At 44.5% G+C, this 57,671-nt stretch carries 46 protein-coding genes and 1 riboswitch (1 of these 47 running past the window's edge); of the genes, 7 read left to right on the plus strand and 39 right to left on the minus strand.

Going from position 1 to position 57,671, the window contains the following annotated elements; genetic code table 11:
* Positions 1–393: 393 nt before the first annotated feature.
* The 4 genes from KQJ23_RS18515 to KQJ23_RS18530 form a co-directional block, all read right to left on the minus strand.
* Positions 394–1,905 carry an ABC transporter substrate-binding protein gene (locus KQJ23_RS18515; RefSeq protein ID WP_249529898.1) on the minus strand — a complete coding sequence of 504 codons (1,512 nt, stop codon included), beginning with the start codon at positions 1,903–1,905 and terminating at the stop codon, positions 394–396.
* A gap of 206 nt (positions 1,906–2,111) precedes the next feature.
* The gene (locus KQJ23_RS18520; RefSeq protein ID WP_216480401.1) at positions 2,112–2,282 is read right to left on the minus strand and encodes a hypothetical protein; all 171 of its coding nucleotides are present in this window, start codon (positions 2,280–2,282) and stop codon (positions 2,112–2,114) included.
* A gap of 143 nt (positions 2,283–2,425) precedes the next feature.
* Complete coding sequence (locus tag KQJ23_RS18525) at positions 2,426–3,925, minus strand: ABC transporter substrate-binding protein (protein ID WP_216480402.1); 1,500 nt, start codon at positions 3,923–3,925, stop codon at positions 2,426–2,428.
* A 291-nt stretch (positions 3,926–4,216) separates the two neighbouring features.
* Entirely contained in the window at positions 4,217–5,578 is a 1,362-nt protein-coding gene (locus KQJ23_RS18530) for a radical SAM/SPASM domain-containing protein (protein WP_216480403.1), read from the minus strand.
* A gap of 252 nt (positions 5,579–5,830) precedes the next feature.
* On the opposite strand from KQJ23_RS18530, the gene metE reads away from it, so the two are divergent.
* Positions 5,831–8,101 (plus strand): 5-methyltetrahydropteroyltriglutamate--homocysteine S-methyltransferase, encoded by a 2,271-nt coding sequence (gene metE, locus KQJ23_RS18535; protein ID WP_216480404.1) that lies wholly within the window; start codon positions 5,831–5,833, stop codon positions 8,099–8,101.
* Positions 8,102–8,121: 20 nt separating this feature from the next.
* Here the strand turns inward: metE and KQJ23_RS18540 are convergent, their stop codons facing one another.
* The 9 genes from KQJ23_RS18540 to KQJ23_RS18580 form a co-directional block, all read right to left on the minus strand.
* Positions 8,122–9,063: a LysR family transcriptional regulator gene (locus KQJ23_RS18540; RefSeq protein ID WP_216480405.1), complete on the minus strand. Its 942-nt coding sequence runs from the start codon at positions 9,061–9,063 to the stop codon at positions 8,122–8,124.
* 125 nt (positions 9,064–9,188) lie between these two features.
* Positions 9,189–9,941, minus strand: a complete 753-nt coding sequence (locus KQJ23_RS18545) for an epoxyqueuosine reductase QueH (protein ID WP_216480458.1) — start codon at positions 9,939–9,941, stop codon at positions 9,189–9,191.
* Between the two features lie 133 nt (positions 9,942–10,074).
* Positions 10,075–10,280: riboswitch (cobalamin riboswitch) on the minus strand.
* A gap of 6 nt (positions 10,281–10,286) precedes the next feature.
* On the minus strand, positions 10,287–12,299 hold the full coding sequence (ligA, locus tag KQJ23_RS18550) for an NAD-dependent DNA ligase LigA (protein WP_216480406.1): 2,013 nt from the start codon (positions 12,297–12,299) through the stop codon (positions 10,287–10,289).
* Positions 12,300–12,527: 228 nt separating this feature from the next.
* The gene (gene pcrA / locus KQJ23_RS18555; protein ID WP_216480407.1) at positions 12,528–14,930 is read right to left on the minus strand and encodes a DNA helicase PcrA; all 2,403 of its coding nucleotides are present in this window, start codon (positions 14,928–14,930) and stop codon (positions 12,528–12,530) included.
* Between the two features lie 442 nt (positions 14,931–15,372).
* Entirely contained in the window at positions 15,373–16,077 is a 705-nt protein-coding gene (gene pcrB / locus KQJ23_RS18560) for a heptaprenylglyceryl phosphate synthase (protein WP_249529899.1), read from the minus strand.
* Positions 16,037–16,198: a hypothetical protein gene (locus tag KQJ23_RS18565; protein WP_216480467.1), complete on the minus strand. Its 162-nt coding sequence runs from the start codon at positions 16,196–16,198 to the stop codon at positions 16,037–16,039. The genes pcrB and KQJ23_RS18565 overlap by 41 nt, the downstream gene beginning before the upstream one ends.
* Before the next feature lie 334 nt (positions 16,199–16,532).
* Positions 16,533–17,417, minus strand: coding sequence for a phosphatidylinositol-specific phospholipase C/glycerophosphodiester phosphodiesterase family protein (locus tag KQJ23_RS18570; RefSeq protein ID WP_216480409.1), 885 nt, complete (start codon positions 17,415–17,417; stop codon positions 16,533–16,535).
* A gap of 17 nt (positions 17,418–17,434) precedes the next feature.
* Positions 17,435–18,841, minus strand: a complete 1,407-nt coding sequence (locus KQJ23_RS18575) for an undecaprenyl-phosphate glucose phosphotransferase (protein ID WP_216480410.1) — start codon at positions 18,839–18,841, stop codon at positions 17,435–17,437.
* Complete coding sequence (locus KQJ23_RS18580; protein WP_216480411.1) at positions 18,838–19,767, minus strand: glycosyltransferase family 2 protein; 930 nt, start codon at positions 19,765–19,767, stop codon at positions 18,838–18,840. The genes KQJ23_RS18575 and KQJ23_RS18580 overlap by 4 nt, the downstream gene beginning before the upstream one ends.
* Before the next feature lie 243 nt (positions 19,768–20,010).
* On the opposite strand from KQJ23_RS18580, the gene KQJ23_RS18585 reads away from it, so the two are divergent.
* Positions 20,011–20,526 (plus strand): stalk domain-containing protein, encoded by a 516-nt coding sequence (locus KQJ23_RS18585; RefSeq protein ID WP_216480412.1) that lies wholly within the window; start codon positions 20,011–20,013, stop codon positions 20,524–20,526.
* Between the two features lie 63 nt (positions 20,527–20,589).
* Here KQJ23_RS18585 and KQJ23_RS18590 read toward each other — a convergent pair whose 3' ends face one another.
* The gene (locus KQJ23_RS18590; protein WP_346779427.1) at positions 20,590–21,549 is read right to left on the minus strand and encodes a glycosyltransferase family 2 protein; all 960 of its coding nucleotides are present in this window, start codon (positions 21,547–21,549) and stop codon (positions 20,590–20,592) included.
* A gap of 132 nt (positions 21,550–21,681) precedes the next feature.
* On the opposite strand from KQJ23_RS18590, the gene KQJ23_RS18595 reads away from it, so the two are divergent.
* Positions 21,682–22,764 carry an acyltransferase family protein gene (locus tag KQJ23_RS18595; protein ID WP_216480413.1) on the plus strand — a complete coding sequence of 361 codons (1,083 nt, stop codon included), beginning with the start codon at positions 21,682–21,684 and terminating at the stop codon, positions 22,762–22,764.
* A 27-nt stretch (positions 22,765–22,791) separates the two neighbouring features.
* Here the strand turns inward: KQJ23_RS18595 and rfbD are convergent, their stop codons facing one another.
* The 19 genes from rfbD to KQJ23_RS18690 all read right to left on the minus strand — a co-directional run bounded on the left by rfbD (position 22,792) and on the right by KQJ23_RS18690 (position 43,884).
* The gene (rfbD, locus tag KQJ23_RS18600) at positions 22,792–23,664 is read right to left on the minus strand and encodes a dTDP-4-dehydrorhamnose reductase (protein WP_216480414.1); all 873 of its coding nucleotides are present in this window, start codon (positions 23,662–23,664) and stop codon (positions 22,792–22,794) included.
* Positions 23,661–24,686, minus strand: a complete 1,026-nt coding sequence (gene rfbB / locus KQJ23_RS18605) for a dTDP-glucose 4,6-dehydratase (RefSeq protein ID WP_216480415.1) — start codon at positions 24,684–24,686, stop codon at positions 23,661–23,663. Before rfbB ends, rfbD begins: the two co-directional genes overlap by 4 nt.
* A gap of 24 nt (positions 24,687–24,710) precedes the next feature.
* Entirely contained in the window at positions 24,711–25,256 is a 546-nt protein-coding gene (gene rfbC / locus KQJ23_RS18610) for a dTDP-4-dehydrorhamnose 3,5-epimerase (RefSeq protein WP_216480416.1), read from the minus strand.
* A gap of 20 nt (positions 25,257–25,276) precedes the next feature.
* The gene (locus KQJ23_RS18615) at positions 25,277–26,020 is read right to left on the minus strand and encodes a sugar phosphate nucleotidyltransferase (protein ID WP_216480417.1); all 744 of its coding nucleotides are present in this window, start codon (positions 26,018–26,020) and stop codon (positions 25,277–25,279) included.
* Between the two features lie 30 nt (positions 26,021–26,050).
* Positions 26,051–27,184: a dTDP-4-amino-4,6-dideoxygalactose transaminase gene (gene rffA / locus KQJ23_RS18620; RefSeq protein ID WP_216480418.1), complete on the minus strand. Its 1,134-nt coding sequence runs from the start codon at positions 27,182–27,184 to the stop codon at positions 26,051–26,053.
* The gene (locus KQJ23_RS24020) at positions 27,181–27,555 is read right to left on the minus strand and encodes an EamA family transporter (protein WP_346779428.1); all 375 of its coding nucleotides are present in this window, start codon (positions 27,553–27,555) and stop codon (positions 27,181–27,183) included. The genes rffA and KQJ23_RS24020 overlap by 4 nt, the downstream gene beginning before the upstream one ends.
* Positions 27,552–28,439, minus strand: coding sequence for a methionyl-tRNA formyltransferase (locus KQJ23_RS18630; RefSeq protein WP_216480419.1), 888 nt, complete (start codon positions 28,437–28,439; stop codon positions 27,552–27,554). The genes KQJ23_RS24020 and KQJ23_RS18630 overlap by 4 nt, the downstream gene beginning before the upstream one ends.
* A complete protein-coding gene (locus KQJ23_RS18635; RefSeq protein WP_216480420.1) occupies positions 28,429–29,364 on the minus strand; it encodes a glycosyltransferase family 2 protein in 936 nt (311 codons plus the stop codon). Before KQJ23_RS18635 ends, KQJ23_RS18630 begins: the two co-directional genes overlap by 11 nt.
* Before the next feature lie 124 nt (positions 29,365–29,488).
* Entirely contained in the window at positions 29,489–30,583 is a 1,095-nt protein-coding gene (locus KQJ23_RS18640; protein WP_216480421.1) for a hypothetical protein, read from the minus strand.
* A 602-nt stretch (positions 30,584–31,185) separates the two neighbouring features.
* Positions 31,186–32,652 carry a hypothetical protein gene (locus KQJ23_RS18645; RefSeq protein ID WP_216480422.1) on the minus strand — a complete coding sequence of 489 codons (1,467 nt, stop codon included), beginning with the start codon at positions 32,650–32,652 and terminating at the stop codon, positions 31,186–31,188.
* A gap of 62 nt (positions 32,653–32,714) precedes the next feature.
* Positions 32,715–35,087, minus strand: coding sequence for a glycosyltransferase (locus KQJ23_RS18650; RefSeq protein WP_216480423.1), 2,373 nt, complete (start codon positions 35,085–35,087; stop codon positions 32,715–32,717).
* Entirely contained in the window at positions 35,084–36,292 is a 1,209-nt protein-coding gene (locus KQJ23_RS18655) for a glycosyltransferase family 4 protein (protein ID WP_216480424.1), read from the minus strand. Before KQJ23_RS18655 ends, KQJ23_RS18650 begins: the two co-directional genes overlap by 4 nt.
* A gap of 15 nt (positions 36,293–36,307) precedes the next feature.
* Positions 36,308–37,471, minus strand: a complete 1,164-nt coding sequence (locus tag KQJ23_RS18660; protein ID WP_216480425.1) for a class I SAM-dependent methyltransferase — start codon at positions 37,469–37,471, stop codon at positions 36,308–36,310.
* Positions 37,472–37,482: 11 nt separating this feature from the next.
* Positions 37,483–38,754 carry an ABC transporter ATP-binding protein gene (locus KQJ23_RS18665; RefSeq protein WP_216480426.1) on the minus strand — a complete coding sequence of 424 codons (1,272 nt, stop codon included), beginning with the start codon at positions 38,752–38,754 and terminating at the stop codon, positions 37,483–37,485.
* Between the two features lie 18 nt (positions 38,755–38,772).
* Complete coding sequence (locus tag KQJ23_RS18670) at positions 38,773–39,549, minus strand: ABC transporter permease (protein WP_216480427.1); 777 nt, start codon at positions 39,547–39,549, stop codon at positions 38,773–38,775.
* A 16-nt stretch (positions 39,550–39,565) separates the two neighbouring features.
* Positions 39,566–40,519, minus strand: a complete 954-nt coding sequence (locus KQJ23_RS18675; protein WP_346779429.1) for a GDP-mannose 4,6-dehydratase — start codon at positions 40,517–40,519, stop codon at positions 39,566–39,568.
* 19 nt (positions 40,520–40,538) lie between these two features.
* Positions 40,539–41,501, minus strand: a complete 963-nt coding sequence (gene gmd / locus KQJ23_RS18680) for a GDP-mannose 4,6-dehydratase (RefSeq protein WP_216480429.1) — start codon at positions 41,499–41,501, stop codon at positions 40,539–40,541.
* Between the two features lie 32 nt (positions 41,502–41,533).
* Complete coding sequence (locus KQJ23_RS18685; protein WP_216480430.1) at positions 41,534–42,610, minus strand: mannose-1-phosphate guanylyltransferase; 1,077 nt, start codon at positions 42,608–42,610, stop codon at positions 41,534–41,536.
* On the minus strand, positions 42,607–43,884 hold the full coding sequence (locus KQJ23_RS18690; RefSeq protein ID WP_249529900.1) for a glycosyltransferase family 4 protein: 1,278 nt from the start codon (positions 43,882–43,884) through the stop codon (positions 42,607–42,609). The genes KQJ23_RS18685 and KQJ23_RS18690 overlap by 4 nt, the downstream gene beginning before the upstream one ends.
* A 119-nt stretch (positions 43,885–44,003) precedes the next feature.
* On the opposite strand from KQJ23_RS18690, the gene KQJ23_RS18695 reads away from it, so the two are divergent.
* Complete coding sequence (locus KQJ23_RS18695) at positions 44,004–46,460, plus strand: O-antigen ligase family protein (RefSeq protein WP_216480431.1); 2,457 nt, start codon at positions 44,004–44,006, stop codon at positions 46,458–46,460.
* A gap of 34 nt (positions 46,461–46,494) precedes the next feature.
* On the opposite strand, the gene galU is transcribed toward KQJ23_RS18695, so the two are convergent.
* The 3 genes from galU to KQJ23_RS18710 form a co-directional block, all read right to left on the minus strand.
* Positions 46,495–47,379, minus strand: coding sequence for a UTP--glucose-1-phosphate uridylyltransferase GalU (gene galU, locus KQJ23_RS18700; protein WP_216480432.1), 885 nt, complete (start codon positions 47,377–47,379; stop codon positions 46,495–46,497).
* A 216-nt stretch (positions 47,380–47,595) separates the two neighbouring features.
* On the minus strand, positions 47,596–47,793 hold the full coding sequence (locus KQJ23_RS18705) for a hypothetical protein (RefSeq protein WP_212937640.1): 198 nt from the start codon (positions 47,791–47,793) through the stop codon (positions 47,596–47,598).
* 395 nt (positions 47,794–48,188) lie between these two features.
* Positions 48,189–50,708, minus strand: a complete 2,520-nt coding sequence (locus KQJ23_RS18710) for a U32 family peptidase (protein WP_216480433.1) — start codon at positions 50,706–50,708, stop codon at positions 48,189–48,191.
* A gap of 363 nt (positions 50,709–51,071) precedes the next feature.
* On the opposite strand from KQJ23_RS18710, the gene KQJ23_RS18715 reads away from it, so the two are divergent.
* Positions 51,072–51,281 (plus strand): hypothetical protein, encoded by a 210-nt coding sequence (locus KQJ23_RS18715; protein ID WP_216480434.1) that lies wholly within the window; start codon positions 51,072–51,074, stop codon positions 51,279–51,281.
* 122 nt (positions 51,282–51,403) lie between these two features.
* On the opposite strand, the gene KQJ23_RS18720 is transcribed toward KQJ23_RS18715, so the two are convergent.
* A complete protein-coding gene (locus KQJ23_RS18720; protein ID WP_216480435.1) occupies positions 51,404–51,619 on the minus strand; it encodes a DUF2759 family protein in 216 nt (71 codons plus the stop codon).
* A 362-nt stretch (positions 51,620–51,981) separates the two neighbouring features.
* On the opposite strand from KQJ23_RS18720, the gene KQJ23_RS18725 reads away from it, so the two are divergent.
* Positions 51,982–52,185, plus strand: a complete 204-nt coding sequence (locus KQJ23_RS18725; protein ID WP_216480436.1) for a DUF6199 family natural product biosynthesis protein — start codon at positions 51,982–51,984, stop codon at positions 52,183–52,185.
* 127 nt (positions 52,186–52,312) lie between these two features.
* Here KQJ23_RS18725 and uvrA read toward each other — a convergent pair whose 3' ends face one another.
* Together uvrA and uvrB are read right to left on the minus strand one after the other, a co-directional pair.
* Positions 52,313–55,171, minus strand: a complete 2,859-nt coding sequence (gene uvrA / locus KQJ23_RS18730; RefSeq protein WP_216480437.1) for an excinuclease ABC subunit UvrA — start codon at positions 55,169–55,171, stop codon at positions 52,313–52,315.
* A gap of 23 nt (positions 55,172–55,194) precedes the next feature.
* A complete protein-coding gene (uvrB, locus tag KQJ23_RS18735) occupies positions 55,195–57,192 on the minus strand; it encodes an excinuclease ABC subunit UvrB (RefSeq protein ID WP_216480438.1) in 1,998 nt (665 codons plus the stop codon).
* Between the two features lie 215 nt (positions 57,193–57,407).
* On the opposite strand from uvrB, the gene KQJ23_RS18740 reads away from it, so the two are divergent.
* A protein-coding gene (locus tag KQJ23_RS18740; protein ID WP_216480439.1) for a flagellar motor protein crosses the window boundary here: on the plus strand, positions 57,408–57,671 show its beginning. 528 nt of this gene lie beyond the right edge of the window; 264 of the gene's 792 nt are visible here — the first part of the coding sequence; it begins with the start codon at positions 57,408–57,410; its stop codon lies off the right edge, out of view.

Below are 57,671 nucleotides of genomic sequence, written 5' to 3' on the forward strand. Positions count from 1 at the left end.
CCAGCGTTCGTCCTGAGCCAGGATCAAACTCTCCATTAAGGTGTTTGACTTGCTCATTTCAATACTGACGATATAAAATCGTTTATTTATTGACGTGTTCCATCTGTTCAGTTTTCAAAGAACTTGCTTACATTATTCGACTCATCTATCATTCAGATCAGATTTTGTCGAACAGTTACTTATTATATTCACCTCGCTTCGATATGTCAAGATGTTTTTTTCTTTCATCTTGTCCGGCAGGATGCCGTCCGAAGCGACAAATAATAATTTACCACGTAAACAATAGGATTACAATAAGTAAATGTTTCCAATTTAAGCGGCAATAAAAAAAGGGTCATGAAGAGAAGCACAGCTTCTGATCATGGCCCTTACAGCCACGTACAGCTATTAAATTTATTCTTTGTCTGTAGAATCTACAGACCCGACTTCAATGCTTATGCCTCCTCCGGAGGTGCTGCTTGATTCCGCGCCATTGGTACCGGTATCTTCTTTTCCTTTATTGGCCTCCTGATCTTTAATGGCCTTATCCAATATAACCTGTCCTTCCTGCTCCATGGCCTGCAAAGCTTCCTCAACCGACTTCTTCTTCTCCTGCACCAACTTCAATTGCTCTTCTTGAACCGTATAGAACTGCATATAGAAGTCACTCGGAATCTTGCTCATTCGCTCATAAGAAGCGCTTTGATCCAGCTTGGGCTTAAGGGCATAGAAGGCATCAAGACTGTATCCGTCATATTCCTTTGAATATCCCATGCGTGACAAAAGTCCGTTATTGAGTGTTCTGGACTTGACCTTCGCATATTCTTCTCCATTAATGAATTTAATGAAATCCCAAGCCGCATCCGCATTCGGCGAATCTGCCCGGATTGCAAAAATGTCGCTAAAGTAGATATTACGAGAGGTCTCCGGGTCTGCCGGATCTACCGGGCCAGCCACGATACCAATTTCAAACGAATTATAGTCCTTTATATAAGTTTTAGACTCTTTCATATTCTGCAGAGTATATGGATCTCCCAGTGTCATTGCCATTCTTCCCATCAGAAACAATTGACTCTTGTAATAGTCCTCCATCGAACCTCCGGAAAATCCGCCATCCTCAGGATTATACACACTGCCTGATTCCAGAGCATCAAATGCGAGCTTGTAGGCTCTTTTCCAAGCGTCCGTATTCATAGTCACTTTCATAGTATCCGGGTTCACCTGACTAAGCCCCTCTGTAGAGGAAATCATGCTCGCCAAGCTCGAGAAGTTCATGCCGTACTGCGCACCGTAGCCATATACTCTTGAATCCGCATCTCCATCGGTTGGAAACCGGCGTGCCAGATCGAAGATTTCCTGCCAGGTAATATTATTCTGCGGTGGATCAATACCGTATTTGTTAAATAGGTCCACATTATAGAACAACGCTTGTCCTTGGAAGGTCGGGCTCAACCCGTATAATTTACCGGCCCCTTTTTCCTTCAGCATTTCAATTAATGCAGGATAAATCGACTCGGTATCATACTTGTCGCGCGTGATGAATGAATCCAATTCCATCAATTTTCCATCGGAGACCATCTTTTCATAGCTGCTGGAATCGACCATAACCACATCAGGCTTCTGCTCTTCAATAAAATCTAACGTCGCCTGATACTGGTCTTCGATAACTGCGCCACCTCTATACATACTATTTGTGCTGACTACTTCAATATCTACATCACCATATCGCATCGAGAACAAATCACCATATTGTTGAAAGAAATATCCTTCGTCCCAAAACATAACTTTCAAGCTCCGCCGTACATCTGACTGTTTCGTAGGAGCCGGGCCGCATCCGGCCAAAAGCACTAATACGCCGCAAATTACCGCAATGGTCAGCTTCCGCATGCGGCTTCTATTCTTTCGTTCAGAAAACATAGTAAACATAATAACCTCCCGATTATTCTAAAAATGTAGTTCAGTTTCTCTCTCCTATGTAGCTTGATAACAGCTGGAATATACGTTCTGCTCCCCCTTCTTTTTTTACAGTCTCTATGGTTATACGTATGAAGCCTCGGTCTGGTTACAAAAAATCATCTATTATTTTCCAATAGAAGAGTTTCTCTGGAAAGTCGCATAGAAAGGCTCACTAGTTAAGTAGCCGGCCTTCCATAACCTCCGATTTTTAGATACTTCTTGATCAAATCGATAACTCGTTTGTCCTCAATTTGTTTGCGCAAAAGATCCGGAAGCAGTTCATGATTCAACGTATCGAAGTATTTCGACAGGTCGATTTCTAACACGTAACCATATCTGTGGGACATACCGGGCGCACCTAAAAAAAGAGGCTAGCCTTAGTCATGACCTTGGCTAACCTCCTTTGAAGTTGCTATTTAGCGTCGGCCCCAAGCGCAGAATCGCGCAGGGGTCTATGTTATATTCGTCATCCATCTATAGATGGCAAAAGCTACTCTACCGTCACACGAACCTCGTTTGCTGTATTATCCGCTGTGCCGGATTCTGCACCGCTCTCGCCAGATGTGGCTGAACCGACATCTTCACCGGCTGTGCTGCCGTCATCAGAGCCTTTTCCCGCCGCCTCATCCTTAATTGCCTTATTCAGTAAAGCCTGCGACTCGTCCTCAATGGTCTGGAGGGCTTCTTCAATAGACTTCTTCTTGTCTTGAGCCAGTTGGATCTCTCGGGTCAGAATACCGTAGTATTCCATATGAAATGCTTCCGGAATTTTGGTGTAGTCCTCACTACTATCACTATTGAGACTTGGCTTCAGCTTATAAAATACATCCAGGTTTAATCCATTGTATTCCTTGCTGACATTCATTCGGGATAACAGACCGCCGTTCATCGTTCTGGACTTGACCTTGGCGAATTTCTCGCTATTAACGAATTTGATAAATTCCCAAGCCGCATCCGCGTTAGGAGAGTTGGCTCGAATGCCAAAGATATCGTTGAAGAAAATATTCCGGGATGTCTCCGGATCCGCCGGATCCACAGGTCCTGCTACTGCCCCAAGTTGGAACGGCTTATAATCATTAACCTGATCCTGCACGTCCTTGAGGTTTTGAAGCATATACGGGCCTTCTACTGTCATGGCCATGCGTCCCATCAAGAACGGTTGACTCTTGTAATAATCCTCCATTGATCCCCCCTGGAACGCAGTATCACCTGGGTTATAGATAGCCTGAGAGTCTATCGCATCCATAGCCAGCTTATAGGCTTGCTTCCATGAGTCCGTGTTCAGTGTAACTTGCATGGTGTCTGTATTGATAAACTTCAAGCCTTGTGTAGTGGCTATATTGGAAGCCAGTTGCTCCATCGTCATACCGTAATTCGTACCGAAGCCATATACCCGGGTGTCTGTGTCTCCATCGGTAGGAAAACGCCGAGCCGTGTCAAGAATCTCCTGCCAGGTCATCCCGTCATGCGGTATTTCGATGCCATATTTGGCAAACAAATCAGCATTGTAGAAAATGACATTGCCATAGAAGGTCGGAGCTAAGCCATACAGCTTGCCGCCCCCCTTATCCTTAAGGATTTCCATAAGAGCCGGATAAATCGACTCGGTATCATATTTATCCCGTTCGATAAGCGCATCCATCTCTGCCAGCTTACCTTCGGAAGCCATCCTCTCATAGGTCTCCGTATTTAACATAACGACATCCGGCTGTTCTTTCTCTATGAATTCCTCAACAGCCGCACTATAGTCCACTATGCCATCCGGGTTGTTGCGATAGATGCGGTTCGTGCTGACAACCTCAATCTCGATGTTCGGCTTCTCCATCGCAAATAAATCGCCATATTGCTGGAAGAAGTACCCCTCATCCGAAAACATAACCTTTAAGCTGGATGTCTGCTCTGCCTCTGGTGCCGGACGGCTGGTACAACCCGCAAGCACAACAGAAGCCAATAAAACTATGAGCCCTTTATGTAACCATGATCCCTTCATCTTTACCTCCAAAATATAGATATTTTAGTAGAGTTCTCTATGGATAGAACGAATCAAAGAAGTAATAGTTTCTTTGTCTAGAAAAAATCCGATCCTGACAGTTTTTAAGAACTGTCAGGATCGGATTAAGGCAAGCATTCATAGATGGAAAATTAGCTCAAGTTGCCTGGGACTGACTTGGTCAGACGTCCAGTTTTGACAAGAGCCGCTTGGGCTGCGGAACGAATTACTTTCATGCTGGTCACCTCCTTATCTAGATCAAGCGTCTGCCTGGATTCATGCGGCTGCCCATCAGCCTAAAGTTTGGGCAAATTCCTCTTCCTGCTGCGATTGCAGCCAGATGGTCCGGAGTGTTTTTTTGATCTGCCGTTTCTCATAAGAGCATGGCCGCTGACCGGTACGCATTCGATATAACGGACAATGGTTGCCCTGACAGGCAGGGCGGAAAAAGCACGCCCGGCATTTCTCATCCGTCTCCTCGCCCGATGTTGTCCAGAGGGCCAGCTTGTCATAATCGATCTCAAGAGTTCCATCCTGTTGGATATGCCCAAGCCGATTGTTATCCTGCTCCATGGCGACAGAGCATTTGTACAACACTCCGTCCGAGCCGATCACCAATGAATTGGGCTTGGCAGCATAGCATACAGCTCCTGTAGGCAGCAAAGTATCAGAGATAAAGCTGCTGACCGTAAGTCCCTCTGCAATCGCACGTTCATTAAACTCCCAAATCTTGATGTCCTTGGTCCGGTCGTCGCACACAGGCAAATTCAGATCATTCTCTCCCCCCATACAGCCGACTGGACGGAAATACACCTTAAACCGACAATCATCTCCAAACCATTCCTTAAGCATGGGAATAAAGCGTTCTACAGAATCGAGATTACTATTGTCAAAGTTAACGCGAATATTAATTTCAAACGGACGATCTACTTCTTTAAGCGATAACAGATTCTGGAGGATCGTATCAAATGTCCCTCCGCCCCCATGAAGCCCGCGACGAGTATCGTGCACCTGCGCTTCGCCATCCAGGGTGACCATAAACCGCTCCACGTGCAAATCCAGCATCTGCTCGAAGCGTTCCCGGGTTAAATAATAGCCATTTGTGGACATTTCTGCCCCATATACGGCTCCACTGGCTTCACAAGAGTCCATAAAGGAGCGTGACAGGCGTTCAATAACATGGGGAGCCAACAGAGGTTCTCCGCCATGCCAGCTAATTGTCAAACGATTCAGGGTTCTTGCCCGTTCCTTCATATAAGCCTCAAGACCTGCGATGACCTCGGGGCGCATTGTCGCTCGCGGAAAATTCTCGTAACAGTAAGTACAGCGAAAATTGCAGGCTTCCGTCACAAGCAGGACCAAATGCATCGTATCCTGCGCATGCATCGATTGGTGAAGGAATGTGGCACGGCGTTCTTCGTCTACGGTTGTCTCAACCAGGAACCCCTGCTCTATCAAGCTCGCATACAGTGGGGGAGCCGGATCCGGTGCTGGCATTCCAGGCCGCAGCCATTCCAGAACTCGAGTCCGTTCTTCAGGAGAAAAGGAAGCAATCGCTCCAGTATAGCTGTTGTACAGCACTACTCCTCCTGCATCTTCTCCGCTCTGCGCGTTAAAGCGCGACGGTTTCCACTGTATTGCGTGCTGATTCATTATGCATTCCATCTTTCGTATCAGTGTGGTTCATTATTGCCGGAAGGACTGCTCCTTCCCCAAACCCTTACCTATCATGAAAGGAACCAAGCGGAAATTTCAATGACTTGCATCACTTTTAAGTAAAGAGGTAATCATCGCAATACTGAGCCATAGAAAAAAGCTATGCCAGGGCATAGCTTTTTTATGTTTCCCGATAGCAGCTTCCGCAATCTATACTAAAACCAACTATTCAGCAAGGAGCTGTTACCATTGAAAACATCCATTATCGGTTATCCACGAGTCGGCGCGCTCAGAGAGCTTAAATTTGCATCCGAAAAATACTTCAAAGGCGTGCTTCCCGTCGAAGAACTGCAGCAGACGGCGGCTCAGCTTAGATCGGCGCACTGGAAGCTTCAGCAGGAGAACGGCGTCGATTTCATTCCATCCAACGATTTTTCCTTCTACGACGGACTGCTCGACACGGCTTGCTTGCTTGGAATCATTCCGCAAAGATACCAAGCGCTCGGCTTAAGCCCGTTGGAGACTTACTTCGCAATGGCGAGAGGCTATCAAGGCGACAAAGGCGACGTTAAAGCACTGGCGATGAAAAAATGGTTCAACACGAACTATCACTATATGGTGCCCGAAATCGACGATGCGACAAGCATCCGTTTGACCGGATCGAAGCTGTTCGACGAATTTACGGAAGCAAAGCAGCTTGGCATCGCAACCAAGCCTGTGCTGATCGGACCATTCACTCTGCTCAAGCTTGCGAGATTCACAGGCCTGAAGAACGCAAAAAATTTCGTGCCTGCGGTTATCGAGGCTTATACGGCTATCCTGAACCAATTGAACACGCTTGGTGCAGCATGGCTTCAACTGGATGAGCCTGCATTGGTAACGGATTTGACTGCGGAAGATATCGCGCTGTTCACGGAGCTTTATAAGGGGATCTTGTCCGCCAAAGGCAGCGTAAAGGTTGCCTTGCAAACGTATTTTGGAGACGTTCGCGACTGCTATCAGGCGCTTCAAGCGCTGCCGTTCGACGGAATCGGCATCGACTTCGTCGAGGGCAAGCAGTCTTTGGACCTCGTGCGCAAGCATGGCTTCGCAAGCGACAAGGTGCTGTTCGCCGGTGTAATCAACGGCAAGAACATCTGGAAGAACCAATACAAGCAGACAATTGCCCTCGTTCGCGAGATCGGCAAGCATGCAAGCCAAGTCGTGCTCGGCACTTCATGCTCGCTGCTTCATGTCCCATACACGATTAAACACGAAAAGAAGCTGCCGGAGGCAAATAAGCAGTATTTAGCGTTCGCGGAGGAAAAGTTGCGCGAGCTTGCAGAACTCAAGTCGATCCTGGAGCAGGCGAGCCCTGAAGCCTCCGCTTTATATACGGAGAATGAGAAGCTGTTCAGTGCATCGCGCCTCACAAACGACAACTCGGTACAGAAGAGAGTAGCGGAGTTGACGGAGGCCGACTTCACGAGACTTCCCGACTTCGCCGAGAGAGAAGCCATCCAGAAAGCGAAATTCAATCTGCCGCCGCTGCCTACGACGACGATTGGCTCGTTCCCGCAGACGGCTGATGTCCGCGCAAATCGCGCAGCCTTCAAGAAAGGCAACATCACTGAGGAACAATATAAGCAATTCAACTTTGACCGGATCGCGGAATGTATTGCACAGCAAGAAAAAATCGGAATTGACGTCCTTGTTCATGGCGAATACGAGCGCAACGACATGGTCGAATACTTTGGCGAATGCCTGGATGGCTTTATCTTCACTGAGAATGCCTGGGTGCAGTCTTACGGAACACGCTGCGTAAAACCGCCGGTCGTATGGGGCGACATTAGCCGCAGCAAGCCGATTACTGTAGAATATTCGGCGTTCGCTAAGAGCCGTACTAACAAGCTGGTCAAAGGTATGCTGACGGGTCCGGTGACGATCCTGAACTGGTCGTTCCCTCGCGAAGATATCAGCCTGAAGGAAAGCGCTCTTCAGATCGGTCTTGCGATTCGTGACGAAGTACTCGATCTCGAAGCCAACGGCATCGAAATTATCCAGATCGACGAAGCCGCCTTAAGAGAAAAGCTTCCATTGCGTCATTCAGACTGGCAGAGCGAATACCTGAGCTGGGCGATTCCTGCCTTCAGACTTGTGCACAGCGGTGTTAAACCCGAAACGCAAATTCACACTCATATGTGCTACAGCCAGTTCAGCGACATCATTCGCGATATCGATGCGATGGATGCCGATGTCATTACGTTCGAAGCGTCGCGCTCGGATCTAGCCATCATCGATGCGATTAACGAATGCGGCTTCCGAACTGAAGTCGGCCCCGGCGTATACGACATCCATTCGCCTCGGATTCCTAGCGTCGACGAGCTTAAGCAAGGGCTGAACCGCATGCTCGACAAGATCGAAGTCTCCAAGCTATGGGTTAACCCGGACTGCGGACTTAAAACTCGCGGTGTTACGGAAACGTGGGCCAGTCTGGAGAACCTTGTCCAAGCTGCCAAAGAAGTAAGAGCAACCCTGTAATAGCAACCAAGAGGATGGGCTCAGGCGAGCTCATCCTCTTGGTTTATGATCGGATATCCGAAATCTGTAATGACGGTTTTGAGCTTCATCACATAGGCGGCAGCCAGCTGGCTCAAGCTTGCCTTCTGATTGACGATGTATCCTACCTGTATACTCTCGTCCGTACGAAGTCTTACGGATTTGATTTGCTCGCCGTTAAGATCCTTATTCAGTACGCCTGAGCTAATGGTATAGCCGTTGAGCCCGATCAGCAGGTTGAATAGTGTAGCGCGGTCACTGACCAGTATTTTCTTCTTGTACGATCTTGTGCTAAGTATTTCCTCCGCGAAGTAAAAGGAATTATATTCTCCTTGCTCAAAAGCCAAACACGGGTAGTCGTCCAATTCTTCAATGTCCAGCAGCGACTTCGAGGCAAGCGGATGCCCCTCACTGATGAATACATGCGCTTCCGCTTGGAACAGCGGATGAAACCGCAGGTCCTTGTCTTTCAATATCTTCTGAATCACCTTACGGTTGAATTCGCTCATATAGATAATCCCGAGCTCACTCTTCATATTCCGTACGTCTTCGATAATCTCGTGAGTGCGTGTCTCGCGCAGCGTACACTCGTACTCGTCCACGTCAAGCTCCTTCAGCAGTCCGACGAAAGCCTGAACCGAGAAAGCATAATGCTGTGTTGAGATCGAAAACAGCTTCTTCGAGGGCTTACGATTCATGTACCGCTGCTCGAGAAGTTCGGCTTGCTCCACGACTTGCCTAGCGTAGGATAGAAACTCCGCCCCATCGCTTGATAGCACGATTCCCTTGGACGATCGAAGGAAAATCTCAATACCGGCTTCCATCTCGATTTCTTTCACCGCGTTGGACAAGCTCGGCTGCGAAATAAACAAACGCTTTGCCGCTTCGCTTATCGTACCGCAACTAACGATGGTCAGAATATATTTCAATTGCTGCAAGGTCATTGGAATCCCCCTTCCCACTCACTTTAACCGCGTTTCTCCAGTTACACAAATATCAGGTATTTTAAAAATTTTAAATGCAAGGAACCGGTGCTCAGCATCAGATCCCTTATGAATATAAGGCTGTACTAGTAAGTCTCTTTTTTCAAACTAAGATTATTTGCTTTCAAATAATTTATAGCATCTTTGTTCACTGCTCGTAAGTCTATGCTTTGTTTCTCTGCTGCAAATGAACATCCACAATAACATTGTCGGAAAACATCATATTCATTACACATTTCGATTGAACGCTGATATCCATTGTTTTTTTTGAAATCACTTGGTAAATATCGCGAATCATAATTTTGTTGCACACCGATTCCAAGTTCATTTATTAATTGACTATTTTTATTTTTGGAAAGAGTAATCGCACTGCCGAAGTAATCAAATCCTCTTTCTTGCGCTACTTCAGCTGAACGATCCAATCTCATATCAAAACAAGCCGAACAACGAAGCCCGCCTTCCGGCTCTTCTGTCAAACCTCCTTCTTTTACCATTTTAAAAAATACGTTCGAACGGTAGTCATCATCAATAAATCCTACTGTGTGCCCTGTACGGTCATTGAACTTCTCCACAAAAACCTTTTGTTCATTAGACCGCCGCATATATTCACTTCTAGGATGGATATTCGAATTGGAGAAGAAGATTGTAACATCTGCATGTTCTGCAAGAAATTCCAGTGAAGAAGTGCTGCAAGGAGCACAGCATGAATGCAGTAACACTTTTGGCCTTTCCTTCTTTGCCTCCCAATCTTGAATCATTTTTCTTAGCACCTTGTCATAATTTACTTTCTGATTCTTCATTCTGCTTAAATACGTTTCAACATCTGACGCTTCCTTCATACCTGAACTCCCATTAATATATTTTACGTTCAATAAAAGGCGCCCTCCCGATGAAATATCCATAGGGAAAGACGCCTCCATAATAGTGCATTATGACGGTTCATCTAACACTTCCCTATCTACCGTAGGTACAGCAGTGCTGACAGAACAGGCAGGTCTCCTGGCTCCGGAATCATCACTCGGCAGCGGCCTTCCCGATCAATGCAGATCAGTGGCCGATTAAGCTGCCTGCTCCTCCGTTACAGTGGCGGGACCGCGCCGGTATTGCACCGGCCTTCCCTTTTAAGTCAGAACAGCAAGCATGCTCGCCGATCAGACACCTATTCTCGATTATGTGATTTAAATTTAGTTATCGTTCAGCAGCCGGATAAATTCATTCTCATCCTCGATGACGGGAATGCCTAGTTCCTGCGCCTTTGTTAGCTTGCTGCCTGCCTTTTCACCGGCTATCACGAGGTCCGTCTTCTTGGAGACGCTCCCCGTCACCTTGGCGCCCAGCGCCTCTAGCCGGGCCGTTGCTTCATCGCGGCCAAGCTGGTGCAGTGTGCCGGTAAGGACAACGGTTTTGCCCGAGAAGAAGGAGTCGGTAACCGCGGCCGCCGCCTGAGGCTCCTTCGGAGATACCCCCAGTTCCAGCATTTTCTGGATCCCCGCCTTATTGAATGGATCCGCGAAGAAGGACACAATGCTCTCGGCGACAATGCCGCCGATATCCGGCAAGGATACCAGCTCCTCCTCCGTAGCCGCCATGACCGCAGCCAGGCTTCGAAAATGATCAGCAAGCACCTTGGTGGTCGACTTGCCGGTATTTGGAATGCCAAGTGCATACAGGAAGGAGGACAAGTCGCGCCCCTTACTCTGCTCGATGGCAGCCAGCAGATTATTGGCTTTCTTTTCCCCAAATCGGTCAAGCTTGACTAAGTTCTCGAAGGTTAAGGTGTACAAGTCTGCGGCTTCATGAACCTGAAGCTCATCGTGGAGCTGCTCTGCGGTCTTCTCGCTGAAGGTCTCAATGTCCATGGCGTCCCGCGATGCGAAATGCGTAATCCGGCTGACGATTTGCGGCTTGCAATCCAGACTGTTATTGCAGAACAGGTGAGCTCCGCGCTGCTCCAGAGGAAACCCGCAGGCAGGGCAGTCTTTCGGATAAATGATTTCTTGCCCATCCTGCTCCTCTGTTACCTTACCAAGAATTTCAGGGATCACGTCATTGGAGCGGCGAATAAAGACGCGTGTGCCCAGCGCGAACTTCAAGTTTTTCCGTTCGATATCGCCGATATTGTTAAGGGTGCAATTCTGCACCGTTACTCCCGCCAGCTCTACGGCTTCGACCTTGGCGAGCGGGGTGATTTTGCCGGTGCGGCCGACGTTCCAGGTGACAGATTCGAGCACGGTCGTCGTCTCTTCCGCCTCAAATTTGAACGCAACGGCCCAGCGCGGGAATTTATCGGTATAGCCAAGCACCTCGCGGGTGCGCATATCGGTCAGCTTGATTACAGCCCCGTCAATCAGATAGTCCAGGCTGGAGCGCGTCTCCACAATGCTGTGCAGGGTGTCCATCACACTGCTGAAGTCATCATGATAGCTCACATAAGGATTGACCTTAAAGCGATTATCCCGCAGGAAGCTCATCATCTCTTGATGACTGGCAAACTCAATCCCGTCCGAATACCCCACATTATAGAAAAAGGCACTCAGCTTCCGCTCGGCTGTCGTCCGCGGATTGAGGTTCCGCAGTGCGCCAGCCGCAGCGTTCCGCGCATTCTTGAGCGGTTCGGCTGCTGTCTCGTTATATTTGGCCAGCACCGACAGATTCATAATCCCTTCACCCTGCACTTCAATGGTTCCGTCCTGGTAAGGGATCGACAAGGGTACGGATTTGATCGTCTTGACTTGGGCCAGAATACCTTCGCCGACAACACCGTTTCCGCGCGTGGAAGCCTGAACAAGCTTGCCGTCTGTATAGGTCAGGTTCAAGGTCAAGCCGTCAAACTTCAGTTCTATGGCATAGGAAGGAGCGGGCAAAGGATTCTCCGGATGCTTGGTGTTATAATCCTGGATCAGCCGCTGAACACGGCCATTCCATAGCAGCAGCTGCTCTTCATTCTGCGCCTTATCGAGACTCCAAAGAGGTGCCAGGTGCCGATGCGGCTTGAATCCATCCAGAAGCTCTCCCCCTACGCGCAGCGTGGGCGAATCCGGGAGCTGGACCCCGGTCTGTGCCTCCAGGGCAGCCAGTTCATCGTACAGCCGGTCATACTCCTTGTCACTGACAAGAGGCTGATCGAGCGTATAGTAGTGATAGTTGTACTGATTCAGCTGCTCGATAAGCTGCTCCATTTTGTTCATTGGATCCATCCCGGAACCACTCCTCCTTTGATTATATAAGTTGAACTACTGAGTATTACGTTCTGGGGGCAACGTGTGAAGTGTGCTTACGATCGCTATTGTTCGCAGATTTCTCTGATTGAACTAAGTCATGATACGGTAGAATCCACTCGCAAAGGCGAACGCTTCTTCAGCACACTTCACACTTATGCCTTTCTACGTATTTATAGTTCAACTTATATAGCTCAATTATTTTCGTTATTCAGTCACTTTGGTGATGGGAGCGAAGCCGGCGAGAAGCCGCTTCACACCTACCGGCGCCGGAAAAGCAATCTGCAGCTCCGTATCATTGCCGGTGCCTTTGACGGCTACCACGGTGCCCGTGCCCCATTTGCCGTGCGACACCTTGTCGCCGGCAGCGAAGCCGCCGCTGGCGCTGTCTCCAGCGGCAGGCTGCCCGCCCCGCGAGCCTGTGCGCGACGGGGCCATGCCCGGGATGCTCACCGTGACGGGTGAGCTCCCGCTATTGCGGCCACCGGCTGGTGCCGGGGCGCCGCCCCGCAGCGGCGATGCTGCGCCCGCTGCCGGGCTGGCGGCACCACCGGTACGGTGGCCGAAGTTGCTGCCGGCCGCGCTGCCAAAGCCGCGGCCGCCGTAAGCGCCGCCGATACCGGCTCCGCGGCGGTATCGGTCGCGTTCCACTCCCGCTTCTTCCTTTAATTCCTCCGGAATTTCCTGCAGGAAGCGGGAAGGCGGGTTCGCCGTGGTGCGGCCGAACAGGGTGCGCATCTGGGCGCAGGAGAGGAACAGCCGCTCCTCGGCCCGGGTAATGCCGACATAGGCAAGCCGGCGTTCCTCCTCGAGCTCTTCGTTATCAAGGAAGGCCCGGCTATGCGGGAACACGCCTTCCTCCATGCCGACGATGAAGACCACCGGGAACTCCAGCCCCTTCGCGCTATGCATCGTCATCAGCACGACGGCATCATCGTTCGGCTTCTCTGCATCCTGGTTATCGTTCATGCTGTCGATATCGGCGATCAGCGCCAGATCCGTCAGGAACGAGACGAGGGTCTTATCCTCATTCTTATTCTCGAATTCCATGGTTACGGACAGGAATTCGTCGATATTTTCCAGACGGGACCGGGATTCCAGGGTGTTCTCATTTTGCAGCTCCAACCGATAATGCGTCATTTCCAGCAGTTTCTCGGTCAGTTCGGTCACAGACAAGAACTCTACCATTTGATGAAGCGCCGCAATCATATCGAAGAACTCGACCAGCGCATTACGAGTACGCCCGGTAAAGCCGAGATCATCGACGGTCTCCAGTACCCGGTAAATGGATGTTCCGCGCTGTGCCGCTTCCGCCGCCAGCTTCCCGACGGTCGTATCGCCGATGCCCCGCTTAGGCACATTGATAATCCGCATCATGCTGATATCATCATCCAGATTGGACAAGAGGCGCAAGTACGCAAGCAGGTCTTTAATTTCCTTCCGATCATAGAACTTGATTCCGCCAACGATTTGATAAGGAATATCCGACTTAATTAGAATTTCCTCAATAACCCGGGACTGAGCATTCGTCCGGTATAGAATCGCATGGTCCCGGTAGCCCTTGCCCTTCTTGACGCTCTCCTGAATCTCGGAAGTGATAAAGTATCCCTCGTCATGCTCGGAATCCGCATGGTATACCTTGATCTTGTCTCCGTCTCCCTTGTCCGTCCACAGCTTCTTCGCTTTGCGGCCGGAATTCAGGCCGATCACTCCGTTTGCCGCGTTCAGAATCGTCGAGGTCGAGCGGTAATTCTGTTCCAGCAGGATCGTGCTGGCCTCCGGATAATCCTTCTCAAAATTCAGGATATTCGTAATATCGGCACCGCGCCAGCGATAGATCGACTGGTCGCTATCCCCGACCACGCAGATCCGGTGATGCTTGTCTGCCAGCATCCGGCACAGCATGTACTGGGCCCGGTTGGTATCCTGATATTCATCGACGTGAATATACTGGAACTTCTTTTGGTAAAAATCGAGCACGTCCGGCACATCCTTGAACAACTCGATGGTCTTCATAATCAGATCGTCAAAATCCAGCGAGTTGTTGCTGCGAAGACGTTGCTGGTACTTGGTATATACCTTCGCCACAATGCCTTCAAAATAATCCCCGATCTTCTGCTCATATTGCTGGGGAGTGATCAATTCGTTCTTGGCCGTACTGATCATGGACTGAACGGCTTTCGGTTCGAATTTCTTGGTATCGATGTTCATATCCTTCATACAATTGCGGATTACAGACAACTGGTCCGTGGAATCCAGAATCGAGAAGTTCGATGTGAAGCCGATCCGTTCAATATCACGGCGCAAAATCTTCACGCACATCGAGTGGAAGGTGGATACCCAGATATCGCGTCCTTCCGCCCCTCCGACAAGCCGGGAAACCCGGTCCTGCATCTCACGGGCGGCTTTATTGGTAAAGGTGATCGCCAGAATCGCCCAAGGGGGAGCTTTGCGTGTTGCAATCAAATACGCAATGCGGTGCGTAAGCACGCGCGTCTTGCCGCTGCCCGCCCCCGCCATAATGAGCAGCGGGCCTTCGGTCGTAACAACCGCTTGGCGCTGCTGGGGATTGAGGCGTTCTACTGCTTCTTGTATGTTAACAGGTTGCATCAGGAAACTGCTCCTTTCGTCATTCAAATTGATATATAAGTTGATTGCTATTTAAGTTGAACTTATGATGATGCATGCTGGGGAGCAACGTGTGAAGTATTCCTACGATCGCTGTTGTTCGCGAATTTCCTTGATTGGACACTATGTGGTAGAAATCCGCTCACAAAGGCGAACGCTTACGAGCATATGCTTCCGAAGCAGCTTTCTTACAGAAAGCTTTTACTTCAGAACACTTCACACTTATGCCCTTCTGCAGAGCATCTTTAGTTCATTTTATAGATCCACTTACAAGGACGAACGCTTACACACATATGCTTCCGAAGTTAGAACACTTCACACTTATGGCTATTCCACGCAGCTTTATTAGTTCAACTTATAGTTGATCTTCCTATTGATTAAGGATGAGGCAAAGATGTAACCAGACATCAGCCAATCCTGTCCATCAATAGCTGGCGAGCCTGTCATGAGTGCCCTTGACGGCTTCTACGGTCTCTAAAGCTCCTGCCAGATTGGAATAGATGACATTGCCCACGACGACCGTATCGCTGACCGCAGCAGCCTGTCTGGCCGTCTCCGCATTTGTGATCCCGCCTCCGTAGAACAGTCTCGCCTGTGTCAGCTGCCGCCTTACTTCTCCGACTAGCTCCATATCCCCAAATCGCCCGCTATATTCCACATATACAATCGGCAATTGCATCAGCTTGTCCGCAGCCCCCGCATACCCTGCCGCAGCAGCGGCATCCAGCGAGGTATCCGCCTCTGTAATCCTGGCGACTGTAGCTTCAGGGTTCAGGACGATGTACCCTTCCGAAGCCAGCCTGTCCCACGGGATGAAGGGACCGTATTTCTCAATCGCCCGCGCATGATGGCCGATCAGCCACTCCGGACGCTTCGTATTAAGTACCATAGGGATCAAATAAAGGTCAAAGCCCGGTACGATCGCATCCAGTTCTGACACCTCAAGCACACAATCGATCTTGTAGCGGCGAATCCGCTCTAGCAGTACTTCTGTATTGTCATAGGTTACACCGCTGGAGCCGCCGATAATGATCGCATCACTTCCAGAGGTGCACACGGCTTCAAGCTCCTGTTCGCCAATTGTCCGGTCAGGGTCCAGCTTGAATACATGCCGCCAGGAATTCTCCATGGGCAAAGGCATAGAACGCATCCTTCTTCACTTCCTTACATGGCCTCTTAGCTAAACGCTCCAGATCACGAAGATCTCTTCTTCCGGGCGTAAAAGCGGGAGTGAACACGTTCTGATCCACTCCCGCTTGGCTCCGGCTTACCCATCCTTTTTTGCATAACCAAATCTATATAAGTTGAACAATTGAATTTATGCCAGGAACAACAACGTGTAAGGGTGTCAGGACGCTTCACGCTTATGCTTTTTCTACGCAGCTTCTTAAATTCAACTTATCATAGAGGTTCTTCAAAAAGTCATCTTTTAAACTCGCAATTCTAGTCTAAGTGACCACAAGAAGGCTGTCAATGTTCGTGTTTTCTTCGCAAAAATGCGAACAGAATGAGACCGCAATCGTACACAAAAGGATACGCAGCTGCCAGTTCAACAGTGTGCGTATCCTCGCAATTTGCTGATGCTTATAATCCTAGATATTGTAGCCAACTGGAGGATTCCACATCCTTTTCCTCCAAAAAGTCGGTATAGAAGCCGTAGACGCCCATTCGTTTGAACTTCAGCACTTGATCCCGATCGTTAATCGTATGCACATAGCTCGGTATTCCGAGCTCATTCAGCGAGGCGACCAGATTGGCATTGGCCCGGGTCTCCGACATCGTAATCGCTGCGATTCCCTTTTCCTTGGCAAACTCTACGATAGATTGATCGCTATCATGGGTCTGGTAGAGGGTGAAGATCACTGATTCAAAAGGATAAATAGCCTCAATTGCATCCCACATGGATTGATAATAAATTTGCGGTACAATCCGCTTTAATAGTTCCGGATTCTTCTGCTCCGCAGTTTCGGCAATCAGGGTGAAAATCTGGTCAATCTCTTCAGGCTCAATCTGCTTCGTATCTGTAATCAGGTACATATCCGGATACTGTTCCATGAGATCAAGAATATCTTCCCAGCCCAGCGGCTCATAAAGGCCCATGATTTTGGCGTTTTTGAATTCCTCATACGTCCAGACCGCCCCATGGGTTCCTGGATCCATCACTTCCTCCTGCCCAAGCATCACCGTGAAGCTCTCCCCCCACTCATGGCGGGCAATGAGCTTGTTATCCTTGCTAAGCAGCAAATCGGCTTCGAATACGCGTATCCCCTTTTCATAGTTGGCAGCAAAGGCCTCATAGGTATTGCTATAGGTTAGCCCTTCAATGCCTCCCATGGCATGGGCAACCAGCCGGTGAGCGGTAAAGCTGTCCTTCGGATCGCGATCCTGCGGCTTATACAGCGTGACGACCAGCAAAAAAACGAGCCCCGCCAGCAAAAGCAGGCTGTATATTACTTTACTTCTCCTCATCCAGTACATTCCTATCTCTAGTAAGCATTTTTGTTAATAAATCCATTGAAGACGGTCTTTAAGATAATCTTGATGTCCAATAAAATCGACCAGTTCTCGATATAAAAAATATCATGCTCGATCCGCTCTTCGATAGAGGTATCGCCGCGCAGCCCGTTGGCTTGGGCATATCCTGTAATACCCGGGCGGACATGGTGCTTAACCATATACTTAGGAACTTCCTCCCGGAATTGATCGACATAATAAGGACGCTCCGGTCTGGGACCGACTACACTCATATGTCCGGCGAGGACATTAAAGAATTGCGGCAGCTCGTCCAGACTGGTCTTCCTCAGGAAAGCGCCGAATTTGGTGCGGCGAGGGTCATTTTCTGTTGTCCATCCCGTGTCCGGCGCTCCATCCGGCAATACCTTCATAGAGCGGAACTTATACATATGAAAGTGCCTGCGGTTGAGACCCACCCGTTCTTGCTTGAAAATAACCGGCCCCTTCGAGGTCAGCTTGATACCGATGGCTGTCAGCAGCATGACCGGCGACGTGATGACAATGGCAAAGAGACTGAACACGATATCAAAGGCCCGCTTCAGCAATCGGTTGCCCGTAAGATCCAGTGGAATGTCACGCACATTGATGAGCGGCATTCCCGCAAAATTGTCGAAGTAGGGGCGAGCAGGCAGAAAGTCGAAAAAGTCAGGGATGATGAGGGTACGGACACCTTCTTTTTCACAAATCGCTATAATTCGGGCATATCTGGAGTGAGCAGTCAGAGGCAGTGCCAATACGACCTCGTCAATCAGCTTGGCTTCCAGGATCTGTTCCAACTGATCCACCCTGCCCAGGATAGGCTTATATCGCAGCTTCTCCTGGTCTGACCAGGCAGCATGGTCGTCCAGAAACCCGATGGTCTCATAGCCCAATTCCGGATACTGCCTCAAGTTATCGTGAAATTTGCGCCCGAGTGAGCCCGCGCCGATGATCAGCACGAATTGCTTGTTGTAGCCTTTCTTGCGCAGCTGTTTCAGCGAGCTTTTCAAAAAATAACGGTACAGCAGGATCGACAGCACGTTGACCACCATGTAGATGGCCAAATACATCCGCGAAATATCAATTTGCCGGACGAAGAACATCAAGCTGAGCAGAATGAACAAGCTTGCCACATGGACCTGCATCAGCTTCATTACTTCATCCGCAAATCGCTTTTTGCGTTTCGGAATGTACAGTGACAGAAGTACTCCGACGACTGCGGCTATCACGCCATAGGCAATGCTCCAGAAAGCGTAAATTTCAGCCGGGAGCGGACGCTCGTAAGGAATCCAGCCGCTCTCGAATTTCAACCACCAGGATAGCAGGAAAGAAATCTGGATGAACGCAAAATCCGTCAAAATATACAATTGGGTCAAAAAACGTTGATTTTTGCGGATCATTGCTTCACCTCCATTTGCCCGTTCGTTGTATCTGTGCGCGAATCCATGGTGCGTGTTGCCGGGGTGCCTGGTTTAAGCTTATTGCTGATCAGCGATAAGGAGAACTTCAGTCCGATACCGCTGAATACGGCCAGGTTGGTGAGCCAGGAATAGCGCTGTTTGAAGTGCTTGCGGTGGAACACCCACATCGCTCTATGAAACTCGTAGATGATTTTCATAGGCTTGCGGCGGCTGCTTGCTCCCTTGTAATGAACAATATAGGTGGCCGGATGATAGTGGATCTCCCACCCCGCCTGTTTGATGCGGTAGCACCAATCTATGTCTTCCCCATACATAAAAAAGGTCTCATCCAGAACCCCCACCTGCCGAATCGTCTCCTGACGCAGCAGCATAAAAGCGCCGATAAGACAATCGACCGGATAAGTCTCGTTCGGGTCGAGATAACTGAGGTGATATTGATTGAACCGCGGGCTCTCCGGAAAAAGCCTCGAAAATCCGAATGCGTAATAAAAGGAAGCTGACGGCGTAGGAAAGCCTCTTCTGCATGCTTTATCCAATGAACCATCGGGAAGAATCACCTTACAGCCTGACGCTCCTACCGTCGGTTGCTCTTCCATGTAGGCGAGCATCACTTGCAAAGTCTCGGGTTGTACGATCGTATCCGAATTAAGCAACAGCATATAGCGACCCTTCGCTATTTCCATCGCTTGATTGTTCGCTTTGGCAAAGCCGGTATTGGTGTCGTTCTCGATCAAGTGTACCTGCGGGAACTGCTCCTTGATGACCGGAACCGAGTCGTCCTTGGAGGCGTTGTCGACGACAATGACCTCATAAGTATATTCCATCTCCGAGTCGAACACGGATCTTAAGCAGTCTATAGTTAAGTCACGCGTATTGTAGTTGACGATGATAACGCTCAAATCCATAATCAAAGACTCCTGACAAATATAGTAATCTATCGACATTATATCATAGGTGAAGGAGTTGGGGGAGAGTTGAAGGGTGAGAAGAAATGGGAGTGGAGCTTAAGAAGAAAGGTGCCCCGAATGATACTAGTGTCTAGTCCATTTGAATTAGTGCTCCTCAAAAAAATACCCTGAAAATCCTATGTCATTAGTTCAATTTGTGGGTAATAATCTAAAGTAATTATTAAAATTGGAGGTATGTTTGTGAAAAAAATCATCCTGTCTTTGGCAGCCTGCGTCTTATTAGGTACGGCAACTGTCGCCGCAGCCGCTCCAGTCGCAACATCTGTCAAGGCAAGCATCCGCTATTTCAGCTTTATAGTAAATGGGCAACCTAAGTTAAGCGCCGACACCCTTGTACACAATGGTTTTACCTATGTCCCGATTCGCGAAGCTGCGAACTTGTTCAACTATGACACCAAGTACGATGGGGCAACAAAATCTATTTCGTTCGAATCCCGGAAAGAATGGATTACTCTAACCGAGCTCATCGCAGCAAATAGTACTCTTTCTGTTTCAAAACAGGAAAACGCTCCTGATATTTATGAAATCCATGAAAGAAGCCAACTCGCGTTTAAAATTAATGTAACCTCTCTTAAAGATGGGGACAACTCTACTACTGCGGATAACAAGTCCAATGTGATTGCCATAAAAAAGGATCTGGGGTCCTTGTTTTTGAACAAGAAGGATGTTCTTGAGGCCGGTTATAAGATTGAATAATAAGACTGTTTCATAATTACATCATTCAAAATGCGCCTCTGCTGAAAGTAGCAGAGGTGCATTTTATTTTACGCCAGTCAACTTCTCCTCAATTTCTCTCCGCTTCTCTCTTAATTCCGGAAGCTGCTTGCGAAAATCCAGCCAAGCCCCAAGAACCTTCGGTTCCCTTAACAGCATATAGGCATGTACGGCTACTTCATAGGCCAACAAAGCCAGAAGCTGCTTCTTCCATGCCGAAGGGCGGAGATTTTTATACAGCATCTTGTAGCGATTAATGAAGGAATACCGACGAATAAACAATGGTTGCTGCTTGCGGCTCCCCTTCTTCCAGCCGCGTTTATGATAACCGATGGCTTCAGCGCAGTAGTAAGACTTGAAACCGAAAAGCCGGGCTCTCCAAGCGACATCCACATCCTCTTTATAGGCAAAAAAATCATCGTCAAAAAATTTATCTTTTATGGAGATAGCTTCAATCATCGTTCTTGAGTACATGGCCGCAGCACCCGACACACCGAATACATCACCGGACAGCTTCCAATTATCCGCTGATTCCCCGGCTCCACGGTCAAAGGCTCTCCAGATCCGGTTCATGACAAGTCCTGTAGAGTCGATGATTTCCGGATGACTCTGGAATACCAGCATGCCTGTAGCACTTCCAATTCCTTGATCCTTGTTCATAATGCGGATAAGATGCTCCACATAGGTCGGGGTGAGAATCACATCCGGGTTAAGGATCAGCATATAATCCGCTCTGGATATTCGTATTGCTTGATTATGAGCTGGAGCAAAGCCTGCATTATCAGCATTAGCAACGAGACTGATTGGCACAGGGATACTCTCCCGCGATTGAATAGCTTCAACCTGTTGAATCGTATCGTCTGCAGAGGCATTATCGACGATAATGATTTGATCAATGGGGAATGTTTGCCCAAATACAGCCTCCAGGCAAGCTTCTATATCTTTACCGCTATTAAAAGTTACAATATGTACGCTGACAGTTGCAGACATGGGTTCTCCTCTCACAGCAAAAATAAGGAGCACTCATTTCCCAGTGCCCCAGCGCTAATGTGATTATTCTGAAGTTCATTATATCAAATCGCCTTCATCAAGCATACCGGATTATATGCTACAATGAGCTTAATAGGAGTGAACAACGTGCCCAACGGACTACTAATGAATAATAAGAACTTAACTATTAATGGATTGAGAGGACTATTAGCATCACTCGTAGTTCTCTATCATGGCTATACCGGGATGACGACTTCAAATTATTTGGAAGAAAGCTATATACGACAAATTAATCATTTTGGCCCTTTTGCTGTTAATATCTTCTTTATCATTAGCGGATATCTAATCCTCCAAAGTTTAATTCGCAGCGGTAGTATAGACTATTTTATTAAAAATCGTATTCTCCGAATCTACCCCGTGTTCTTCGTTATTCATATATTTATTTTTATAGCTGGACCGGTGATCAACTACGAGTGGATGGGAAGCCTTTCCACCGCCGAATATTTATTACACTTTGTATCCAATTTACTGATGCTGCCCGGAGTATTTAATCTCCCAATAGCACAAATTGTAGCTTGGTCACTTAGTTATGAATTTGCTTTTTATATTGTGATTACTGTATTTTACTTTGGTCACAAATCACAGTCCATACTTCTTAAGTACTTTAGCATAGGTGCTGCCCTAATCACTTCCCTGATTCTGCTCTATAAACACCCAACCATGCTATTCTTCTTAGTTGGGATATTGTTGTGCTTGTACAGTGAGAAAATAACTGCCTTATTGAAGTACCGCTATCATTCATGGTTTTTCTTCAACGGGATTTTATTTATGCTGATTGCAATTTTTGTTTACGATCCTGAGAATTTATCATTATCACTTATTTTCAGCTTTCTGTTCTTTTTCACGGTAATAAATGAAGAAGGAGCATTTGCCAAGATCATGAGAAGCCGAGTGTTTCAGTACCTGGGCGAACTCAGTTATAGTCTTTACCTCTGGCATACGTTCATCATGTTCCCTATTAAGAGAATCATTCCTATAGTCGGACTGGAACAGTTGAATCAATACGTTTTACTTGTCTTATTTACAGGATCATCACTAATCATATCCTTGCTTGCTTCACATTTTTCTTATCGGCTCCTGGAGGTTAAAGTAGTTAAGTTCTTGAAGAAGTCCAGAGTTTTTCGTTCCAACCGTACCCCGATTTCGCAAAGAAACGCTGGTGCACTTTAGCATCCAGCGTTTTAGTAAGTAAAGAACCTATTTATTGCTTTGAAAATATAACGAGAGAAACTCCTTTAGCCCTTCATGCCAAGGTCTCATATCTTTAAACCCATTGCTTCGGATCGCCAAATGCTCCATTACCGAATTCCGGGGACGCGGTGCTGGTAATGGATACTCCTCCGTCGTGCAGGCATGCACCCGAGCCGAATAATGCTGTCCGCTGATAGTCTCAGCTTCCATAAAAATCGCCTTCGCAAATTCATACCAGGTGCAGGTTCCGGAATTGGAAGCATGATAAATGCCGTATTGCTCTGTCTGGATCAACTCTAGCAGAAACTCAGCCAAGTCCGATGTGTACGTCGGCGATCCTTTCTGATCATGGACAACCTTGATTTCATCACGTTCTTGCCCCAGTCTAAGCATCGTTTTAACAAAGTTATGACCATGGAGACCATACACCCAAGATGTCCGTACGATAAAATAAGCCGAGGAAAGGCTCTGCACAAGTACTTCACCCGCCCGTTTGGACTTGCCGTATATACTCTGCGGATTAGTATTGTCATATTCGTGATACGGCAACTCCGAGTTACCATCAAACACATAGTCTGTACTAATGTAGCAAAACTTGGCCCCAATCTGTTCACTCGCTACGACCATATTCCGCGTACCGGCAGCATTTACAGCATAAGCGGATTCCACTTCTGTTTCCGCCCGGTCCACGGCTGTGTAGGCCGCACAGTGAATTACAACTTCCGGCTGAAATTGCTGAATAAAGGATTGACAGGCAGCCGGATCAGTAATGTCTAATGCATCTCGATCGGAAGCAATGACTTCATGCCCACTACGTTTCAAATGGGCTACAACATCCCTCCCCAGTTGACCTGACGCCCCTGTAACCAACACTTTCATGCCTGGTCACCACCAAGACGCTCACCATATTGCTTCTCATAATAGTCCTGATAAGCCCCGCTTTGAATTCGTGTCCACCAGTCTTTATTGTCCAAATACCAACGAATTGTTTCCTCTATTCCCGTCTCGAAGGAGTACTTTGGCTCCCAGCCTAACTCCTGCATCGTTTTCGTGGGATCAATGCCGTATCTACGGTCATGGCCAGGACGATCCTGCACATGCTTAATCAACGATTCTGGCTTGCCGAGTTGCTCCAATATGGTCTTAACAATATGAAGATTTGTTCGTTCATTATTTCCGCCGATATTGTAAACTTCTCCATTACGCCCCTGGTGGATCACAAGGTCAATGGCACTGCAATGATCTTCTACGTACAACCAATCGCGAATGTTAAGTCCATCTCCGTACACTGGTAATGCCTCATCAGCCAGCGCTTTGGAGATCATTAATGGAATTAATTTTTCCGGAAATTGGTAAGGGCCATAATTATTGGAGCAACGTGTAATATTGACTTGCAGCCCAAATGTCTCATGGTAGGCACGAACCAGTAAATCCCCTCCAGCCTTACTGGCAGAGTATGGACTATTCGGCTGAAGAGGAGTCTCTTCCGTAAATAGTCCAGTCTCCCCTAACGTCCCGTATACTTCGTCTGTCGATACCTGAACGAATTTTTGAACATTATACTTACGAGCTGCCTCCAGGAGTACTTGAGTTCCAAGTACATTGGTCTTCACAAAAACATCCGGCTCCAGTATGCTCCGGTCTACATGTGATTCTGCAGCAAAATTGACAATTACATCCACGCCTTGACCCATCAAGTTCTCCATCGCTCGAGCATCGTTAATATCGGTTTTCACGAAAGTGTGATTTGGATGATTCTCTATGGATTTCAGGTTTTCCAGATTTCCTGCATAAGTCAGCGCATCCACGTTTACAATTTGATAGTCAGGATGTTGGCGGAGCATATATAGCACAAAATTGCTGCCGATAAAGCCGGCACCGCCTGTTACAAGCAGCTTCATGGGTAAAATCCTCCAATGAGTTTTCTAAAAGTTAATTTCAGCATCCTTTAATAAGGGCTGCTTTAAATCCTTAGCAGACAAAACTGGATTTGGAGTAGGCCAATCAATATTCAACTCCGGATCATTCCATAGTATGCCACGATCATGTTCTGGAGAGTAGTATTCGTCCACTTTGTAGAATACTTGGGTGTTTGGTACGAGCGTGCAGAATCCATGTGCAAATCCTTTAGGCACCAATAATTGACGCTTATTGAACTCACTGAGGATCACTCCGATCCATTGACCAAACGTTGGAGAGTTCCGCCGAATGTCAAGGATCACGTCATAAATTGCTCCTGAAAGAACCCGTACCAGCTTTGTTTGAGCCTTTGGGTTCAATTGATAGTGTAAACCACGTAGTACGCCAGGTTCCTCGGACAACGATTGACTATCTTGAACAAAGCTCTCGTAGATACCAAACTGCTTCATAACAGCACCATTATAGCTTTCCATAAAAAAGCCCCGGTGATCCCCATGTACCACCGGTTCGAGTAATACTGCACCGCCCAGCTTCAGTGGAGTATCTTTCATAATAGAATAAACCTCCCTGTTTATAGCTTTAACTTACCGAACTCTTCACCAAAGGTGATATCCTGTGCAAGTTCATTGGCACGAGCCAAGGAGGCATGTGTGCCAGCATCGGTCCACCATCCATGCAAGATATCGAAAGTTAGTTCATTACGTTCAATATATGCATTATTAACGTCGGTGATTTCCAATTCACCCCGGCTGGAGGGTTTCAATTTTTTTATTATTTCAAAAACATTATGGTCATACATATAAATTCCCGTTACTGCATAGTTAGACTTCGGATGCTTTGGCTTCTCTTCAATTGAAACAATCCGTCCTTCTTGAAGTTCAGGAACACCAAATCGTTCAGGATCAGGGATCTCTTGAATTAGAATTTTAGCCCCGTACTGTTGTTTCGTAAAATTAGCCACATACGAAGATATATCATCCACAAAAACATTATCACCTAAAATTATAACCATCTGATCTTTACCAACAAAATGTTCAGCGAGCCCAAGAGCTTGAGCAATCCCACCTGCTTCATCTTGTACCTTATAAGTAAAAGTTACTCCCATCGCAGTTCCACTACCAAGGAGGTTTACCACATCCCCCATGTGCTCTTTACCTGTCACAATAAGGATCTCCGTAATCCCTGACTGTTTAAGTTTATTTACACTATGGAAAATCATCGGATACTTGCCAACTGGAAGTAAATGCTTGTTAGTCACCTTTGTTAATGGGTAGAGGCGCGATCCTGTACCACCTGCAAGGATAATTCCTTTCATCTACTATACCCCTCCAATTCCTTGCATTTTTTACATAAAATTATAATAATTAACAATTTCATTTATAACTATATTGATTTCTTCTAGAGTGATATTGTAATAAAGTGGAAGTCTCAACAAGCGTTCACTTTCTATTGTAGTATAATTATCCCGACCAATCATTTCTCCAAATTCTAGTCCTGCCTGTGAAGAATGCAGTGGGATGTAGTGAAAAACTGTTTGAATCCCCTTACTCTTTAGGTATGCTATTAAACTGGTCCTTTCTTCTAAATTAGATGTTTTTAAATAAAACATATGTGCATTATGATCTATATGTTCGGGAATAAAGGGAAGAACAATCTTTTCTTCGTCCTCCAAAGGCTTTAAACCATTAAAATAAGTATACCAGCAATCTAAGCGATAAGAATTAATCCTCTCTGCATTTTCAAATTGAGCATAAAGAAATGCAGCATTAAGTTCACTTGGTAGATAAGAAGATCCTATATCTACCCAGGAATATTTATCTACTTGTCCCCTAAAGAATCTTGCTCTGTTGGTACCCTTCTCACGTATTATTTCAGCTCGTTCAATAAAACGAGCATCATTAATAACTAATGCCCCTCCCTCGCCACAATTGTAATTCTTTGTCTCATGAAAGCTGTAGCATCCTAGATGCCCAATAGTCCCCAAATATTTCCCTTTATACTTACTAATGACCCCCTGTGCAGCATCTTCAATAACAACAAGGTTGTATCTATTAGCTATTTCCATTATAGCATCCATTTCGCAGGCTACCCCTGCATAGTGAACTGGAACTATGGCACGCGTCCTTGCAGTAATAGCCTGTTCTATAAGCTTCTCGTCCATATTCATAGTATCAGGGCGAATATCAACAAAAATTATTTTGGCCCCTCTTAGAGCAAATGCATTCGCAGTGGATACAAAAGTATAGGAAGGTAAAATTACTTCATCACCTTCTCGTATATCTGCTAATATTGCGGCCATTTCCAATGCATGAGTACATGACGTGGTTAATAATACTTTTTCGGCCAGAAAGTGTTCCTCTAACCACTTACTACACATCTTCGTAAAATGCCCATCACCTGAGAGGTGTCCTCTTTCAATGGCTTCTTTTATATAGTGTTCTTCAAGGCCAGCTACTGCGGGCTTATTAAATGGTATCATGATATCGACCTACTTGATATTATTATTCCTATCACTATAAAGACAAGACCAACCATCTTGTATACTGTAATAGGTTCTTTAAAAATAAAAATTGAAAAAATAAAAACTAGAACATACGAAAAACTCATAAAAGGATAGGCATAGCTGATATTGAATTTTGTCATTGCGGCCATCCAAAATAAAGATGCTATGAATGCAGATAATAATGAAGAAAAAATAAAAGGGTCAAAAACTAATTTAATCAAAAAGAGTAATTTATCTATAAATGGCTCCGGTAAACTTCCAAATTTAGATATCCTCCACTTCATTACGAGTTGGCCGTATACAGTAAACAGTATTGTTCCTAGCACATATAAATATCCCATAGTCATTCAAACCTTATTCTAAATTTATTTAAGGGTAGTAATTCTTTTCCTGTTTCATCATCTATTATGCTTTGTATCTTTAACAAGCCCTTTCCACAAACAACAATAGGATTTTTATTTTCAAAAAAGATAACTTTCCCTGGTGTTCTATTTTCTATCAAAACATCTTGAATTGGGATGCTTTCAACAATCCTTACTTTTTTTCCATTCAAAAAAGTTGCTGCACCTTTGTATGGAAAACCCGTTGCATCAATAAAGCGCTGAATATACTCCGATTCCATACTCCAATCTATTAAATAGTCTTGCTCATCTCTCCAAAGACTGTATGATGCTTCTTTTTCATTTTGCGGAACCCCTACTATTGCTTTTTCTTCAAGAATATCACAAGTAATTTTATTCACTAACAAAATATATAAATCAGCGATCTTGGCAATGGCGTCTTCAATTTTTATAGGATAGCTAATCGTAAGAGATTCTTGTGCAATAATATCGCCCTTATCATAATCTGTCGTTGCAAACAATGCAGTAACACCAATTTGTATTTCTTTATTAATTAGAGCATTTACTAAAGGAGCAAATCCTCTATATCGCGGTAATAAAGAATCATGAAATACGATTAATTGATTTACATTGTTAATAATCCATCTCCAACCAATAGCAAAAGCAATCTGATTTTCAAATAAAGAATTGTCAATTTCTAATCGATCTAGTACTCTCACCCCATTCTTCAAACACAAATCTCTGATTTCTAAATAATAATCCTTTTGCACATTAGGATCTCTACTGATGATAATAACATCGATTGGATCAATTCCGTACCTATTTATAAAATTCTCCAGTATTAAGTAACCTTTTTTGTTCATTAAGAACATCGCTATCTTACTTTTCATAGATTTCCCTCACAATATAGAGTGGACGACGCTTCGTTTCATCAAAAATTCTACTAATATAAAGCCCAGTTACTCCTACAATAGAGATTATTATTCCTCCAATAAACCAAATTGAGACTATTAAACTCGCCCATCCCTGGATGCTTGTTTTTCCAAAGAGAGCTTGGCAAATAATGTAGACTGCATATAAAAATGAAATAAGTGAAATTAGAAACCCTATTTTCACTGTTAAACGCAATGGTTTATCCGAAAAGGAGATCATTGTATTAACAGACAGCATTAGTAGCTTTTTAAAAGAATAGCTAGAATTACCAAGCTCTCTCTCCCCATGTTCAATATCCATAGTTGTAGATTTGAATCCTACCCACTTAATCATTGTAGGGAAAAACCTTAAATTTTCTCGCATAGAAGCAACAGCATTAATCGCTCTTCTGCTATAAACACCAAAGTTCGCTATAGATTCATCCTGAGGGGTATCTGTCAAATAACCAAATAATTTATAAAAAAGTCTTGACGACATTTTTTTTAATAATTTATCTTGTCTTTGGTGCCTTCTTCCTTGCACAATATCATATCCTGCTTGAGCCTTCAGTAACATCTTACTTATCTCTTCTGGTTTATCTTGCAAATCCCCATCCATGACTACTATCCATTCTCCTGAACTTTTATCTAGTCCAGCGGTAATCGCATAATGTTGGCCAAAATTTCTTGAAAGATTCAGTCCGATTACTCTATTATCAGAGTCTACTAAACTCTTAATTTTATCCCATGAATCATCTGGGCTCGAATCATTAACAAATATAATTTCAAAATTCTGTGTGAATTTCTCAAATTCCTTCCTCAGCCTGACATATAATTGATCTATAAATGGAGAGTTTTTATAGATTGGGATTACAACTGAAATATCAACTCTACTAGATGGCATTAAAGCACTGCTCCTTTTTTGTCTACTGAAATGAATACGAAGTAACTGATTAAGTTGCTCTTATTTAGTAGAAGGTTATCCTCCAAAATAGTATTACAGCGAGAAATAATTCAGTTTGCATGCTTTAAATGTAACTATTTCCGAGTATTATCGCAATCAAATAATATAATCCAGAACAAAAGTGAAAAGCTAAAATCGTTTGCACTAAAGTCTGCTTCCAATTACCATTGCCAACCTCAATTTTCCACTTAATAAGTTCAATTACCGAAAATAGAAACAATAAAGCAACCATCATGTGCACTCCCCATACAAAGTTTGCATGGGTATATCTAATTCCTTCCTCTGCTAACACAGCAAATTGCAAATAAGCAATTATTGTTCCAATCCAGCTAAAAAGTAAGTATCTACTATTCCATACAGATTTCGATCTAAATACCAATATTCCTAAAGGAAACGACAAACTTAATACAACAGACAACAGTGGAGATGGTGAATACAGATTCCAAACTCCTAAAAAATCAAAGACTATCTTGCCTCCATCATCTAGATTATATGTTCTAAAATATTGATATATTAATAGAGATCCTGTTGGAACTAAGGTAGCCATTAGGAGAAACCATCTATTGAAAGAAACATTTTTAATTAGCATGTACAATGGTGCAGTGAAAATAAAAACCAATACAAAATTAGGCTTCATTACAGTACTTGCCATTAATATGAAGCCTGTTAGCACTACATTCAAAAGTGTAGGTTTCTCCAACATCTTTATGAAATAAATTAATGATAAATATACAAATGGCTTTACAGCAATAAGGGTAGGATTATGATATACATTGGCACTTGACTGACCAAGATAAAGTTGATTAAAAAATGGCACAAATATAGGTGTGACAATCATTAAAACACTCGTATATTCTAATGCCTTATCAGTATATTTAGTTAAAAATCTATAGATTATCCAGGAAATAAGAACCACAAGTATCGATAAAGTTAATATACCACTTTCTTCAAAACTAAAAGGAGAAACCAGTGAAACTAAAAAAATCAAAAGATAAAGCCCCGGGTGCGGCAGTTGATTATCACCCGCTAAAAATTGTTGACCAAAGCTTATGTGATCAGGCAAGTCAGATGGAAAAAGTCCAGCTTTATTATATATTTGGTTATAAAATATATAGAAATAAAGAAAGAAAACTCCTGAGAAAAAAACTGTTTTTTTCATATTGACATCTCTTTCGTCGCTATTTTTCTTCAAGCCTATTTATCGGAACCCTTACATATTTTTAGGGCTCAATCTAAAGATAACATAGCCTCTTTTCTCTCCCTTGTTTCAATCAATGGATAACCCTGTAGAATGACAACAAATTTAGAAATAAATATATTTCTAAAAAAAGATATCTCTCCATTATCAGACACTGTGAAATTGCATTAAAAAGCAAACTAGCAAAGTTCGACCTATAGTTTCTTGGGCTTCCTACTAAGCATAGCTTCTCAAGCGTCTAATTTTCTTATAGAAGGACTTCTAGATGTACTTCTGTAAGGGCGCTGGCAGACGCTCCCTGTTTGTTCTACCATTTGCCCACTTGAATTTGCTAACCGCTAGTTTATGTTGTTAAGTCATAATTTGATTTCCTGAATGAATCGCATACTACGGTGATGTAAGCGAACGAAATGCGATTCTTGAACTCATTGCAAAAAGTCAAAAGAAATCTCGGGGTCTTTTTTCATAATTTTGCAGTGGCTCACTATAACATGCTGTCTTTGTTGTAGTCCATGAGACAGATTTCCCTGAAACTCATAATCCGCATGTCAAAATACCTTCTTTTATAATTCTTTTGAAATATCTTTATCCCAATATAAAATTGTCAATCCATTGAAATTATAAATCCGATCTGGAACTCCAAATTTTTTTTCGGCGTTCTCTGCATTGATATCACCCCAATTTGTATTGTCAAATATTAAAAAGTTTGTTGGCTCTGAATACCATGATGTTTTAGAAAACCAAGCAAAAGGAACAATTTCTCCGTTATAAACAACCGGTCTTATTATTACATCATTCTCACTTTCAAGTGTAACTATTGATGAATTCCAGTAGGAACCATAGCCACGTGTCAATCCTTTTTGTTGCAAAAAGTCTGCAACTTCCTGATATATGGAGACCGTTTTGTTTAAAGTCACTGTTTGTAATGATGTCAAAGCATAAAGGATAAGAGATATTGATAATGCTACTGTAATTTTCCTGCTATTAATACGAGATAATGAAAATTTCCCTATATAAATTGAAAAGAAAACGAATGCAGGTAATATATATCTTGTTGTTGCTATATTAATAGGCATATTGCTACAAACATATTCAACAATGTTAATCATGATCCCAATTATCAAGAATAATTCTAATGTCGATACATTACTTTTATCTATTTTTTTGATGCTCTGATAACCTAACCAAATTGTAAAGATCAAAACGAACAGGTGTAAAATGACTATTAATACTATTGTAGATACTGATTGCCCAAAGAAATTCGCTCCGTATAAATTCAAGATTCCTTCTATTGTCAACACAACATTCTTTTTCAGTTCATCAATCTTAACAAATCGAGTCTCTCCAATACTTGGAACATTGAACCCAACAAACTTCATAACTACTTTGGATGTTACATATGATCCTATAACAATACCAAGCGAAATGTATTCGCTTTTATTCCGAATCGCTTTATATGCACAGGCCAGAACAAAAGGAACCACAAAAAACCAGAGCACAAAAGGGTCCGCTATCAGAGCCAAAGTAAGAATTATAAACAAGCTTCCATATCTCACATAAATATTTTTCGCATATTCCCATATAAATAGAGCTAATAAACAATAAAGCAATGAACTAGTATGCATAGGCCCAGAGAACACCATATTCGTAACAAATAAATTTGGTAACCCTACTATAGCAAATGTAGCAAATGCTCTTTTGTAAGAAATACCATTCTTTTTTTTAGCACTAATCCACATACATACTATAACAAGACCAGTGTAGAAAATTGCGGAACCAACATAAATAACATTTGTTGAAAATCCGAGAAAAGGTAACAATAATACATATAGGAATAAATCAGTTGTAATATAAGTTCCAGTAGATAAATACCAATTTCTAAGAAACACATTTCCTTCCAGCATATCTTTAGCTTGCAATACAGCTGAAGCACCATCTGAATTCATAGGAACTTTCAATGACAATGCATAGAAATAAATAAATATAATAACAATAAATAAAACAACACTTGGGAGCTTTAAGAATTTCATAATTAATCCACCTTTAGTATCTCATTGGGTAGTAAATCAAATTAAAATGCCTGTTACTACATTCAAGGCCCATCTTGCATAATAAAGTTTTTGATTTTTTTACTTATTATTCCAAAGTCACACGTTGATTTGGTGTAATTTTCCGCTATATTCCCCATATTGTTCAGTAGGGAGCAATTATTACATAATTCAAGCAAATAACTAAGTAACAGTTCCTCTTCAAACTGATCAACATCAACCTTCCATACACAATCATCAGGATACTCCATATATGATCCGACATTAGAAACTATACATGGTACACCGGATCCTAAAGCCCTCATCAAAGTAGCCGAAGTTTCACCCATTGTGGGCCACCGAAGATTAATACATAAATCACTTGCTTTAATGTATTGTTTAAAAGTTTCGATATCCGGTGAGTCAATAAATGTTACATGTTTTTTCATGTCCAATTTCGACACTAAATGAGTTAATTCCTTTTTATAATGCGGCTCTGGATGACCAATTATTCGAAGATGAACCTCTGGGTTAGTTTCTATAAGTTTCGAAATCACTTTTATAATGATATCGACTCTTTTGTTTGGAATAACATTTCCAAAGACCCCAATATTAAATTCACTACTTTTGAAATTCAATTTTGCCTGTATTTCTTTCCGTGAGACATCCTGATTTTCAATGGTTATTCCTGAAGGAATGGAAATAATCGGTCCCTTATAATTCCTGTTTAAACGGATTTTATCTGCCGCATATTTGCTATGGACTAACACTCCAGAGCTCATATCGACAACTCTATTAAATAACGGGAAGTTTTGATTGTCTGGAATTATCTTAGAGTTGGCTAATAACGTTCCAGCTTCTATACCTTCATTGCCGTTATTATAAACCAATTCATTAACAAACTTTTCAGTGTTGCCTTTTAAATACGTGGAGTATAAAAAAACGCCAAATAAATTCAAATCATGCAAAACTACATAACCTGGATATTTTTCCAAAGTATCTATAATCCATTCATGGTACTCGTTATTACCGACATGATATAATCTCAAATCAATATTTTCTAATTTTTTTTTGTTCTCGTTTATATCAACAACTTTAAAATTATTAGAGATTATTGGATTAGATGGGATATAACCATTTACAAATATAATTACTTCATAAATTTTTTCCAGGTGTACAAGAAGCTCCTCGCTATAATCGGAAATCCCACTTGATTGTGGGTTAAGAGGGCTAATGTAAGCCAGTCGGGGCTTTTGTAAATCTTCTTGCATTATCATTTCATGTGAAGCAGATTGGAGAGATTCAAAACTTATTATGCTTTCAACAACTGTTCTTTCCCATGAAAAAATTTTAGCTTGTTCTATCCCCTTCCTTATTAGCTCTGAACGGTAATCCTTATCACTTAAAACTCTAGTAACACTACTTTCTATTTCTTCATCATTAATAGGATCAACTAAGATAGCCGAATCCCCGGTTATTTCGGGCAAAGAGGAACACTTGCTTGTAATTACGGGCGCTTCGCATCTCATTGCTTCTAATACTGGCAACCCAAAGCCTTCATATAAAGAAGGAAAGACAAAAACTTCACAATGCCTGTACAAAGCTCGTAATGTGTTTTCAGCCACATAGCCTGGAAATAATAATCGTTCCTTATTAACACCCTTGCTTATAGCATATTTAAGCAACTCTTCTTGTTCAGATTGTTGTCTTATGCCGCCAATGACTAACGTTAATTCTTCAAAATCATTCATAATATTAGAAAAGGCATTGATTAACCCTTTATTATTCTTTCTTGGATCATTACCAGTTAATGAATATATATATGGCTTTTTTAGACCAATTTCGTGTAAAAGCGCCTTTTCCTCATCCCGAACATTTCTTGCGTTTTCAGCATCTTCATTAGTTGAGGCGTAAATCACCCTGATTTTTTGACTCTCTATTCCGAGGAATTTTATTAAATCATGCTTCGAAGCATCTGATATCGTAAGAATTAAATCTGCATTCTTTATTTTGTCGGCCCTTTCGTTATAATTTTGTTGGATGCTTTTGGGCCATTTATCATAGTACTCTTGCTCCATTACTAATGGTATTAGATCATAAACTAAGTAAGATACTTTTGTTAGATTCGTGGTAATTTCAGGCAACTCTATATCAAACATAAACGGACTAGTTAAATGAACTATATCAATTTCTTTCTCTAAGAGGAAAGAATTGAATTCTTGTTCAAACCAGCATTGGCTCTCGAGTAATCTTGAATCGATATCAATATACTGGGATATGAAGGTAAAATACCACTTCCCCCCTTCCCTCTTCATTACATAAAATCTATGCTTATTGTTTACAGTAACAATCTTCTTTATCCATTGATATGTATATATACCAATGCCTCTATTCTTCTCATTTGTAAAAAGAGTCTGAATATCGATGAGTATCCTCATACGAAAAGATCCTCCTTGTTGAATCCGTTATCAATCAAAAATTTAACGATCCTTTGGGCCGTTGCATTCCAAGTATATTCTTTCTCAACGTACGCTTTTCCATTCAGGCCCATTCGAGATATTTTTTCCTTCGGTGATGAAATAAAATAATCCAAAACTTTCTCAAATGACTCATAATCACTATAAGACATTCCCCCCTTACTTCGTTCACAATGTCCTTTGGTAACAGCACATAGGTCATTAACAATTACCGGGGTGCCGCAAAGCCAACTTTCCATGATGACAATCGAGAAACTTTCCATAAGTGAGGGTTGAATCAAACCAAGGCTTCCAGATAAAACATCGTATTTTTCTTCATCACTAACTTCACCTAAATGAATCATGTTAGGTGATTTGTCTATCACTTCTATAATCTCTTCCTCGCCTTTCCCCATAACTACCAATGTTATATTCCTATTAGTTTTCTCTACAAAATTTTTAAAGAACTTTAACAGTTGGGGAACATTCTTTCCAGTAACGAGTCTGCCGACATATACAAAATAATCACCACTAAGGTTGAACTTATCTCGGGCTCTTCTCTCATTAGGATGGTGGTTAATTTCAACTCCTCCACCGGAAATGACAGAGTTGGACAGATCGATACCATGCAGTCTTTCAGTGAGCAGCCTTTCCTCTTCGGTATTAAATAAGATCCCCTTTGCTCTAGTAAGCATATGACCGATAGCCTCTAAACGTGCCAGTTCTTCATCATGTAAACAAGGAATGATAAAACTATGCTCTGGAATAATTCTACTTCCCCAGAAGGTAGTACCGAACAAATAAGGTATGAATAAAAAAATGTACTCGTGCCCATTCACTTCAATATACTCATACATAGAATCGCTATTTACAGTCTCTAAAAATAATTGTAACTGCTCAGAATATTTTATTTCTTTGTTATGCAAGACCTTTCCTAGTATCTCTTCGTATTTCAATCTGTTTCTTGCATTCAATGAAAATCTACGGATTAGTATCCCATTTACTTGATAACTGCCTTCATTATAGTAATCTTTGCCCCAATCCCAAAATGAATCTTTCCCGCAAGTAGTCAGAATCTCAACATTGCAACCAATGTCTAATAAACACTTGGCGATTCCGCCTGCAAAGCGCTCAGCACCACCTGAAATCCCATCGTTATACCATGGAGTAATAATTGCAATTTTCATTATCCACCAACTATACTATTTTTTTAGAACCAATGAGTAGTTATAATAGTCATTTTCTTTTCCTGTCTCAATTATTGCTCCACTAAGATACGACGCAACCACAGTAAACCCCGACACCTCAGCTAAGTGTTTTAGTGCCTCAGGAAATAATGGTTTCTCGTGAGTAGGATCTAGGTAGTACAAATTATGCATTACATAAACAGAAGTAGTGTTTGGGGTTTCAAGAATTAAGACCCCTTCTTTTTTTAATTTTTTATAAGAAAGATCCAAAAATTCTATTTTTTCAGATAGCGTGAGGTGTTCAATTACATGAGCAAGAAAGATAGAATCTATGGATTCATCGCTCTGCTTTTGTAGATATGAATGACCATCTTCAACATACGCTGTTAATCCTTTTTCAATACAAAGCGATACCAGCCTAGGGTCACTATCCACACCAATTCCCTTTATAGAGCTTTCATTCAATAGTTCTAAAAAATACCCCTGACCACAGCCTATATCTAAGACAGTATGTTCTGGTTTAATGTACTTTAAGTACTGAGTGAAAATCTGTTTAACTGCATCGCCCGGTGCACTAAAACGTTTGGAAAAAGCAGAATATTCAAATGCACTATGGGAATACTTCTTTGTTAGCAATTGGATATCCGTCATTATCTCTTCATCTTCTCTTCTTAAATCTCTTATGTCATTATTAAGTCTCGTTATCTCATCCTTTAATTCCGTTATAACATTATTTAAGCCATAGACTTGATTGATTAATTTCGTCTCTAGCTGAGTTAAGTTTGTAATAATTTCAATCGAACGATTTAACCCAGACCACATTTCCTTGTTTAAGTAATGTTGTTGGCTTGAAATGGGGTCTACATACCATTTAGTAAATAGTCTCGCTCCAAACTTCCTTATCGGAACAATAATCTTGCCCAAGAGCCTAAATCTAGATACTAATCGAGGCTCCTGAAAGGCTATTGGCATATTAGGTGGAACCTTCCCTGACAATGCCCTAATATCTTCATTAATTCGTTTCATTAACTCAAAATAACTTGAATTCCCGTCGCTCAATTGGTCAAGATTCTTCTCCTGTTCAACCTCACTAGGAATACTTTCATCCCCCCCATGTTTACGAACAGTCGATCTAATCTGATTCATTATCATTCCAGGTGTCATTGATTGTTTAGGCATTTTGCTTCCTCCTAAAATTCACTACGGTCCCAATGATGATCAATTTTTACAATTCCCACTTCATTGGATAGGCTTGTCACCTTAAATGAATACTTCTTATCATGAAAATCATACTGAAGCCCATTCTCATCATGAATTGCAACTGTGAGTAGATATGTTCCTCCACATAAGTTCAATTGAGGGATTTTAAAATACACCTCACCTACATCATTAACGGATAGTTCATCAATTTTATAATAATCGATTTGGGTATTTGTCCCATAACAATGCACATGTTCTAATGTGTGAATAGCTATTCCAAAAACCGGATTTTCAACAAAACCCCAACTTTTATAGTGAATTCTTATAAGTAGCTCATCACCGCTAAGAAAGCTCATCTTCTTCTTACCATTGAAATCTTCAAGAATTACATCTGTAATTTCGACCTTTCTATTTCCCCATCTCTGTTCATCGTGTTGATTCTCTTTATTAGTATCGAAAGAGTCTGAAGAATCTTGTTTTACTTCAATTTGCTTATTAACTTCTCCTGCCTCTTCAATCAATCGCTTATCTTCTTCTATAGCTAAGTATTCCAAATATTTATCTATTACCTTTTTAGGTTTATCGTCTTCCACAATCTTACCTTTGTTTATCCAAACAACCCTATCGCACAGTTTCTCCATAGCACCTAAATCATGGGATACAAACACGATAGTCGTTCCTTTTTGCTTCATATTCCGAAGTTGATCCATGCATTTTTGTTGAAATGCAGCGTCTCCTACTGCAAGCACCTCATCAATTAAAAGCACCTCTGGTTCAACCATGATGGCAACCGAGAAGGCAAGTCTCATATACATTCCGGAAGAATAGTTTCTGACCGGATTATCAATATAACCCTTGAGTTCAGAAAACATGATAATTTGATCTAGTTTCTTTTTAATCTCTTTTTTTGTCAATCCCAGTATGGCTGCATTCATAAATATATTTTCTCGCCCTGTAAAATCCGGATGAAACCCTGCCCCTAATTCGAGTAAGCTTGAGACTTTACCACTGACACGAATCTGTCCACTATCCGGATATAAAATTCCTGTTAACAATTTAAGAAGTGTGCTTTTCCCTGAACCATTTCTTCCGATGAAACCAACAGTTTGTCCTTTTTCTATATTCAATGAGACATTGTTTAGTGCACAAAATTCCTGATACTTGTTCTTTCTACCTTTTACAATCCTATCCTTAAGCGTGGAACTTCTTTCGGTGAAAATTTTAAAAGTCTTGGTTACATTGCTAATGGAGATTGCATCCATATTGATACCTACTCCTTACTAAATTTCTTCAGCAAACTTTCTGCTAAGTTTACCAAATACAAAATAACAGATAATCAATAGACCAATTGAAAGAAGGCCTAACCACAATAGCTGAATCATATCCGGAAACTGGTTGTAGAAAAACACCTTGTGGAATCCATTAACAATTGGATTCATCGGATTTAAAGCAAATACGCTCTTTAATCCAGCAGGTATCATATCCTCTGTAAAGACTATAGGTGTAAGATAAAACCATGCCATCACTACTACGGATAAAATATGTTCAAGGTCTCTGAAATACACATTTAAACAAGAAACTAAAGTAGTAAGCGCCAAGGTAAAAATAAAATATACCGTTAGAATTATAGGCAGCGTTATCAATGGTAAACCCACTTTCACGTTTGAAAAAAACAATACCGGAAAAAGCACAACTAGGCTTAGCAAAAAATTAATTACCCCACCTAGAACAACAGATAAGGGTAAGATCTCTTTGGGAAAATATATTTTTTTTACTAAACCAGCATTTCGAATCACCGAAGTTGCTCCCGAAACTAAAGATTGACTCAACAGGTTCCATACAACAATCCCGATAAATAAGTATGCTGTATAATTCTCCAATGAAATTCGTACAACATACTTAAAAACAAGAGAATAAACCCCCAGCATCAATAAAGGGTTTAGCAAAGTCCAAAAAAAACCTAAGAAGGACCCTTTGTATCTAGTTCGGAGATCAGTCAAAACTAAGCTTTCCAACATCTGTCGATATTTGAATATTTCCACCGTTTTTTTATACATTTCGCACTTTAGCCCCTTAAAGCTTCTTTCTCCAAAATTCAAGAATATCATTAAGTGATTCATTTAATGTTATTTTATTCTGCCACCCAGTAGTCCTGCTTATATTACTTGGGTCTCCATAATAAACCGGAATATCTGAAGGCCTTAAGCGACTCATATCTTTCTCAACACAAATAGAAGTACATTTGCTCAATTGGATCATTGTCTGTAACAGTGTATTTATTGATACCGGGATGCCCGAACAAACATTGTAGGCTTGTCCGGGCATTCCTTTACGCTGAAGCAATGTATATGCATATGCGATATCACGTACATCTGAAAAGTCACGTTTAGCTTCTAAATTCCCTACTGAAATTATTGGATCAACCTCGCCCTTTTCAATTCGAACTATCTGGGTCGCGAAATCTGTTGTAACAAAACCTTGCCCTTGGCCTGGGCCTATATGGTTAAAGGGGCGAGCATGGACAATTCTCATGCCATGTGCTTGCGAGTACTGTTTAGCCATTAACCAAACCGAAGCCTTCGACACTCCATAAGGACTTATAGGATTTAAAGCCACTGACTCACTAATTGGCAAGTCACTATATCCCACTCCCCCATATTCTTCGGAGGACCCAATAGTCAGTACTCTTACTTCTTTGCAAATACTACTTTTCCGCAAAGATTCTAAAAACCTCAAAGTGTTCAGGGCATTTCCTTCAAAGGTATCCAAATGATTACTCCAAGAAAACTTAACTGAGCTCTGTCCAGCCAAATGATATATTTCATCTGGTCTGATATCGTTAAACAAATTTATTAACAACTGTTCGTTTGAATAATCTACTTTTACCAAATTACAATTATTAATAACACTATCTTGAGCTTCCATTCTAGTGAATCCCCAGACCTCATACCCCTTATCTAGCAGCAATTGTGCAAGATGTCGCCCCACAAACCCCTTAATACCGGTAATTAGCGCTCTCATAATCATTCCCTTTGACTAAAATTTTTCATCTATTTAGCTTTTCTAAATCACTATCCACCATCATTTTAACCAAGTCCTCAAAGCCAACCTCCAGTTTCCATCCTAATGTTTTTTGGGCTTTAGAACTGTCTCCCAGGAGCAAGTCCACTTCAGCCGGACGGACAAATTTGGGGTCAATAACCACATAATCTCTCCAATTCAACCCCGCATGGCCAAAAGCAATTTCAACAAGCTCTTGAACGGTGTGTGTTTCACCTGTCGAAATGACGTAATCATCCGGTTTATCTTGCTGTAGCATAAGCCACATGGCTTTCACATAGTCACCGGCAAAGCCCCAGTCGCGCTTAGCATCAAGATTACCCATTCTCAATTCCCTTTGGAGTCCCATTTTAATTCTCGCTACCGCATCCGTTACTTTACGGGTAACAAATTCGACTCCGCGACGCGGCGATTCATGATTAAATAAGATGCCGGAACATGCATACATATCATAGCTTTCCCGATAGTTCACAGTAATCCAATGACCATAAACCTTGGCAACACCATAAGGGCTACGCGGATAAAAAGGGGTTGTTTCCTTCTGCGGAGTTTCGACAACTTTACCGAACATTTCACTACTAGAAGCTTGATAGAATCTGGCCTCAGGCTTCGTTAAGCGAACAGCCTCCAACATATTTGTTACTCCGATTGCAGTCGCCTGACCGGTTAAGATAGGTTGTTCCCAAGATGTTGCCACAAAAGACTGTGCAGCCAAGTTGTATACTTCATCCGGATTCGACTTTTGAACTGCATTAATTAGCGACCCTTGATCCAGTAAGTCTCCTTCAATAAATTCAATCTCGTTTTTAATGTATTCGATATTTTCCATCATGGGTGTGCTGGTTCTACGACGAAGTCCATAAACCTTATATCCTTTTTCCAACAGAAGTTCTGCCAAGTAAGAGCCATCTTGTCCCGTAATTCCGGTTACCAGTGCATTTTTTGACATAATCAAATCTCTCCAGTTCTTTTCAATATAATTTATAGGTACTGTTCCAATTTCTGCATTCTTAATTCTTTGAGCAGCAGCTTCACTTCTTGAGCTTTATCCTTGCTACAGATCAAAGTAACATCTTCGGTATCGACAATAATCAGGTCCTCAATGCCCAAGGTAGCGATCAATTTCCCGTTACTTTCTATAATGCATCTTTTGGTATCCAAATTCAAAATGTTTCCTTTAATCACATTTCCATTTTCATCAAGTTCATTGATACGTTCCAAAGCAGTCCAACTACCGACATCATCCCATCCAAAAACACAAGGGATAACATAAATATTGTCGACTTTCTCCATGATTCCATAGTCAATCGACTGGTCAGGCATCTTAATGAATTCATCTTTAATAACTTCAGCAAAATTTGCATTACCGAAAGCAGCGCGCATCGTTTCCAGTATATCATGCATTTCCGGCATTAACTGTTGGATATATTTGCGGATCACTTCTGTACGCCAAACAAAAATCCCGCTATTCCAGTAATAATTCCCTGCCTCTAAATAAGACTCTGCAGTGGCCTGGTCGGGTTTCTCAACAAATTTATTTACTTTGAGAACGTCCAACTCATTAACTATTTCTCTTTGATCTGTACTTTCTATATAACCGTATCCGGTTTCCGGGTATCCAGGTTGGATCCCCAGGGTAACCAAGCTCTTGTTGTCCTGAGCAACTTCAACTGCAGTCTCAAGGATTCTAATAAAGCCCTCTTCATTTTCGATGATATGATCTGAGGGTAATACTATCATGGTGCTGTCCGGGAATCGTTCTTCAATTAATATGGAAGCTAAACCGATACAAGGCGCCGTATTTCTCCCAATCGGCTCTATAATGATATTCTCATGCGGCAAATGAGGAATTTGAGCCTTAATTAATTCAGCGTACAATCCATTCGTTACGATGAAAATCTGACTGATATCTATCAGATTCTCTAACCTGGCTATTGATTGCTGTATCATCGATTTATTCCCTGAAATGTTCAGAAATTGTTTGGGTAGGTTGGTTCTACTTTTCGGCCAGAACCGTTCTCCTTTTCCTCCTGCCATAATGACGCATGTTATAGTCATTGTCTTCCTCCAAATTTCCATTTTTCAATATATTTTAATCGTTCTTGTATCAACTTCCCAATAGCCGGCGGTGAAAAGCCCTCTTTGATATTTCTTTGACCAGCTAGAGCAATTTTATCATAGAACTCTTTATCGGCAGCTAACCTTTTCATATAGTCTCCTGCTTGATCGACATCCGGATCCGCCCATTGCTGGTATGCCTTATAAGGACCATAATCATTTCCGACTTGGATTAATCTATAATCAACCGGACAGGAATTGCTTGTATTCATAAAATCTGTATTCGAGGACCAGTTAGTTCCGATCACCGGCTTTCCAAGGTACATGGCTTCAGCCAATCCGAGCCCGAACCCCTCACTTCTATGCAAAGATACAAAACAATCTGTTACATTCAGCAATGCATTTATATCATTACGGCTGATCGTATCCGTTATTAAATAGATATTTTGATAATCCTCTATAAGGGAGTCAAGCGCTCTAAGTTCAGCCGTCCCGCTTCTATAACTATTTACCTTTAAAACAAGTCCGACACTTGCATCATCCGGTTTAAAGGCCACTTTAAAAGCCTCTACCACAGCTTTCGGATTCTTTCGCTCCTGATAACTCTTCACATCGTACATAGAAAGAAATAGAAATGCATTCTCAGGCAGGCGAAAATAGGCTCTATTCCGTGGCTCCTTTATTTTCACATCGATAGAGTGCGGAATTTTTACCACCGGAACCGGACTCTTTAAAGCTATAGAATCTGCGACAAATGTCGACGGAACCCACACTTCGTCTACCAAACTAAAACCCTCTAACCATTCATCCGGAAACTCAGGTAGTTCCCAGTGCCAATAACCTATTGTATATCTATTTTGGAATAGTGTGTTCCCATATTTCGCATAAATTTCTGTCATTTGCTCGGCATTTACATGAAGCAGGTTTATATTATAGTTTGGTCCAGTAATTTCTTTGTGAACCCATGACAAGTCTTCCATTCTAGCGCTATTGGTTCCCGTGAAATTAAGGATTCCGAACGGAATATGAGCAGCTTCCAGGTTATTGGCAGCAATTCTGCAAGATTCCCCAATTCCCATTTCTGCTCTTGAATAGCCTAAGAGATTCACACCTCTTGCACCAGTGACATAAGAGTGAGTTGAAGTAGCCTTTTCGATAGGAAAAGCTTTCTTGAGCAACATCCTCTTAACTTTTTGCCTGACAGTGGGAGAAACTATGCTGGTAATAAGAGGCTTTATTTTAACTGCCAGCTTATATGTAATTCTATAAATCAAGTTCTTAATTTTGCACACCACCAAATCTTGGACGTTAAACGGAATGATGGAAATCTAGCCCCATCCTTTTCCTTATGCTAAAATACTATACGTATCTACTAGCAAAGGAGCAAAAATACGTGTCGAATCCAGTATACGGGAAAAAGGCAGCAACGTCGAGAAAGAGGGAGAATTTCCCTGCATCGTTGTGGCTATTAATTGTTGGTTTAATTTTGTTTCTGGTGTGGGCTCCATTCCAGGCCGGACTATTTAACGGGTTAGTTCAAAACTTTGAGAACCCAATCTATTGGTCTGTATTAATTGGAGGAATCCTCGGGGTCATATGGGTCTGGGCTCATTTCAAGAAATTTAGGTTAGAGGATCAGCGGGATTGGACAGCGGCGTGGGTATTGCTTATTCCAATCACTTATTGCCTCTCTTTGATTTCGGCGGCTAGTCATTATTTTGCCATGAACGCGGTGCTGATTCAGTGTCTATATGCGATCATTTTCGTAATTGGACTTTATATCTTGCAAAATAAATCGGCCAATACTATCATTGAAACTTCTCTTATCGGCGTTTCTTATCTTATCGTCCTGTTTGGCCTGTTCAATTGGCTCGGACAAGGGAGAACGGTTTCCGCACTAGTCGGCTGGTTTACAAAGACGGTTATCGGCGGCCAGTACAATCAAGCAGTATGGATTGATGCAAATGGACCACGTCTTGCTTCAGTCTTCCAGTATCCAAATACATACGCAGCTTACTTGTTGGCTTTTCTGTTTGTAGCTGTGTTTGCTATTACTCGATCAACAAAATGGTATCTCCAGGTGATTCATGCCTTCATGCTGGTACCGATTATTTTGTCGATTCTTCTAACCTTGTCGCGCGGCGGGCTTGTCTTCTTGCCGGTCGTGTTCATCTTGCTGTTGCTGTTCCTGAAGCCGGCCAAGCAAGTTCTGTGGATCATCTATGTCCTGATCTCCGGTGCAGCTACGCTTGTCATTTCCAAGCCCGTTACAGAGCTCGGACAGCAGTTCCATCTGGGGCAGATTAATAACCCGGCAAAGGGCTGGGGGTATGTGCTTGCCGCATCGATTATGGTGGCCTTGTTGGCTTGGGGCATTCAACGCTATATTTCACCTTGGTTAGACCGAATTACAGAACGCTGGGCTTCCAAAAAACTTGCTGGCTTATGGCTGCCCGTGGTTTCTGTTCTGGCCTCAGTTATTCTTGTAGCGCTCTTGCTCGGAACTAATCTGAAGCATGTTCTTCCTGGCAACATCGGCGACCGTTTGGAGAATATCAACTTCCAACAGCACAGTGTGCTGGAACGCTTTACGTTCTATAAGGATGCCGTTAAGGTTATTAAGGATTATCCGATACTGGGTGCCGGAGGAGGCGCCTGGGCTTCCATCTACGAGAAGTACCAGAACAACCCTTATACAAGCCGTCAGGCACACAGCTTTGCCATGCAGTACCTTGTAGAGGTTGGTCTTTTGGGCTTCATTGTTCTTTTCGCAGGCATCGGATTCATCTTCTATAAATATATTCGCGGATATTTTAAATCTGAAGAAGCACAGCGCAATTCGTATTTCGTGTATTTTATTATCGTCCTTTCAATACTTATTCACAGTTTAATGGACTTTAATATGAGTTATGTCTTTATTGGAATACTAGTCTTCCTTGGTCTTGGGGGCATGTCGGCAGCTATGGATGCTCAGCCTCTCAAACGTCTTTCACTGAAAGGTTCGACAGCCCGCGTACTATATAACGGTATTATTGTGATCAGTTCCTTACTGCTGATTTTCACTTCAATCCGCTATGTCCAAGCGAATAATACTCTTCAGAAAGGGCAGGAATTGATGGCAACAAGTACAGACTTCCAGGAGATTCAAGCTTCTTTCGTGCAAACGCTGAATAAGCGGAAGAATCACCCAACGGCTGTGCTTAACTATAATGTCTTGCTGCGATCTGCCTTTGAGCAAACACAGGAGGAAGCCTTCTATACACAAAACTTGAGTTTGCTTACAAGCGCTTTGAAAAAGGAACCCTTTGATAAAAATCTGTACTCTCAGCTCGCAACGTTATACAAGAGCAAGGGCGAGTATGCTAAAGCTTATGATGTTCTTAAGGATAATGCGAGCCGTTATGTGTACGATCAAGACTGGTACGAACAGTTGATTGTTGAATCCTATGAACTCGGGTACCAAAGCCTTAGCAATGGTGCAGTTGAAGAAAAGGACAAGTACTTCTTCTCCGGACTTCAAGCCTTTGATAGAGTAGTACAAGGAGTAGAGCATTTAAAGGCCCTGCCGGAGGGGCAGTTTCAAGGGAATCCATTTGCAGTTACCATGAATATGGCGCTTCATGCCGGCAAGATGCAGTACATGATGGGAGAGCCTGCTGAAGCAGCTGTTATCCTACAGCATGGACTACCACAGGACTTTAACGATCCGAACAACCGGGAAATTGCTCGCTGGTACCTTGCCGCTTTACAAGTCTCCGGTGGCAGTGATCAAACAGTTTATGATCAATTGATTCAGGCAGATCCTGGGGAGAAGGCTTCCATCGACCAAATCGCACAACTAACCTTTTAAATTAGCAGATTAACAAAAAATCGGCTTCTCCTGCTCAGGAGAGGCCGATTTCATTTCGGAGCACCAGCTCCGCCAAATATTTTAGCAGGTCATCATGCAGTTCTTCTCTTTGCAGGGCATAGTGTATGCTGGTCTTAATAAAACCAAGTCTTTCCCCCACATCATGTCTCAGGCCATCAAAATGGTAAGCAAGAATCCGCTCACGCTCACCAAGCCGCGCAATCGCATCTGTCAGTTGAATCTCCCCACCAACGCCCTCTTGCTGATCATTGAGGATATCGAAGATCGCCGGAGTAAGAATATAGCGTCCCATAATGGCGAGATTAGATGGCGAATGTCCAATGGGCGGCTTCTCCACAAGCTGCCTTGATTCGTAGACCCGATCTCTGACTTTAATACCGTCGACAACTCCGTATCTGGAGACCTCTTCCCATGGAATCGGTTGAACTCCCACTATGGAAGCTTGCTCCTCATTGTAGACATCGATCATTTGCTTCAAGCAAGGCTCGTCTGATTCCACGACATCGTCACCAAGCAGTACAGCGAACGGCTCATCTCCTATAAATTTGCGGGCACACCAGATGGCATGGCCCAGGCCGCGAGGTTCCTTTTGCCGGATATAATGGATGTCTGCCAAATTGGAGGATTTTCGAACCTCATTCAGCATATCCCATTTAGATTTGTCGCTCAAAAAGTATTCCAGTTCAAACGAATTGTCAAAGTGATCTTCAATGGCCCGTTTGCCTTTCCCTGTTACGATGATGATATCCTCGATTCCCGAGGCAACGGCTTCCTCCACGATGTACTGAATCGTTGGCTTGTCCACGATCGGCAGCATCTCCTTGGGCATCGCCTTGGTTGCAGGCAGGAAGCGGGTCCCTAGGCCGGCCGCAGGAATAATGGCCTTACGGATTTTCATTGTTCTCCGGTCTCCTCTCACAGCTCAAACTCTCTTTCTCGACATTATAGCATATGACCAACCACGAACCGACATCGTATTGAGTTAGTAATTTGATCAAAAACAAAGATGCCCCCTGCAGATCAATTTCTGCAAGAGGCATCCAGGCGAGAATGTTGAGCCCGCTATCGCTATAGCTACCACACTATTTTTTTGAAGGGGCTCTGCTCAATCTAGTTAGATGGTCCAGAACTTGAAGCGGGATACGAATGACTGAGGCGCTTCCTCGGCACGGCGTCTGCTTCCTGGTTCCGGTGTATGAAGATGGCGTTCTGTACCGAATTCGAGCTTACGGTAAGCTTGATCGCCCTCAAGTTCTAACCGTCCATGAACCTTTGTAACTACCGATTGCATTTCGAGGAATCCTTCAAACATCACATTCACCCTCCTAGACCTGAAGAATTTTTGTTTATTCCTTACTTCCTGTGTACGCTTTTATTATACCATCATCACGTTTTCTTTGCTTGGTGATAAATAGGACTTATCACCCCATTTTGAATGCTTTTCACAATTTATTCACAGTAAAAAACGCCTTAATTACGCGGTTTTTAAGCATGTCTCCGGATTATGAACAGCTGTCCTCGATTGGAGAACGATTTGTATATAAAGACAAATACAGGATATTCAGCCCACTGTCTCCTTGGAATAGACTCTCGTCCTCCCTAAAAGTATACATATTTTTCTAGTCACATTTATCCATATAATAACCAAAAAAAGGAGCACCCGAAGGTCCATACCCCCGGAATGCCCGCAATTTATTAGCCCTCTGTTTATTTGACGAGCTGACCTCTTGTGACGCCTAACTGGTTGGTCGCTTTCAACGTCTTCCATACCTGCGTCCCGCTAATCTCTCCGCGCAGGGCTTGGTTATATAGGGAGATCACTTGCTGCACCTGCTCCGGTGTCTCCTCCAGAAACTCAACCCGGTAACTAGGAACACCCAGCTCCAGAAAATGACTCAGATATTCCGCCCCAGACTGCTCAATTGCATTGTACACCGTATTACGGCATCCCTCATCGACCCGTACCGGATGGCTCATGCCAATCCGGTCCTGGAGAGAAGCGCGCTGCTCCTCGCAAGGGCGGCCGCAGTTCGTATAGTTCGTGCCCTCACTCAGGAAAGTACAGTATACACAGTGCTCAGTATGAAACATCGGCAAATGCTGATGAATGACGATCTCCATCTTCGAGGTTCTACTCTTGCCCAGCAAATCCACCATCTGCTGAATGTTCAGGTCATACGACGGTGTAACCATATCGCAGCCAGCCTCCAGGAATAGCTCCACCGCTTTGTGATTGGCGATATTCAACGAGAAATCGCCGATTAGCTGCGGGTGGACAGCGGAGGGATTCTCTTGCCGGTGGCGCAGGTAGTAATATAGCGCGCCGGTATTGCGCACCAGCACTGCGTCAGGTGCAAGACGCAGGATGTTGTTATGGTAGCCGTTCTCGCCCGGCATATGGATGCGCGGTGTCGCCAGTGCAATCTGCTTGCCGGCAGCCCGAACGGCTTCCACTGCTGCCGGGAACTGCTTGATAAATTCGAAGTCGGCGTAAATAAACTCCACGCCGGCATCCAATGCAGCCCGCACCTGCGGCAGGCTGCGGCACAGCGCGGTGAGCTTCGCCTCACCGCGCGCCAGCGGCGCACCCTGCACAGCAGCAGGCGCTGCCGCTACCCGGGCCGCCCGCGTGTACACGGGCGGCTTAGGCCGCTCGCCGGCTAGCAGCTCCACTGCGCGCCGGCGAAGGGCATTCAGCTCTCGCATGGGAAGGATCACGTCGCCATGCAGCTCCGTGTCCAGCCGCTCAAGCTGGAACACCGTGCCGCCGAGACGGCCAAGCTGCTCTTCGAGCAGGGCATCGTCCATCGGCCGCTTCTGCGCGGTCTCAAGCAACAGCTCCGAGTCCACGCGCACTGTCGTCCCCTTCTGGATATCCGTCCAGAAGGTTGCCAGCGGCTCGCCAGCCTGGCCGGATACCTGCACATGTACCGGGAACACCCGGTACGGCTTGTCGGTCTCATAGCTTTGGCGCAGCCGCTTGTCGAGTGCCGGATCATTCGTCTTCCAGATCCGGTCCCCTACATGCACCCGGCGCAGATCGATATCATTGCGCCCCGGCACAATATCGACGATCCACGTCTCGTCGGCCTCGCCCTCCAGCTTCACGCCTTTGCGCCGCAGATCGTAGACACGTCCGCCTTCTTCCTTTTTCGTCGGATCGCCCGCATCAAACACGATTCCATCTCCGCGCTTCACCGGTGCTTCAAGCTTGCAGACAACGCCGTCACGCAGCACCTGCTCTACCCGCCCCAGATAGACGCCGCGGCTCTTCGGGAATGTCCCGTCCAGCAACTGCTTGTTGTTCGTTCCCTCCAGGAAGCCATGGGTGAACCCGCGCGAGAAGCTTTGCTGAAGCTCGCGGATTTCTTCCTTCGAAGGCGGCGTGCTGTCTCCGTCAAAATACCGGTCAATTGCCTGACGGTATTTACTTACCACATTGGCCACATACTCCGGTGTTTTCATCCGGCCTTCGATCTTGAACGAGGTTACGCCAGCTTCGATCAACTCAGGCATGATATCAATAGCCGCAAGATCCTTAGGAGACAGCAGGTAAGCTACGTCTCCCATCGGCTTCTGTACGCCGTCTACGATCAAGTCATAAGGCAGCCGGCAGGCCTGCGCACATTCTCCCCGGTTCGCTGAGCGTCCGCCCCACATTTCCGAGGTCAGGCATTGCCCTGAATACGACACACAGAGCGCTCCATGCACGAATACCTCCATAGGAAGCCTTGCCTGCTCACCGATCGCCTGAATCTGCTTCAGATTATTCTCCCGGCCAAGTACGACTCGCTCCATGCCCCATGGCTTGGTAAATTCCACTGCCTCAGGCGAAGTGATTGTCATCTGTGTCGAGCCATGGATAGGGAAATCCGGCGACAGCTCACGAATCAGCTTCACCAGGCCCAAGTCCTGTACGATTACCGCATCGATGCCCGCTTCCATGCACGCTTCAATCAGCTCCTGCGCATCCGCAAGCTCATTTTCGAATACCAAAATATTGAAGGTCAGAAACCCTTTAACACCATAGCTATGCAAAAAGGCCATAATCTCCGGAAGCTCGTCCATCCGAAAATTGTTCGCGCGCGCCCGTGCATTAAATTTTTCTACGCCAAAAAATATCGCGTCTGCTCCATTCGCTACCGCCGCCCGCATACAATCCCAATCCCCTGCGGGGGCGAGCAGCTCTACATCCTGTCTGGTCAAAGCTACTGCCGACTTGCTCATCTATTTCCTCCTGAATGCCGAATGAACTCGGCTGACTAATTTCCTAAATAATTTCTCCGATTGAACTAAGGTATCATAAGGCAAAACACCGCTCACAAAAGCCGAGCACTACTATGTGCATGCTTCCGCAGTAGCTTTCTTACAGAAAGCTTTACTTCGGCATAGTTCACGTTATACCTTTTCCCTGCAGCTTCTTTAGTTCAACTTATCTATTTTAGCAGACATTACTCCAACACTCTAGCAAGCAATAACTGCTAAAACGCTTATTACTCCTGACCCGTTACCATTTCCCGCCATCAGTCACCAGCACCCAAAAGCAAGTTACACAAAATCCCTGACGTAGGCGCTCATGCGATAGATTTAGTGACTAAAAGCGTTATAATTGCTGGCAGAGATGCGCATGCGACTTTTTTAGTGACAAAAGGCATTAAATTTGCTAACGCAGTTGCTCATGCTCCGATTTTAGTGACAAAAGATATTAAATTTGCTAATGCAGGCGCTCATGCACCGAATTTAATGACAAAAAGCATTAAAATTACTCGCGTAGTACTCGCGCCACGAAAGATGAAATAAGTAAAAGACACTCTATTCCCTTCCGGAACAAAGTGCCTCCCTCAAGTCAAATAACACGGGATTACGAGTCATAGTCCAGTCATCTTTCGATGAAGCTCATCACCGAACTTCCAAGCTGGACCCTACTGGCTCTGACTGAACCAGGCCATCACCATGACGGCATCCGAGGCCAAAAAGATGAGCAAGCTGAACAGCCCGAAGCCGATCGCAAACAGATTCTTTTTCGGTTCCTTCAGCAGCCGCAGCACGCCGATCAGGATAACAATCGTAAACAGGATCATGAAAATATCAAAACCGTTAAAGGTTGTCGTGACTTCCCCTGGTGCAGCAAGTAACATGGCAAGCCCTCCTCAGCTATGTTCACGGAATTTTCCACCTTCCTCTATGTTAGCTTCTGATTAAAGCGCATGCAAGTAAAAAGTCAAAAAATTGTTGAATTTATCTTAAAAATGTAACCCCAAAAGAATTAATTGTTATTGCGCTGCCCCATCCAAAAGAACTCGCGCCGCCTTGGTTCTCTTAAAAAATTAGAGGAGCATTGGGGCGAGACTCTTGCAGAATCAACCATCGATCTTTCCATAAACGTTGATATAAGATCCATGGGTGCTATCAATTGATCCCTTCCTGATATTTCTGAAACAAGCTGCTAAAGGAACCTTTCCCATTCATTCACGTACTTATTTACAAAGGAGTTGATGTCATGTACGTGTTCTTTGGACTGGTGATTATCGGGATTGGTTGCCTCAATCTCTTCTTCCCTTCCTTGGGCTGGCATATGAAAGAAGGCTGGAAGGTCGATGGAGATTCAGAGCCAAGTGACACCTATTTAACGATGACGCGCCTAGGCGGGCTATTTGCCCTTTTCGTCGGATTTATTGTCCTGGTTACTCAATTCTTCTCTTGAAATAAATCATGCATCTCTCACATAACAATTAAAACTCCAGCATTTTCAAGCCAAAAAAGCTCTCTTGAAATCGGCCTTACCGATCTCCAAGAGAGCTTGTATTATATTATGTTCGTTAAAAGGATTGCTACGAATGCACTTTGATGGCACGTGTCCGTTCCGTATCGCGCTGCAGAACCGGCGCAAGATAGCGGCCAGTATAGGATTCCTCCACCTGCGTGACCTCCTCCGGCGTACCTGTTGCAATGATGGTCCCGCCGCCGCTGCCTCCTTCAGGCCCCAGATCAATGAGATAGTCCGCAGTCTTGATCACATCCAGATTATGCTCAATAACAAGCACGGTCTCTCCGGAATCCACGAGCCGATGAAGTACATTCAGCAGACGATCAATATCATCGACATGCAGACCTGTGGTCGGCTCATCCAGAATGTAGATGGTTCTTCCCGTACTGCGACGATACAATTCGGAAGCCAGCTTGACGCGTTGAGCTTCCCCGCCAGACAGTGTAGTCGCCGGTTGTCCCAGATTAATGTATCCGAGGCCAACATCGAGCAAGGTTTGCAGCTTCCGGTGGATCTTCGGAATATTCTCGAAGAATTGGGTCGCATCCTCCACCGTCATCTCCAGCACATCTGCGATGCTCTTGCCTTTGTATTTAACCTCTAGTGTCTCCCGATTATAGCGTTTACCAGCACATACCTCACATGGCACATAGACATCCGGAAGGAAATGCATTTCGATTTTGAGAATGCCGTCTCCGCGGCAGGCTTCACAACGCCCGCCTTTAATATTGAAGCTGAAGCGGCCTTTCTTGTAGCCCCGTACCTTAGCCTCGTTCGTCTGCGAGAAAAGGTCCCGGATATCATCAAAGACACCGGTATAGGTCGCCGGATTGGAGCGGGGAGTCCGTCCGATTGGCGACTGATCGATATCGACTACCTTTTCCACATGCTCCAGGCCACGAATTTCCCGATACTGTCCCGGACGAACCTTCGCCCTGTTCAGATCCCGCGCCAACGTTTTGTATAGAATCTCATTCACCAGCGTAGACTTGCCCGAACCGGATACCCCGGTAACGGCCGCGAATACGCCGATAGGGAACTTGACGTTAATGTTCTTCAGGTTGTTCTCCTTGGCCCCGCGCACTTCAATCCAACGTCCATCAGGCTTCCGCCGTTGCTCAGGCACCTCAATGAACCTCCGGCCGCTTAAGTATTGGCCGGTCAAGGAGTTCGGGTCCTTCATAACCTCCTGCGGCGTACCCTGGGAGACAACCTGGCCGCCATGAATGCCTGCTCCCGGACCAATATCAATAATATAATCGGAAGCCAGCATCGTATCCTCATCATGCTCAACGACAATTAAGGTATTTCCCAAATCCCGCATGTGAGCCAATGTCGTGATCAAACGGTCATTATCCCGCTGGTGGAGTCCGATGCTCGGCTCATCGAGGATATACAACACGCCCATCAGACTGGAGCCGATCTGCGTCGCCAGCCTGATGCGCTGTGCTTCACCCCCGGAGAGCGTTCCTGCTGCACGGCTCATCGTCAAATACTCCAGCCCAACGTTAACGAGAAAGCCCAGTCGGCTATTGATCTCCTTCAAGATCATATGGGAAATCGTCTTCTCCTTCTCATTCAATTCAAGACCATCAAAGAACTTCATGGCTTCGCCGATCGACAACGAAGTCACGTGAGCGATGTTCTCTCCATTCACGGTAACCGCGAGAATCTCTTTTTTCAGGCGATGCCCCTTGCAAGTACCGCAAGGCTTGGAGCCCATGAAACCCTCGATAAACTCCCGAATTCCTTCGGAGGCGGTATCGCGATACCGGCGCTCCAGATTATGCACGATGCCTTCAAACGTTACATAGGCGTCCTTACTAATACCAAAATCGTTCTCATAGCGGAAGCGTACCTTGGTTGTGCCCGTTCCATACAGAAGCTTGTCCATTTGATCCTTGGTTAGCTCCGATACCGGCACATTCTGAGGAATATGGAAATGCTCGCACACCGAGCGAAGGAATTGCGGATAATAATTGGACGTACTGCCTGCCCACGCTTCGAAGGCGCCTTGCTCAATACTCTTCGACGGATCAGGAACCAATAGCTCCGGATCGATGATCATTTTCATGCCAAGACCGTCACATTCCGGACAGGCTCCGAACGGACTGTTGAACGAGAACATCCGCGGCGACAGCTCCTCGATGCTGAAGCCGCAGATCGGGCAGGCATAATTGGAGCTGAAGCGCAGCTCCTCCTGGCCGATAATGTCGACCAGCAGTTGACCGCCGGACATTTTCAGCGCCGTCTCAATAGAGTCCGCAAGGCGGCTTTTCACATCCTCCTTCACCACGATCCGGTCCACGATAACCTCTATGGAATGCTTCTTGTTCTTCTCCAGTTCGATATCCTCGGATAAGTCCCGCTGTTCCCCATTGACTCTAACCCGAACAAAGCCTTGCTTTGCAATCTCACTGAACAGGCTCTTGTGTTCTCCCTTTTTGCCGGAGATCACGGGAGCAAGAATCTGCAGACGAGTGCGTTCAGGATATTGCATAATCCGGTCAACCATCTGTTCGACGGTCTGCGAGGTAATCTCCACACCATGCTCCGGACAATGCGGGTGGCCGATCCGGGCAAACAACAGGCGAAGGTAATCATAAATTTCCGTCACTGTACCTACTGTAGAACGCGGGTTCCGGCTTGTTGTCTTCTGGTCAATGGAGATTGCCGGCGAGAGACCTTCGATCGAATCCACATCCGGCTTCTCCATTTGGCCAAGAAACTGGCGCGCATAAGCCGACAAAGACTCTACATAACGTCGCTGTCCTTCTGCATAAATCGTGTCAAATGCAAGCGAAGATTTCCCCGATCCACTCAAGCCGGTCAAGACAACAAACTTATCACGCGGAATCGTAATATCTATATTTTTCAGATTGTGCGCTCTCGCACCTTTAATGACGATATTCTCAATGGCCAAGTGGTTCATCTCCCATTATCTATTTAATCCGCTGCGCGCAATTCCATAATTGCATCGCGCAGCTCAGCGGCCCGTTCAAATTGCAAATTCTTGGCGGCTTCCTTCATCTCGGATTCCAGACGTCCGATCATAGCTTCGCGGTCACGCTTGGACATCTTGCTCTTAGCCGCATCGGCCAGATAATCACTCTTGCTCTCGGCCACCTTGGTAGCCTCGATAACATCCCGAACCTTCTTGCGAATGGTCTGCGGAGTGATCCCATGCTTCTCATTATAAGCGATCTGAATCGCGCGGCGCCGCTCTGTCTCTTTGATGGCCCGATCCATCGAATCGGTAATCTGATCTCCATACATCAGCACGCGTCCCTCGGAGTTCCGCGCAGCCCGGCCAATCGTCTGAATCAGCGACCGTTCCGAACGCAGGAAGCCTTCCTTATCGGCATCCAGGATCGCAACGAGCGAGACCTCCGGCAAATCAAGGCCTTCCCGAAGCAGGTTAATGCCGATCAGCACATGGAACGTTCCAAGCCGCAAATCCCGCAAAATACTCATCCGCTCCAAGGTCTTTATATCGGAGTGGAGGTACCTTACTTTAATGCCGACCTCTTTTAAATAATCGGTCAGATCCTCGGACATCTTCTTCGTCAAGGTGGTAACAAGCACCCGTTCATCCCGATCGATCCGTTCGCGGATCTCACCGATCAAATCATCGATCTGCCCCTTGGTCGGACGAACCTCGATAATCGGATCCAGCAGTCCAGTCGGACGAATAATTTGCTGAACCATCGTATCGCAATGCTCCAGTTCATACGGCCCCGGTGTCGCGGACACGTAAATCAATTGATTGGCCTTGGCTTCGAATTCCTCGAATTGCAGCGGCCGGTTGTCCAGCGCCGAAGGCAGGCGGAATCCATGGTCCACAAGCACGGTCTTCCGCGCCCGGTCACCGTTATACATCGCACGAATCTGCGGCAGCGTCACATGGGATTCGTCAATCACGATCAGCATATCATCCGGAAAGTAATCCATCAGCGTGTAAGGGGTTGCCCCCGCTTCCCGGAAGGTCAGGGGGCCCGAATAGTTCTCGATGCCCGAGCAGAAGCCGACTTCCTTCATCATTTCGATATCATAGCGGGTACGCTGCTCCAGCCGTTGGGCCTCCAGCAGCTTGCCCTGTTCACGGAATAAAGCCAGACGCTCCTCCAACTCCCGCTCTATGTTACCTATAGCGATCCGCATCGTCTCCTCCTGCGTCACAAAGTGAGACGCCGGGAAGATGGCAATATGCTCACGTTCGCCAACCAGTTCGCCGGTCAGTACATCGATCTCGGTAATCCGTTCAATTTCGTCGCCGAAAAATTCCACTCTCACCGCCTGTTCCCCTCGGGAAGCCGGGAAGATTTCCAGCACATCGCCGCGCACGCGAAAAGTGCCGCGAACAAAATTGATGTCATTACGCTGATACTGGATATCCACCAGCCGGGCTAGGATCTGGTTGCGCGGCTTTTCCATTCCGACACGCAGCGACAGCACCAAATTCCGGTACTCCATCGGAGAACCGAGACCGTAAATACAGGATACACTCGCTACAATGATCACGTCTCGCCGTTCGAACAGCGAGCTGGTCGCAGAGTGTCTCAGTTTATCAATCTCTTCATTGATGCTGGAGTCTTTTTCAATGTAAGTATCTGAGGATGGAATATAGGCTTCCGGCTGGTAGTAGTCATAGTAGCTGACGAAGTAATCAACGGAGTTATTGGGGAAGAATTCCTTGAATTCACTGGCAAGCTGTGCCGCCAGCGTCTTGTTATGGGCAATGACCAGTGTAGGTCTTCCAAGCTTCGCTATGGTATGGGCAATCGTGAACGTCTTGCCGGTGCCTGTAGCTCCCAGAAGGGTCTGGTGCTTTTTTCCCATTTTTATCCCTTCCACTAATTGGTCTACAGCCCGCGGCTGGTCGCCCTGTGGCGAAAAATCGGAGATTAGCTCGAATTTATTATTACTGAAGACAATTTCACTCATTGTCCAACATCACCCTTATCGTCTAAAATGGAAAAGTGAATTTCTATGTTATGGTTTCTCTATCTATATTAACCTTATTTCATTAGTTTCAACGGAATAGTAGACAAGCAGTCTATTTTCGCAAAGCAAAAATAAGAATAAGTGTTCCCATTTATTATACCTTCTTTGCATCCGGGATGCAACAAAAGTCAACGAATGGAGCTGTGTGTGAACGAATGGATATATCCACAATTATTGGTATTATTATCGGCTTGGCCGCGCTGATCGGCGGCTTTATCTGGGAGGGCGGAGAGCTCGGCGGGCTGATGCAATGGGCTGCTGCCTTAATCGTGTTCGGCGGCACCTCTGCCGCAGTCATGATCAGTTTCCCCTTCGCGAAGCTGAAGACGATACCCAAGGCTCTTGCGCTGGCCTTCACCAAGGGATCACAGGATATGGAGGAGCTCGTTTCGGATCTGGAAGGAATGGCCGTGATTTCC

The sequence above is a fragment of the Paenibacillus brevis genome, from assembly GCF_018919145.1.
Classification (GTDB): Bacteria; Bacillota; Bacilli; order Paenibacillales; family Paenibacillaceae; genus Fontibacillus; species Fontibacillus brevis.

What these genes read in the sequence shown, in the direction of transcription:
- KQJ23_RS18515 (WP_249529898.1), bottom strand. Translation starts at nt 1,905, where the DNA reads ATGTTTACTATGTTTTCTGAACGAAAGAATAGAAGCCGCATGCGGAAG.
- KQJ23_RS18520 (WP_216480401.1), bottom strand. Translation starts at nt 2,282, where the DNA reads ATGTCCCACAGATATGGTTACGTGTTAGAAATCGACCTGTCGAAATAC.
- KQJ23_RS18525 (WP_216480402.1), bottom strand. Translation starts at nt 3,925, where the DNA reads ATGAAGGGATCATGGTTACATAAAGGGCTCATAGTTTTATTGGCTTCT.
- KQJ23_RS18530 (WP_216480403.1), bottom strand. Translation starts at nt 5,578, where the DNA reads ATGAATCAGCACGCAATACAGTGGAAACCGTCGCGCTTTAACGCGCAG.
- KQJ23_RS18540 (WP_216480405.1), bottom strand. Translation starts at nt 9,063, where the DNA reads ATGACCTTGCAGCAATTGAAATATATTCTGACCATCGTTAGTTGCGGT.
- KQJ23_RS18545 (WP_216480458.1), bottom strand. Translation starts at nt 9,941, where the DNA reads ATGAAGGAAGCGTCAGATGTTGAAACGTATTTAAGCAGAATGAAGAAT.
- ligA (WP_216480406.1), bottom strand. Translation starts at nt 12,299, where the DNA reads ATGGATCCAATGAACAAAATGGAGCAGCTTATCGAGCAGCTGAATCAG.
- pcrA (WP_216480407.1), bottom strand. Translation starts at nt 14,930, where the DNA reads ATGCAACCTGTTAACATACAAGAAGCAGTAGAACGCCTCAATCCCCAG.
- pcrB (WP_249529899.1), bottom strand. Translation starts at nt 16,077, where the DNA reads ATGGAGAATTCCTGGCGGCATGTATTCAAGCTGGACCCTGACCGGACA.
- KQJ23_RS18570 (WP_216480409.1), bottom strand. Translation starts at nt 17,417, where the DNA reads ATGAGGAGAAGTAAAGTAATATACAGCCTGCTTTTGCTGGCGGGGCTC.
- KQJ23_RS18575 (WP_216480410.1), bottom strand. Translation starts at nt 18,841, where the DNA reads ATGATCCGCAAAAATCAACGTTTTTTGACCCAATTGTATATTTTGACG.
- KQJ23_RS18580 (WP_216480411.1), bottom strand. Translation starts at nt 19,767, where the DNA reads ATGGATTTGAGCGTTATCATCGTCAACTACAATACGCGTGACTTAACT.
- rfbD (WP_216480414.1), bottom strand. Translation starts at nt 23,664, where the DNA reads ATGAAAGTGTTGGTTACAGGGGCGTCAGGTCAACTGGGGAGGGATGTT.
- rfbB (WP_216480415.1), bottom strand. Translation starts at nt 24,686, where the DNA reads ATGAAGCTGCTTGTAACAGGCGGTGCCGGCTTTATCGGCAGCAATTTT.
- rfbC (WP_216480416.1), bottom strand. Translation starts at nt 25,256, where the DNA reads ATGAAAGATACTCCACTGAAGCTGGGCGGTGCAGTATTACTCGAACCG.
- KQJ23_RS18615 (WP_216480417.1), bottom strand. Translation starts at nt 26,020, where the DNA reads ATGAAAGGAATTATCCTTGCAGGTGGTACAGGATCGCGCCTCTACCCA.
- rffA (WP_216480418.1), bottom strand. Translation starts at nt 27,184, where the DNA reads ATGATACCATTTAATAAGCCCGCAGTAGCTGGCCTTGAAGAACACTAT.
- KQJ23_RS24020 (WP_346779428.1), bottom strand. Translation starts at nt 27,555, where the DNA reads ATGACTATGGGATATTTATATGTGCTAGGAACAATACTGTTTACTGTA.
- KQJ23_RS18630 (WP_216480419.1), bottom strand. Translation starts at nt 28,439, where the DNA reads ATGAAAAGTAAGATAGCGATGTTCTTAATGAACAAAAAAGGTTACTTA.
- KQJ23_RS18635 (WP_216480420.1), bottom strand. Translation starts at nt 29,364, where the DNA reads ATGCCATCTAGTAGAGTTGATATTTCAGTTGTAATCCCAATCTATAAA.
- KQJ23_RS18640 (WP_216480421.1), bottom strand. Translation starts at nt 30,583, where the DNA reads ATGAAAAAAACAGTTTTTTTCTCAGGAGTTTTCTTTCTTTATTTCTAT.
- KQJ23_RS18645 (WP_216480422.1), bottom strand. Translation starts at nt 32,652, where the DNA reads ATGAAATTCTTAAAGCTCCCAAGTGTTGTTTTATTTATTGTTATTATA.
- KQJ23_RS18650 (WP_216480423.1), bottom strand. Translation starts at nt 35,087, where the DNA reads ATGAGGATACTCATCGATATTCAGACTCTTTTTACAAATGAGAAGAAT.
- KQJ23_RS18655 (WP_216480424.1), bottom strand. Translation starts at nt 36,292, where the DNA reads ATGAAAATTGCAATTATTACTCCATGGTATAACGATGGGATTTCAGGT.
- KQJ23_RS18660 (WP_216480425.1), bottom strand. Translation starts at nt 37,471, where the DNA reads ATGCCTAAACAATCAATGACACCTGGAATGATAATGAATCAGATTAGA.
- KQJ23_RS18665 (WP_216480426.1), bottom strand. Translation starts at nt 38,754, where the DNA reads ATGGATGCAATCTCCATTAGCAATGTAACCAAGACTTTTAAAATTTTC.
- KQJ23_RS18670 (WP_216480427.1), bottom strand. Translation starts at nt 39,549, where the DNA reads ATGTATAAAAAAACGGTGGAAATATTCAAATATCGACAGATGTTGGAA.
- KQJ23_RS18675 (WP_346779429.1), bottom strand. Translation starts at nt 40,519, where the DNA reads ATGATTATGAGAGCGCTAATTACCGGTATTAAGGGGTTTGTGGGGCGA.
- gmd (WP_216480429.1), bottom strand. Translation starts at nt 41,501, where the DNA reads ATGTCAAAAAATGCACTGGTAACCGGAATTACGGGACAAGATGGCTCT.
- KQJ23_RS18685 (WP_216480430.1), bottom strand. Translation starts at nt 42,610, where the DNA reads ATGACTATAACATGCGTCATTATGGCAGGAGGAAAAGGAGAACGGTTC.
- galU (WP_216480432.1), bottom strand. Translation starts at nt 47,379, where the DNA reads ATGAAAATCCGTAAGGCCATTATTCCTGCGGCCGGCCTAGGGACCCGC.
- KQJ23_RS18705 (WP_212937640.1), bottom strand. Translation starts at nt 47,793, where the DNA reads ATGTTTGAAGGATTCCTCGAAATGCAATCGGTAGTTACAAAGGTTCAT.
- KQJ23_RS18710 (WP_216480433.1), bottom strand. Translation starts at nt 50,708, where the DNA reads ATGAGCAAGTCGGCAGTAGCTTTGACCAGACAGGATGTAGAGCTGCTC.
- KQJ23_RS18720 (WP_216480435.1), bottom strand. Translation starts at nt 51,619, where the DNA reads ATGTTACTTGCTGCACCAGGGGAAGTCACGACAACCTTTAACGGTTTT.
- KQJ23_RS18725 (WP_216480436.1), top strand. Translation starts at nt 51,982, where the DNA reads ATGTACGTGTTCTTTGGACTGGTGATTATCGGGATTGGTTGCCTCAAT.
- uvrB (WP_216480438.1), bottom strand. Translation starts at nt 57,192, where the DNA reads ATGAGTGAAATTGTCTTCAGTAATAATAAATTCGAGCTAATCTCCGAT.